The 55,448-nt window shown below is 28.6% G+C and carries 59 protein-coding genes and 1 riboswitch; of the genes, 2 read left to right on the top strand and 57 right to left on the bottom strand.

All coding sequences use genetic code 11. From position 1 onward, the window contains the following. Window positions 1-10: 10 nt before the first annotated feature. The 55 genes from Q3287_RS15560 to purE all read right to left on the bottom strand — a co-directional run bounded on the left by Q3287_RS15560 (window position 11) and on the right by purE (window position 53,361). Window positions 11-433, bottom strand: coding sequence for a flagellar protein (locus tag Q3287_RS15560; RefSeq protein WP_407964378.1), 423 nt, complete (start codon window positions 431-433; stop codon window positions 11-13). A 15-nt stretch (window positions 434-448) separates the two neighbouring features. Next, complete coding sequence (locus tag Q3287_RS15555; protein WP_054268826.1) at window positions 449-1,150, bottom strand: sigma-70 family RNA polymerase sigma factor; 702 nt, start codon at window positions 1,148-1,150, stop codon at window positions 449-451. 14 nt (window positions 1,151-1,164) lie between these two features. Beyond that, window positions 1,165-2,055 (bottom strand): MinD/ParA family protein, encoded by an 891-nt coding sequence (locus tag Q3287_RS15550; RefSeq protein WP_243193867.1) that lies wholly within the window; start codon window positions 2,053-2,055, stop codon window positions 1,165-1,167. Then, on the bottom strand, window positions 2,052-3,068 hold the full coding sequence (flhF, locus tag Q3287_RS15545; RefSeq protein WP_054268824.1) for a flagellar biosynthesis protein FlhF: 1,017 nt from the start codon (window positions 3,066-3,068) through the stop codon (window positions 2,052-2,054). The genes Q3287_RS15550 and flhF overlap by 4 nt, the downstream gene beginning before the upstream one ends. After that, window positions 3,043-5,118 (bottom strand): flagellar biosynthesis protein FlhA, encoded by a 2,076-nt coding sequence (gene flhA / locus Q3287_RS15540; protein ID WP_407813921.1) that lies wholly within the window; start codon window positions 5,116-5,118, stop codon window positions 3,043-3,045. The genes flhF and flhA overlap by 26 nt, the downstream gene beginning before the upstream one ends. A gap of 8 nt (window positions 5,119-5,126) precedes the next feature. Next, window positions 5,127-6,941: a fused FliR family export protein/FlhB family type III secretion system protein gene (locus Q3287_RS15535; RefSeq protein ID WP_407964377.1), complete on the bottom strand. Its 1,815-nt coding sequence runs from the start codon at window positions 6,939-6,941 to the stop codon at window positions 5,127-5,129. A gap of 11 nt (window positions 6,942-6,952) precedes the next feature. Continuing rightward, window positions 6,953-7,222 carry a flagellar biosynthesis protein FliQ gene (gene fliQ, locus Q3287_RS15530; RefSeq protein ID WP_054275666.1) on the bottom strand — a complete coding sequence of 90 codons (270 nt, stop codon included), beginning with the start codon at window positions 7,220-7,222 and terminating at the stop codon, window positions 6,953-6,955. A 12-nt stretch (window positions 7,223-7,234) separates the two neighbouring features. Further along, the gene (fliP, locus tag Q3287_RS15525; protein ID WP_054268820.1) at window positions 7,235-7,900 is read right to left on the bottom strand and encodes a flagellar type III secretion system pore protein FliP; all 666 of its coding nucleotides are present in this window, start codon (window positions 7,898-7,900) and stop codon (window positions 7,235-7,237) included. Beyond that, the gene (locus Q3287_RS15520) at window positions 7,901-8,275 is read right to left on the bottom strand and encodes a flagellar biosynthetic protein FliO (protein ID WP_054275665.1); all 375 of its coding nucleotides are present in this window, start codon (window positions 8,273-8,275) and stop codon (window positions 7,901-7,903) included. A 13-nt stretch (window positions 8,276-8,288) separates the two neighbouring features. Then, window positions 8,289-8,732: a flagellar basal body-associated FliL family protein gene (gene fliL / locus Q3287_RS15515; RefSeq protein ID WP_219673463.1), complete on the bottom strand. Its 444-nt coding sequence runs from the start codon at window positions 8,730-8,732 to the stop codon at window positions 8,289-8,291. 11 nt (window positions 8,733-8,743) lie between these two features. After that, entirely contained in the window at window positions 8,744-9,439 is a 696-nt protein-coding gene (locus Q3287_RS15510) for an OmpA family protein (RefSeq protein WP_054275663.1), read from the bottom strand. After that, a complete protein-coding gene (locus Q3287_RS15505; RefSeq protein ID WP_243193863.1) occupies window positions 9,429-10,247 on the bottom strand; it encodes a MotA/TolQ/ExbB proton channel family protein in 819 nt (272 codons plus the stop codon). The genes Q3287_RS15510 and Q3287_RS15505 overlap by 11 nt, the downstream gene beginning before the upstream one ends. Next, window positions 10,247-10,450: a flagellar FlbD family protein gene (locus Q3287_RS15500; RefSeq protein ID WP_243193862.1), complete on the bottom strand. Its 204-nt coding sequence runs from the start codon at window positions 10,448-10,450 to the stop codon at window positions 10,247-10,249. Before Q3287_RS15500 ends, Q3287_RS15505 begins: the two co-directional genes overlap by 1 nt. Before the next feature lie 12 nt (window positions 10,451-10,462). Then, window positions 10,463-11,452 carry a flagellar hook-basal body complex protein gene (locus Q3287_RS15495; protein WP_243193861.1) on the bottom strand — a complete coding sequence of 330 codons (990 nt, stop codon included), beginning with the start codon at window positions 11,450-11,452 and terminating at the stop codon, window positions 10,463-10,465. Window positions 11,453-11,478: 26 nt separating this feature from the next. Continuing rightward, window positions 11,479-12,099 (bottom strand): flagellar hook capping FlgD N-terminal domain-containing protein, encoded by a 621-nt coding sequence (locus tag Q3287_RS15490; RefSeq protein WP_243193860.1) that lies wholly within the window; start codon window positions 12,097-12,099, stop codon window positions 11,479-11,481. A 17-nt stretch (window positions 12,100-12,116) separates the two neighbouring features. Beyond that, on the bottom strand, window positions 12,117-13,319 hold the full coding sequence (locus Q3287_RS15485) for a flagellar hook-length control protein FliK (protein ID WP_407964376.1): 1,203 nt from the start codon (window positions 13,317-13,319) through the stop codon (window positions 12,117-12,119). Window positions 13,320-13,347: 28 nt separating this feature from the next. After that, on the bottom strand, window positions 13,348-13,794 hold the full coding sequence (fliJ, locus tag Q3287_RS15480) for a flagellar export protein FliJ (protein ID WP_407964375.1): 447 nt from the start codon (window positions 13,792-13,794) through the stop codon (window positions 13,348-13,350). A gap of 31 nt (window positions 13,795-13,825) precedes the next feature. Continuing rightward, the gene (fliI, locus tag Q3287_RS15475; protein ID WP_054268810.1) at window positions 13,826-15,145 is read right to left on the bottom strand and encodes a flagellar protein export ATPase FliI; all 1,320 of its coding nucleotides are present in this window, start codon (window positions 15,143-15,145) and stop codon (window positions 13,826-13,828) included. Window positions 15,146-15,148: 3 nt separating this feature from the next. Beyond that, window positions 15,149-15,889: a FliH/SctL family protein gene (locus Q3287_RS15470; protein ID WP_054268809.1), complete on the bottom strand. Its 741-nt coding sequence runs from the start codon at window positions 15,887-15,889 to the stop codon at window positions 15,149-15,151. Further along, window positions 15,873-16,943: a flagellar motor switch protein FliG gene (fliG, locus tag Q3287_RS15465; RefSeq protein ID WP_079739648.1), complete on the bottom strand. Its 1,071-nt coding sequence runs from the start codon at window positions 16,941-16,943 to the stop codon at window positions 15,873-15,875. The genes Q3287_RS15470 and fliG overlap by 17 nt, the downstream gene beginning before the upstream one ends. Window positions 16,944-16,955: 12 nt before the next feature. Beyond that, a complete protein-coding gene (fliF, locus tag Q3287_RS15460; RefSeq protein ID WP_054268808.1) occupies window positions 16,956-18,506 on the bottom strand; it encodes a flagellar basal-body MS-ring/collar protein FliF in 1,551 nt (516 codons plus the stop codon). A gap of 24 nt (window positions 18,507-18,530) precedes the next feature. Further along, window positions 18,531-18,848, bottom strand: a complete 318-nt coding sequence (fliE, locus tag Q3287_RS15455; RefSeq protein WP_054268807.1) for a flagellar hook-basal body complex protein FliE — start codon at window positions 18,846-18,848, stop codon at window positions 18,531-18,533. Between the two features lie 9 nt (window positions 18,849-18,857). After that, the gene (flgC, locus tag Q3287_RS15450) at window positions 18,858-19,262 is read right to left on the bottom strand and encodes a flagellar basal body rod protein FlgC (protein WP_054268806.1); all 405 of its coding nucleotides are present in this window, start codon (window positions 19,260-19,262) and stop codon (window positions 18,858-18,860) included. Between the two features lie 7 nt (window positions 19,263-19,269). Further along, a complete protein-coding gene (gene flgB, locus Q3287_RS15445; RefSeq protein WP_054268805.1) occupies window positions 19,270-19,587 on the bottom strand; it encodes a flagellar basal body rod protein FlgB in 318 nt (105 codons plus the stop codon). Between the two features lie 407 nt (window positions 19,588-19,994). Further along, window positions 19,995-20,085, bottom strand: a riboswitch (cyclic di-GMP riboswitch). 182 nt (window positions 20,086-20,267) lie between these two features. Further along, a complete protein-coding gene (locus Q3287_RS15440) occupies window positions 20,268-21,395 on the bottom strand; it encodes a radical SAM protein (protein WP_284181549.1) in 1,128 nt (375 codons plus the stop codon). A gap of 28 nt (window positions 21,396-21,423) precedes the next feature. Beyond that, a complete protein-coding gene (gene rfbF, locus Q3287_RS15435; RefSeq protein WP_407811998.1) occupies window positions 21,424-22,197 on the bottom strand; it encodes a glucose-1-phosphate cytidylyltransferase in 774 nt (257 codons plus the stop codon). Window positions 22,198-22,297: 100 nt separating this feature from the next. After that, window positions 22,298-23,446 (bottom strand): class I SAM-dependent methyltransferase, encoded by a 1,149-nt coding sequence (locus Q3287_RS15430; RefSeq protein ID WP_407964374.1) that lies wholly within the window; start codon window positions 23,444-23,446, stop codon window positions 22,298-22,300. A gap of 92 nt (window positions 23,447-23,538) precedes the next feature. Next, complete coding sequence (gene rfbC, locus Q3287_RS15425) at window positions 23,539-24,081, bottom strand: dTDP-4-dehydrorhamnose 3,5-epimerase (protein ID WP_407812000.1); 543 nt, start codon at window positions 24,079-24,081, stop codon at window positions 23,539-23,541. Between the two features lie 11 nt (window positions 24,082-24,092). Further along, window positions 24,093-25,010 (bottom strand): NAD-dependent epimerase/dehydratase family protein, encoded by a 918-nt coding sequence (locus tag Q3287_RS15420; RefSeq protein ID WP_407812001.1) that lies wholly within the window; start codon window positions 25,008-25,010, stop codon window positions 24,093-24,095. A 77-nt stretch (window positions 25,011-25,087) separates the two neighbouring features. Beyond that, entirely contained in the window at window positions 25,088-27,511 is a 2,424-nt protein-coding gene (locus Q3287_RS15415) for a glycosyltransferase (RefSeq protein ID WP_407964373.1), read from the bottom strand. Between the two features lie 85 nt (window positions 27,512-27,596). Beyond that, window positions 27,597-29,798 (bottom strand): glycosyltransferase, encoded by a 2,202-nt coding sequence (locus Q3287_RS15410; protein WP_407812003.1) that lies wholly within the window; start codon window positions 29,796-29,798, stop codon window positions 27,597-27,599. Window positions 29,799-29,823: 25 nt separating this feature from the next. After that, window positions 29,824-30,897, bottom strand: a complete 1,074-nt coding sequence (locus Q3287_RS15405) for a glycosyltransferase (protein WP_407964372.1) — start codon at window positions 30,895-30,897, stop codon at window positions 29,824-29,826. 114 nt (window positions 30,898-31,011) lie between these two features. Then, window positions 31,012-33,150 carry a glycosyltransferase gene (locus Q3287_RS15400; protein ID WP_407812005.1) on the bottom strand — a complete coding sequence of 713 codons (2,139 nt, stop codon included), beginning with the start codon at window positions 33,148-33,150 and terminating at the stop codon, window positions 31,012-31,014. A gap of 95 nt (window positions 33,151-33,245) precedes the next feature. Beyond that, the gene (locus Q3287_RS15395) at window positions 33,246-34,118 is read right to left on the bottom strand and encodes a flagellin (protein ID WP_407812006.1); all 873 of its coding nucleotides are present in this window, start codon (window positions 34,116-34,118) and stop codon (window positions 33,246-33,248) included. 99 nt (window positions 34,119-34,217) lie between these two features. Continuing rightward, window positions 34,218-34,553, bottom strand: coding sequence for a flagellar protein FliT (locus tag Q3287_RS15390; RefSeq protein ID WP_407812007.1), 336 nt, complete (start codon window positions 34,551-34,553; stop codon window positions 34,218-34,220). 2 nt (window positions 34,554-34,555) lie between these two features. Then, window positions 34,556-36,073 carry a flagellar filament capping protein FliD gene (fliD, locus tag Q3287_RS15385; protein ID WP_407812008.1) on the bottom strand — a complete coding sequence of 506 codons (1,518 nt, stop codon included), beginning with the start codon at window positions 36,071-36,073 and terminating at the stop codon, window positions 34,556-34,558. Window positions 36,074-36,075: 2 nt separating this feature from the next. After that, on the bottom strand, window positions 36,076-36,447 hold the full coding sequence (fliS, locus tag Q3287_RS15380; protein WP_407964371.1) for a flagellar export chaperone FliS: 372 nt from the start codon (window positions 36,445-36,447) through the stop codon (window positions 36,076-36,078). A 3-nt stretch (window positions 36,448-36,450) separates the two neighbouring features. After that, window positions 36,451-36,843, bottom strand: a complete 393-nt coding sequence (gene fliS / locus Q3287_RS15375; RefSeq protein WP_407812010.1) for a flagellar export chaperone FliS — start codon at window positions 36,841-36,843, stop codon at window positions 36,451-36,453. A 22-nt stretch (window positions 36,844-36,865) separates the two neighbouring features. Then, complete coding sequence (gene csrA, locus Q3287_RS15370) at window positions 36,866-37,078, bottom strand: carbon storage regulator CsrA (RefSeq protein ID WP_407812011.1); 213 nt, start codon at window positions 37,076-37,078, stop codon at window positions 36,866-36,868. Next, window positions 37,072-37,464, bottom strand: coding sequence for a flagellar assembly protein FliW (locus tag Q3287_RS15365; RefSeq protein ID WP_407812012.1), 393 nt, complete (start codon window positions 37,462-37,464; stop codon window positions 37,072-37,074). Before Q3287_RS15365 ends, csrA begins: the two co-directional genes overlap by 7 nt. Window positions 37,465-37,479: 15 nt before the next feature. Continuing rightward, complete coding sequence (gene flgL, locus Q3287_RS15360; RefSeq protein ID WP_407812013.1) at window positions 37,480-38,415, bottom strand: flagellar hook-associated protein FlgL; 936 nt, start codon at window positions 38,413-38,415, stop codon at window positions 37,480-37,482. Window positions 38,416-38,430: 15 nt separating this feature from the next. Continuing rightward, a complete protein-coding gene (gene flgK / locus Q3287_RS15355; protein ID WP_407812014.1) occupies window positions 38,431-39,741 on the bottom strand; it encodes a flagellar hook-associated protein FlgK in 1,311 nt (436 codons plus the stop codon). 17 nt (window positions 39,742-39,758) lie between these two features. After that, entirely contained in the window at window positions 39,759-40,175 is a 417-nt protein-coding gene (locus Q3287_RS15350) for a flagellar protein FlgN (RefSeq protein ID WP_407964370.1), read from the bottom strand. Between the two features lie 4 nt (window positions 40,176-40,179). Then, entirely contained in the window at window positions 40,180-40,455 is a 276-nt protein-coding gene (flgM, locus tag Q3287_RS15345) for a flagellar biosynthesis anti-sigma factor FlgM (protein ID WP_054268788.1), read from the bottom strand. 151 nt (window positions 40,456-40,606) lie between these two features. Beyond that, window positions 40,607-40,921, bottom strand: coding sequence for a FliM/FliN family flagellar motor switch protein (locus tag Q3287_RS15340; RefSeq protein WP_407812017.1), 315 nt, complete (start codon window positions 40,919-40,921; stop codon window positions 40,607-40,609). A 23-nt stretch (window positions 40,922-40,944) separates the two neighbouring features. Continuing rightward, window positions 40,945-41,373: a YaaR family protein gene (locus tag Q3287_RS15335; RefSeq protein WP_407812018.1), complete on the bottom strand. Its 429-nt coding sequence runs from the start codon at window positions 41,371-41,373 to the stop codon at window positions 40,945-40,947. Between the two features lie 8 nt (window positions 41,374-41,381). After that, window positions 41,382-42,053, bottom strand: coding sequence for a lytic transglycosylase domain-containing protein (locus tag Q3287_RS15330; RefSeq protein WP_407964369.1), 672 nt, complete (start codon window positions 42,051-42,053; stop codon window positions 41,382-41,384). 476 nt (window positions 42,054-42,529) lie between these two features. After that, the gene (locus tag Q3287_RS15325; RefSeq protein WP_407964368.1) at window positions 42,530-46,336 is read right to left on the bottom strand and encodes a phosphoribosylformylglycinamidine synthase; all 3,807 of its coding nucleotides are present in this window, start codon (window positions 46,334-46,336) and stop codon (window positions 42,530-42,532) included. A gap of 24 nt (window positions 46,337-46,360) precedes the next feature. Beyond that, complete coding sequence (gene purD, locus Q3287_RS15320) at window positions 46,361-47,611, bottom strand: phosphoribosylamine--glycine ligase (RefSeq protein ID WP_074178090.1); 1,251 nt, start codon at window positions 47,609-47,611, stop codon at window positions 46,361-46,363. Between the two features lie 10 nt (window positions 47,612-47,621). Continuing rightward, a complete protein-coding gene (gene purH / locus Q3287_RS15315) occupies window positions 47,622-49,154 on the bottom strand; it encodes a bifunctional phosphoribosylaminoimidazolecarboxamide formyltransferase/IMP cyclohydrolase (RefSeq protein ID WP_074178091.1) in 1,533 nt (510 codons plus the stop codon). Then, window positions 49,147-49,740, bottom strand: coding sequence for a phosphoribosylglycinamide formyltransferase (gene purN / locus Q3287_RS15310; protein WP_054268782.1), 594 nt, complete (start codon window positions 49,738-49,740; stop codon window positions 49,147-49,149). The genes purH and purN overlap by 8 nt, the downstream gene beginning before the upstream one ends. After that, the gene (purM, locus tag Q3287_RS15305) at window positions 49,734-50,810 is read right to left on the bottom strand and encodes a phosphoribosylformylglycinamidine cyclo-ligase (protein WP_054268781.1); all 1,077 of its coding nucleotides are present in this window, start codon (window positions 50,808-50,810) and stop codon (window positions 49,734-49,736) included. Before purM ends, purN begins: the two co-directional genes overlap by 7 nt. Beyond that, complete coding sequence (purF, locus tag Q3287_RS15300; protein ID WP_054268780.1) at window positions 50,804-52,171, bottom strand: amidophosphoribosyltransferase; 1,368 nt, start codon at window positions 52,169-52,171, stop codon at window positions 50,804-50,806. Before purF ends, purM begins: the two co-directional genes overlap by 7 nt. Before the next feature lie 11 nt (window positions 52,172-52,182). Further along, entirely contained in the window at window positions 52,183-52,881 is a 699-nt protein-coding gene (gene purC, locus Q3287_RS15295; protein WP_054268779.1) for a phosphoribosylaminoimidazolesuccinocarboxamide synthase, read from the bottom strand. A 3-nt stretch (window positions 52,882-52,884) separates the two neighbouring features. Continuing rightward, a complete protein-coding gene (gene purE, locus Q3287_RS15290; RefSeq protein WP_003425290.1) occupies window positions 52,885-53,361 on the bottom strand; it encodes a 5-(carboxyamino)imidazole ribonucleotide mutase in 477 nt (158 codons plus the stop codon). 529 nt (window positions 53,362-53,890) lie between these two features. On the opposite strand from purE, the gene Q3287_RS15285 reads away from it, so the two are divergent. Then, entirely contained in the window at window positions 53,891-54,016 is a 126-nt protein-coding gene (locus tag Q3287_RS15285; RefSeq protein WP_330413236.1) for a hypothetical protein, read from the top strand. Between the two features lie 5 nt (window positions 54,017-54,021). Further along, complete coding sequence (locus Q3287_RS15280; protein WP_407964367.1) at window positions 54,022-54,315, top strand: spore coat protein; 294 nt, start codon at window positions 54,022-54,024, stop codon at window positions 54,313-54,315. Between the two features lie 192 nt (window positions 54,316-54,507). Here the strand turns inward: Q3287_RS15280 and Q3287_RS15275 are convergent, their stop codons facing one another. Both Q3287_RS15275 and Q3287_RS15270 read right to left on the bottom strand, forming a co-directional pair. Further along, complete coding sequence (locus tag Q3287_RS15275; RefSeq protein WP_407964366.1) at window positions 54,508-55,170, bottom strand: HAD family hydrolase; 663 nt, start codon at window positions 55,168-55,170, stop codon at window positions 54,508-54,510. Window positions 55,171-55,318: 148 nt separating this feature from the next. Further along, window positions 55,319-55,448 (bottom strand): zinc ribbon domain-containing protein (locus Q3287_RS15270; RefSeq protein ID WP_407964379.1); only part of this gene is annotated, 130 nt, incomplete at its 5' end.

The following is a 55,448-nucleotide window of genomic DNA, read 5'->3' as shown; positions in this document are numbered from 1 at the left end:
AACAATGTTCTTATATCTTGTAGCAACTCCTTATTAATGATAGCTCACCCTTTCCGATATCTAGCATTTTGCATATTTCCACATCATCGTAACCCGAATTTATAAGATGTTTCACTTTAAGAGATAGCTCATTTTCTTTTTTTATTTCCTGTTTTGATTCTATAAAAATATCTGCTTTTTTTCCTGCCTCATTCTTTATTAGATTATAATTTTCATAAACTTTCATATGATTATTACTTCTTATTTCAGCAATCACTTTATCTAAAAAAAATCTTCTTTTTTCTGGTACTATCAATCTATCATTTGCCTCATATTCCTGCTCAAATATTTTATCAAAGTACCTGCTATCTTTATTTTTTGATTCCTTATGTAAATTTGCAATTATAGTTACTATTATCAAAATAGACACTACTATTAATATAATTTGTATCATCACATCAATCACCATCTATATAGAATATTTAAGTTCTTTTATTTTATTTCTTAGGTTTCTTATTGACTTTCTATGGAGTTGTGAAACTCTGGATTCTGAAACACCTAGCACTTTTCCTATCTCCTTTAAATTTAAATCTTCATAATAGTACAGTGAAAGTATTAATTTTTCCTTTTCTCTTAAATTATTAATTGCTTTAGATAGAATATCTAACTTTTCTTCTTCTTCTATTATATTTGCTGGAGTATGTTCCTCCCTATAACTTATTACATCTTGTATAGTTTCATTTGTATCTTCAAAAATTACATGGTTTAATGACACAATATTTAACATGTCTATATTACTCTCAATATCATTGAGTTCCTTTTCTGAAATATTTAATTCTTTTGCAATTTCATGTGAAGTCGGTTCTCTTAATAATTCTGCTTGTAATTTTTCTATTACTCTATTATACTTATTCACTTTTGTTAAGTTATGTTTAGAAATTGGACTTTGATTTCTGATTTCATCTAATATAGCAGATTTTATCTTTATATAGGAGTAACTAGAGAACTTTGCTCCTTTTTCAACATCAAATTTATTTATTGCATCAATCAATCCTATGACTCCACTATTTACTAAATCTTGATATTCAAAGCCTTTCCCTGGTATAAAAAACTTTCTTGCTATACTCTTTACAAGAGGCATATTCTCTTTTATTAATTCTTCTCTATTCATTAAATTACGCCTCCTTAGCTTTTAAATATATTAAACATTTTTCTTAGTAAACCTTTGTTATCAATAATCTCTTCTTTTGTCTCATATTTTGATTGACTTACCATTCTCTTGGCTATAGATATAATGCATTTTGATGCAATACTTGTAGGATATTCTAAAATAAATGGTATCTGTTTTTTTACACATACACTCACTTTTTTATCCTCCATTATATATCCATACAATTCTAAATTAAGATTTAAAAATTTATCTACAACCATATTTATTCTGTTATATGTAGATTTTGCCTCTTCTAAATTAACCACTCTATTGATTATTATGTTTGCACTTCTCTTTATACCAAAGTTGCTTATGGCTTTTAATAAACTGTATGCATCAGTCAATGATGTAGGTTCTGGTGTTGTTATTAAGAAAAATTCAGTACTACAATATATGAATGACAATAGACTTTTACTCATACCAGCTCCTGTGTCAATTATTATAAAATCAACATCATGAATCTGCTCTATACTATGTATAAACTTATTTCTTTGAGCTTCTGTGAAGTCTTCTATATGATTAAGAGCAGAGCCTCCAGAGATTATGTTTACACCATATTTAGTTTGTGAAATTATGTCTTCTATATTTTTTTCACCATTAATTACATCAATTATGGTTCCTTTTACATTTACACCCATTATTATATCTATATTAGACATTCCTATATCTGCATCTAATATAAGAACTTTTTTATTAAGTTTAGTCAAGCATATAGACAAATTTGTAGCTAAATTACTCTTTCCAACTCCACCTTTACCAGAAGCTATTGTAATTATCTTAGGTGTATTTCTATTCTCTGTAATAAATTCATCCATTCCTTTTTTTTCTATTGCAATTTTTCTTAAAATTTGAGCTTGGTCCATCATATACTTTCAACTCCTAATAACAATCTTATAATCTTATCTTCATTAGGTTTTATAATATCATCAGGAACATTTTGTCCTGTTGTAATATATGATATTGGTTTTTGTGCATAATTCATTATGTTAAATAATGAGCCATATGTAATTGTTTCATCTAGTTTTGTAATTATTAAGCTTTTAAAGTTCACATTTCTATACGAATCTATAATCGCTTTTGTATCAGTTTCTCTTGTCGTACAATTCAAAACTAAATGTATATTATCGGTTTCAGCTTTATCTATAAGATTCTTGATTTCTAGTATTTGCATAGAATTTTTATATCCTCTACCTGTAGTATCTATTAATACAACATCACAATCTTTCATCTCATCAAGTGCCAATTCCATCTCATCAGAGCTTATTACCCCTTTAAAAGGTATATTCATTATGTCAGTATATATTTTTAACTGCTCTACAGCACCAATTCTATAGGTATCTATAGTTATTACACCTACTTTTTTATTTTCTTCAAAGACTAATTTAGCAGCTAACTTTGCTATTGTAGTTGTTTTACCTACTCCTGGGGGCCCAACTAGAGCAATTTTTCCATTTATCGTTTGATTTTCTATTTTAATCTTTTTCTTTAAACTCTCTACTAAATTTTTACTTGTATCAACTCCATTAAACTTCATTTCTTGTAAATCAGCTCTTATAAATTCTACGATTTCTTCATTTAACTCTAAATTTAATAAGTTCTTACATATTTTATCTATATCATTATCATTTTTATTATCAAATCCCATGTTGCTTATAATTGACTTTAATTGTTCTATCTCTCGTTTTAAATCTTTTTGTTCTATATTATCTCTCTTTTCCCATCCAACAGTTAATTCAATATCTTTCTTTGAAAAAATACCTCGTATGCCAGATTTTCTTACTTCTCTTTTATCTATTAATGTAATATTGTCACCTAATTCCATTTTGGCTAGATTCATAGCATCCTGAATTGTATCAGCTGTATACTTTTTCGTCATCATATATGCTCACCACACCTTCTGCTTTGATTTTAACATCGTTAGGTATTTCGTTTAATGATAATACAGTCAAATTAGGATATACAAGCTCAACTAACTTTCTAAATGGTGCTCTTATCTTTGGTGATACTACTATTACTGGTATATTATGATTGAAATATACATTACTCATTATACCTTGTATACTTTCAAATATTTTATTTGTGTTTTCTGGGTCAACAGCTGGATAAGTTCCATTTACAGACCTTTGTAAATTATTAGATACTAGTTCCTCTGTTTCTGGAGACAATGTAGACACTACAATTGACTTCTCTTCATCGACCAAATTTGTACAAATACTTCTAGCTAAAGCTATTCTCACGTATTCAGTAAGAAGCTCTATATCTTTAGTATTTCTAGACTGGTCTGCAAGTGTTTCAAGTATTGTAACACGGTCCTTTATATTTACTTTTTCTCTTAGCAGATTTTTAAGTACTTTTTGAACTTCACCAAGCGTCATTAAATCTGGTATTAACTCGTCAACCACAGCACTATAATTTTCTCTTGCTGCATCTATAATAGTCTTAACTTCTTGTCTTCCCAATAATTCATGTGCATTGGATTTTATTATATCTAGTAAGTGAGTTATAAGTATTGTAGATGAATCTACCACTGTATAACCTTTTAATTCTGCATCTTCTACTTTGTCACTTTCTATCCAAAGCGCTTCTATTCCAAAAGTAGGCTCAATTGTCTTTATTCCAAATATATTAAAGCCTTGATTCATAGGGTCCATACATAAAACCATATTAGGCATTATCTCATATCCGCCAACTACATTGCCTTTTATCTTTATATTGTACTGGTTTGGATTTAATTGTAAATTATCTCTTATTCTTATGGGTTGTACAACTATACCCATATCTATAGCACACTGTCTTCTTATTGATGCTATTCTCTGAAGTAAATCTCCTCCTGCTGATTCATCAGCCAAGGATATTAGACCATACCCAATTTCTACTTCTATAGCTTCTACATTTATTAAGTTTGTAACATCTTCTACTTCGTTTTTGTCTGGATTTACCATATCAGGTTTTTCAAACTCTAAATCTTCTAAAGTATCTTTCTTTTCTCTTCCTAAAAAATAACCTGCTGCTATTGCACCTATCCCCAGTGAAAAGAATGCTGGCTTAGGTAGTCCAGGCATCATACCAAGTACAATTAAGACACACCCAGTCATCATTATTGCTTTTGGTATTGCTGTTAATTGTCTACTTACTAGTCCACCAAAATTTTCATCAGTAGAAGCTCTTGTTACAATTATACCTGCTGATGTAGATATTAATAGAGCTGGTATCTGACTTACAAGACCATCCCCTATGGTAAGCCTTACATATGTTTGTGCTGCACCCATAAGAGTCATATTCAGCATTACAGCTCCTATTACAATTCCGCCTATAATATTTATTGCTGTTACTATAAGACCTGCTATAGCATCTCCTTTTACAAACTTATTGGCACCATCCATAGAACCATAAAAGTCAGCTTCTTGTTGAAGTTCTTTTCTTCTTTTTCTAGCAGTTTTATCATCTATAACACCTGCATTTAAATCTGCATCTATACTCATCTGCTTACCTGGCATGGCATCTAACGTAAATCTAGCTGTTACTTCAGATACTCTTCCAGAACCATTAGTTATAACAACAAATTGAACAATTAATATGATTAGGAATATAATTATTCCTACTACATAATTTCCACCTACAACAAAACTTCCAAATGCCTCTATAACTTCACCTGCATATCCTTGAGTTAGAATCAATCTAGTTGATGAAAGATTTAATCCTAATCTAAATAGTGTTGTTACAAGTAACACTGTTGGAAATATAGATAAATCAAGTACATTTGTTGTAAATAATGTCATTAATAAAATTAGCACAGATAAACTTATGTTAATTGCCAGTAAAATATCTAATATAAATGTAGGTAATGGCACTATCATCATAAGAACAATTCCTACAACACCAAAAGCCACTATTACATCCATATTTTCCTTTAGATTAAACTTATTCATTACTTATCCTACCTTTTTGGGATTTTGTATCTGTTTTTGATTTTATATACTGCTACTAATATTTCTGCAAAAGCTTGATACATGTCCTCTGGAATTTCTTGGTCTATTTCTACTTGCTTATATAACAACCTAGCTATAGGTTTATTCTCTATTATAGGGATGTCATTTCCCTTTGCTATTTCTCTTATTTTAAAGGCCAAATAGTCTGCACCTTTTGCCACTACTACTGGAGCTTGGTCCTTCCCTTTTTCATACCTTACTGCTATAGATAAGTGGGTCGGATTAGTTACTATCACAGTGGCATTTGGGACTGCTTGCATAGTCCTTTGGGATGAAATTTGCCTTTGCTTTTGTTTTATCTTAGCTTTTATTTCTGGGTCTCCCTCTGCATTTTTATATTCATCTTTAACTTCTTGTTTTGTCATTCTCAGTTGCTTTTTATGACTGTATCTTTGATAAAAGTAGTCTGCAACTGCTATAGCTATCATAGCTATACAAATTTTACTCAATATGGAATATACTAAATCTTTAACTGTATACATTAAACTAGGTAGGTATATGTTACCTAGCTTTAATATATCTAAGTAATTATCTTGAAAAAATGTATACCCTATATAAGCTAATACAGATATTATTGCTGTATCCTTTATTAAAGTTGATAAGCTCCTCATAGAAAACATATTTTTAAATCCACTAATAGGATTTAATTTTGATAAATTTGGTTTCAAAGTTTCCCCAGTAAACAGGATTCCTACTTGAAATAGGTTAGCTACTATACCTAAAACTAAGAAAGGAATGGCTATTGGCAAAAATATCTTAAAAAAATCCATTAATCCTACAATAACTAATTTTTCTAGGTTTGAATAATTTATATTCATATAAAAATTCACGTTTAAAAAATAATTAAGTGAAGATTTAAGTGTGTCCACTACATATGAAAACAATGTAGGAACTAATAAAGTGAATGCAAGTAGAGTCATTGCAACTGGTAATTCTCTACTTTTTGCTATATTACCCTTTTTTCTTTGTTCACCCTTTTTCTTTGGAGTAGCTTCTTCGGTCTTATCCGTTGAACCCATAAAAAACATAGGAGCTAGAGCAAAGGTTCCCTCATACATCTTTGGTATTTGACTCAGTAGATGACTTATCTGGCTAACGATTAAAGGTATTGATATGATAAATAAGGCTATACCAACCAATATTTTTAATGGCATACCAACTATCATTACATTCAGTTGGGGAACACTTCTTGATATAAGTCCTAAGATAAAATCTGCCATAAGCAGACAAAGCACGATAGGTATTGCTATTTTGAATCCAGTTATAAAGCACTGTACAAATATGTTTATTATATAGTCTATATTATTATCTACAAATGATTTTCCTATTGGAATTAACTCAAAACTATACCTTATACCTCGAATTAAAATATGATGTCCATCCATGCTAAAAAATATCATTATCGCTGTCCAGTTCATAAGATTATCAATTAAAGTTGTCTGAGTCATTGAGTTTGGGTCAAACATATTAATCATTGACAATCCCATCTGTTGGTCCATCATAGAACCAGCCATCCTGATACTATAAAAACACAGATTCGTTATATATCCAAGTATAATGCCTGTTATGGTTTCATTTATTCCATATAACGTAAACATTATAATATTATCTATATCTGCTGCATATTCAATCTGCATAGTACTTGAAATCAGTATTGATATAATGATTGCAAAGAGTGACTTAAATAAAGCAGGTGTACCAGATGGAAATAGTATCCTCAACGTCCCAAAAAAAGCTACTATTCTAATAAATACAAAAATCATATGTACCCTACCTACTTAGTTATAAGAGATATCATATTAAATATCTCAGAAGTAAAACTAATAAGAGTATGTAACATCCAGCTTCCACCAATAGCTACTACTAAAAGAATTGCTATCAGTTTTGGTACAAAAGTCAATGTTTGCTCCTGGATTTGAGTCGTAGCTTGAAACACACTTATTAAAAGTCCAACTATAAGAGAAACAATTAGTACTGGAGCTGCAATCATAGCTCCTGTAAACATTCCATTTTTAAGAACACTCATTATCATAAATTCACTCATACTATTTTTCTCCTATCCAAATCCCAATATCAATGTTTTTACTATCAAGTTCCATCCGTCCACCATTACAAATAATAGTAACTTAAATGGTAATGATATCATAACTGGAGGCAACATAAACATCCCCATAGACATTAGAACACTTGCAACAACAAGGTCTATTATCAAAAATGGTATGTATATTAAAAAACCTATTTGAAAAGCAGTTTTTAATTCACTTATAGCAAATGCTGGAACTACAACAGATAATGGTATGTTTTCACGAGTTAATTTTTTTTCTTTTAAACCAGCTTGTTCTACAAATAAATCTAAATCTGTTTGTCTAGTTTGCTTCAATAAAAACTCTTTAATAGGTCCTTCTGCTTCCTTCATAGCTTTTTCCATAGTAATTTCTTCTTTAATATATGGTTGTAATGCCTTTTCGTTTATTTCATTTAATACTGGTCTCATTATAAATATTGTCAATACTATTGCAAGCCCTACCAAGATTTGACTTGGTATTGCCTGTTGTGCTCCTAATGCTGATTTTAGAAATGATAGACTTATAACTATTCTGACAAAGCTTGTCATCATAAACATTACAAATGGTAAAAACATTAATGCAGTTAAAAATAAAAACAATTGCATTGAACTTGTATATGGTACATCAGCCAAAGGTAATTTTGATAATAGTTCCATTTACTTATCTTCCTTTTTTGTAAATTTTCCAATATATTTACTGAAATCATATTTTGTTTTGATTCTTTCCATTTTAAAATCTTGGATTTTAAAATTTCTTTCTTTAATATCATCTTCTATTTTTGATATTTCTTCCTTGGTCAAATCTTTTATCTTATTCATACTAGACGAAGAAGATGCAACAACGCATCCTTCTTCACCTATCTTCAAAATTATTATGCTATTGTTTTTACTTATACTTACAATGTCTAATATTTTTACATATTTATCATTGTATTTTTTTAATAAACTTCCTTGGCTAATTTTTAAAGATAAGACTATCAATATTAAAATTATTGGAATACATATTAATATCTTTAATAAATAAAGTATCATGTCTTACCATCCTTTATTGCACTACTATATTTGTAAAATATATATTTTGAATTACATTCCCACCTAGGTTTGTATTTAGTGTATTTTTTATTTCTTCTTTTATGTTATTTAAATTCTCAGCGGCAAAATCATCTGCTCTTTTTGCCATAAGACAATTTATGATATTATCTCTAATTAAAGGTGTACTTTTTTCTATATCTTTATATGAAGAATCATAAGATACAGTTATTGATACTTTTAGATACCTTACACCTTCATCAGCTAGTTTCAATACCATTTCTTCTAAATCAAGATTTTCTGTCTTTATTTCATCTTTATCTGTTCCTGTTGGAATAAACGAACCTATAATCTTATTAATTTGTTTATTTCCGCCTTTACCTAATATAAAAAATCCTGCTCCTGCTGAGAAAATAATTAGTATCAAAATAATTAGAAAAATTTTTTTATTTTTGAACAAATCTCTTCCTCCTAGTCGATAGTTATAAGTATGTTAACTCTTCTATTCTCAGCTCTTCCTTTTGCTGTTTCATTTGAAACCAAAGGCTGATATTCTCCACATCCTGTTGCTGAAAACAATTTAGGGTCCATTCCCTTTTCTTCTACAAAGTATCTTACAACACTTACTGCTCTACTAGAAGATAAATCCCAATTGGATTCATGTGTACTTGATTTTACAGGTACATTATCAGTATGACCTTCTATAACTATCTTATTTTTCATCATTTTTATCATGTCATATACTTTATTGAGAGTAGCTTTACTATTAACTTTTAACTCCGAAATCCCAGAGTCAAATAGTATTGAATCATCTAACTCTAGTAAAATCCCTCTACTATCATCTTTAACTGTTACGCTGTTTTGTAGGTTAGAATTATTAACCTTATCTTTTAAATCTTGCTCTAAATTTGACTTATCACTTTTATCCACTAAAGTACTATCTATTGGTGATTTATCACTTGTGCTTGAACCTGTACTAAACATACTTATTCCAGAAAACTGACCTTTTAATGCATTTGATATATTTTTGAATTTTTCCATATCTACAACTGATGTCGCATACAATAATACAAAAAACGTAAGAATCAGTGTTATTGTATCAGCATAAGTAGCTAGCCATGCATCTGGATTTATATCATCCTTCTTCTTATTTTTTTTACGCCCCATTACTCATTGCTCTTTCTGTATTTTTATTGGTTTTTGTAAACTGTAATTTCTCACTTCTTGAAAGGTATGTTGCTAAACGTTCTTCAACCACTATACTGCTTTCACCAGATTGTATGCTTATTATTCCTTCTAACATCATTTCTTTCATATAAACTTCTTTTTCTGTTTTTTCATCTATATTATATGCAATTGGATTTAAAGCGATATTAGCAAGTAAAGAACCATAGAATGTTGTGATTAATGCCTTTCCCATACCAGATGCTATTAAGTCTGGAGATGTAAGGTCAGATAGCATTTGTATAAGACCTATTAATGTCCCCAACATCCCAAAAGCAGGTGCAAAAGTACCCCAAGTTTTAAATATCTTAGAATACCTATTATTTGTATCTTCAATAGAATCTATCTCTAATTCTAATATAGACCTTATCTCATTTACTTCCAGACCATCAATACATAACTCTAATCCTTTTCTCATGAATGGGTCTTGTATTTTCATTACATCACTTTCTATTGATAGAAGCCCTTCTTTTCTGGCCTTTTTAGAAAGTGCTTTAAATTGATTTAATAAATCTAATTTTGATACACTCGTTGTCTTAAATGAGTACTGAAGTGCATTTTTTATAAGTTTCATATCATCAAGAGTAAATGTAATCATTAACGCTCCAAACGACCCAAATACTGTGATTAGTATTGATGCAAAATCAAAGAAACTTTTTAGTCCTGAACTACTTCCTTTTACAGCTCCAAATAAAACTAATACTGTAGATAATATTAGTCCAATAAATGTCAGTGAATCTGTTTTTTTCATTATTTTTCGCTCCTAATATAACCTACATTTATTTTCCTTTTATATTTTATTACTTTATCTACTATCTCGTTTACAGACTCTTTTACAAGGTTTTTTTCCCCTGTTGTAAGTAAAATCCTGCTCTCTGGTACAGAGTCGATTCTTACTATAAGGTCTGAGTTTAATATGTAACTTCTTCCATTTAAATCTGTTACTCTTATCATAATATGTACCTACTATCTCTTAAGACTTATTATCTCTTGTAGGATTTCATCTGATGTTGATATTATTTTGCTGTTTGCTTGGAAAGACCTACTTGCTATTATCATTTCTGTGAATTCTTCTGCTATGTCTACATTTGAAGCTTCTATTGCTCCTTGTATTATTGTTCCTGTAGCTCCTGCTATTTGTGGGTCTCCTGAGTTTGCTGATGGCTTAAATAAGTTTCCTCCTTCAGCATCTAGTCCTGCTGGATTTTGGAATGCGTATGTTTGTACTTTTTGCATTGTTCCTTTTGTTATATCAGCTATAGGAGGAGTAGGTTGCTTACCAACTTCTGAATTTACAGGTATCTTATACACAAATTGTGTTCTCTGACCATCACTTAGTAGAAATTCTACAGTTCCATCTTTTGATATATTATACTCTAGTACATTTTGAACTGTTCCATCCTTAGGACTTATACTTTGAAGTGGTATTACAATTGGTTCATTACCTATTGGTGCTCCATCAGGTGTGAAGGTTCCTTTAGTAGCATCATATTTTCCATTCATAACTTGCCCCACTAGCATATATCCATCGCCATTTACAAGCCTTCCACCTTTAATTTCTTTTAAAGCACCATCAGCTGCTGTAAACCCTGTATCTAAATTAAAAGAACCATCTCTTGTATACATAACTGTGCCTTGCCTTGCTACTGGAAAATATCCATCTCCATCTATCATTAAATCTGATGGTCTATTAGTTGGCTGTACATTTCCTTGCGTCATATCTTTATTTATACTTGATATCTTACTACCTACACCTACTTGTCCTAAGTTTGTTCCCCCTAATGCAGCCGTTGGAGCACTTGCATATAATACAGTTTGATAAAATGAATCTGTTATTCTAGCAGAACTTTTCTTAAAAGCAGTAGTCCCTGCATTTGCTACATTGTTACCTATTACATCTAGCTTTGTTTGATTTGCTTTCATCCCACTTACACCTGAATACATTGCTTTTATCATGAATATACCTCTTTTCTAGTTTAATATTATACTTGTTCTGTAGAACTTTCTTCTTCACCTAATTCTGGAGAATTTTCTTCTTCATCTGAATTTGTATCTACTTCTCCTATTTTAAGTAATTTTTCATATTTAACATCTACAGTTTTATCACTGCCTTCTACTTTCAACTCTAAGTGTACCTCTCCATCCTTTATATATGTGGACTTTACTACACCTACAATATTTTCATCTTCTTTTTCTTCTCCAGATACCTCTACTTGTTTACCAATTAATGATGTTGCCATGCTTAATGCAGAATTTATTAGAGTAGAGTTGCTTAAAGCTAAAAGTACATCTAACTTATCATTCATAGCAGACATCTTTTCTAAAGTTGCAAACTGAGCTAATTGTGATACATACTCTGTTGGGTCTTGTGGATTCATTGGGTCTTGATTACCCATTTGTGCTACAAGTATTTTCATAAATAAATCTTTATCAGCATCGTCTCCCTGTCCTATAATTGGAGTTCCATTATCTGTTACTGTCTGATTTCCTTTACTTCTAACTTGTTTATTTGCAATATCATTAATATTTTTTTCAAGCTGGTTTAAGTTATTTGACCTATAGTTTCCTTGAGCACTTGCTAAAGCTGCTGCTACTCCGTACATACAATACTTCCCCCTTATTAAGCTAATAAATCTACTCTATCATCATCAATAATATTTTCTTTAATCTCATCTTCTATGACTACATTGTTATGTTTACTATTTGTGCCTTGTTTATTCATATTTTCTTGGTTATTTTGTCTATTCTGTTGTTCAAATGCCTTATCAAAAGTATCTGATGTATTTCTATTGTCACTATGCATTTGCACAGATACATCTTTTATGTTTACATTTGTAAGTTCAAGATGTTGCTTTAAATCTGTGATATTTTTATTTATAGAGTCAAACACATCTTTATTAAAAACAGTCACAACAGCTTTCATACTCTCACTATCTTTTAGTAATTGTATATTCATGTCTCCCAACTCTTTTGGTCTTAATTTAATTGTTAGCTCTTGTATATCATTTGTTTTCATATGTTTAATAGCCTTAATCGAATCATCCATGACATTTGATTCTATATGTTTTAAATTAACATTGTCATTTTTAGTTTTGTTTACATCCATACTTTTATTTATTACTTGGCTAAAGTTTCCGCTCTTATTTCCATTAGCCCCTGCTAGTTTTTCTAAAATATCAGAACTCTCTTCTCTTTGCTTATTTGAATTAAGCTTGTCCATTCTATTACTATTAAAATTGTATAAATCTACGCTTTTAGTATCTTCCTCTGTAGTTTTACTAATCACTTCAAAGTCTCCATTAGTATTATTGTCTAAAAGCTCTCTTAACTTCATAATATCTAAATTTTGCACATCATCAGATTTATTTGTATTATCCTTATTTAACTCTACATTTTGATTTACAATCTTATTCAACATATTTTTATTAAGTTTAAGTTCTTGCTTAAATTCATCTGATACATTTAACTTTTCTATATCATTTAGTATAGAGTTTATATCTTTGTCTTTCTTATCATTATTTTTTAATAGATTTATCAATTGTTGTAAAATCTCATTAATCTTACTGTAATCTTTTTCATATGTATTTTCTTCTTCTAAATGACTACTTTCATTTTCAAAATGACATTCATTATCACTCTTCTCTGATTTATCTGAGCTAACATTCTGATTACTTGTTTCTTTTCTATCTTTAATTGTTTTATTGTCTGTCGCCTTATATAAATTATCTTCAAACTTATTATTTTTTATATCTTTATCCTTAGATGAGCTTTTTTTATTCCCAATATCTTTAATAATATTATAAGAATCTGCTTGTATCTTCATACAATAATATCCTCACTTCCTACTATTCTTATAGAACTTGTCTATTTCTCAAGTAACTTATACTTGCAAATTCATCATTAGTTTTTTGTTCCTTCAGGTTTTCCTCTCTATAATACTGACCATACTTTTTTTCTTTAAGTTTTTCTAATGATTTTCTTTCTATTTGCTTGTCTATAAGCTGTTTTCTAGCTTTTTCAAGTTCGTTTGTTGACTTATCTAATTCTTCTGATAAATCCATTATAGAGTTATTTAGAGCTAACAAATAATTAATAGTTATCTTTTGATTTTGAATACTATCGTTATCTTTACTTATAGAATACTTATTATAATTACTTTCTAAGTTTTCCAAGTTATTCTCTATATCTATTTTTTTTTGTTGAATTTTAGCAAATTCCATTTTTATCTTTTCTTCATCTTTCATTTTTAAGTCTAAGACTTTCTGTAATCTAAACTTAAAGTTTTTATCCAACTTCATCACAACCTATTCAAATATTTTTTTAAATTGTTTATTCAAAGATTCTTTTCAGGTTACTTACAGTTTCATCAAAAGAACTCTTTTCATTTATTCCTTGTTTTAAAAAATTAATAATATGCTCATGATAGTAAATTGCCTCATCTATTTTTTTATTGGTACCTGAAGCATATGCACCTATATTTATCAAGTCTTCTGCTTCTCTATATTCAGATAGCATATCTCTTGCAAATGATGCTACTTTTATATCTTCTTTTGAAGCAATCTCATTCATAAGTCTACTTAAACTGTTCAAAACATCTATAGAAGGATAGTGATTCTTATTTGCCAAATCTCTAGATAAAACTATATGACCATCAAGTATCCCTCTTGTTGTATCTGCTATTGGCTCATTAAAATCATCTCCATCAACTAATACTGTATAAAATGCAGTGATAGAACCTTTATCTGATGTACCTGTTCTCTCCATAAGTTTTGGTAAAATAGCAAATACAGATGGTGTATACCCTTTTTGAGCTGGTGGCTCTCCTATTGCTATTCCTACTTCCCTTTGTGCCATAGCAAATCTAGTTACTGAGTCCATCATAAGTATTACTTTTTTTCCCTGGTCTCTAAAATACTCAGCTATTGCAGTAGCAGTAAGAGCACCTTTAAGTCTGACAAGAGGAGCTTTATCTGATGTCGCACATACAACAACAGATTTTTTCATCCCATCTTCTCCTAAATCTTTATCAATAAAATCTAGGACTTCTCTTCCTCTTTCTCCAACAAGGGCAATTACATTTACATCTGCTTTTGCATTTCTAGCAATCATACCTAGAGTTGTACTCTTACCTACTCCACTACCTGCAAATATTCCTATTCTCTGCCCTTCACCACAAGTAGTAAATGCATCTATTGCTCTTACACCAGTCTCCATTATATTTCGTATCTTTTTTCTCTTCATTGGGTCAGGAGGTTCATTATTCAAGTTATATCTATCTCCTAGAACAACTTCTGAATTATCTATAGGATTTCCAAGACCATCAAGTACTTTACCTAGTAAATTATCACTACACATAACACTTAGAGGTATACCCTTAGAAATAACTTTACAACCAGGTGATATTAATGTTAACTCTCCTAATGCCATTAAAATTACTTCTTTGTCTTTAAAGCCTACTACTTCACAATTAACTGGTTTGTTGACTTGATTGTATATAACACATAACTCTCCAACAAAAGCTTTTATCCCTTCAACTTCTACAGTAAGCCCTATTATCTTCTTAACTCTGCCTTCTGATATAGTAAGCTCTAAATTTTCTATTTTCTTATTTATTTTGTCAAAATCTATAGATATATCAGTTCTATACATACTTTATTCACCAAGCAATTCTTCTTTTAGTTTTTCCATAGCACAATCAACACCAACTATTATTCTCCCATTTTCCTTTTGTATAATAGCATTTCCTTTATCTATACTGTCATCTGCAATAACAAATACACTTGATTTTAATGATGTCTCTTCTTTGAATAGTTCAAACTCTTTCTCTATATTATCCTTATAGAAAGAATTACATCTTACTATGAATGAACTACTTCCTTCGTAATCTTGAATAATTTGCTTTAACAAGTCACTCATAGACTCTTCATCTTCAAAATGCTTTTTTAAAACAGAGCTAGCCATATTGATAGCAAGTCTTATAATTTCTTTGTTTTTTTCCTTTATGTACTCAGTCATTTTCTCATTAGCTTGTAATAGAATTAAATCTGCCTGATTTCTTATAAAATCTGCTTCATCTTTAGCTTTTTGGATATATTCATCGTAGGATTCCCTATATCCATCCTCATATCCATTTTTTTGACCTTGGCTATATCCTTTTTCATAAGCTTGTTTTTCTATATTTTGTGCATTTGTTTTTGCTTCTTCTAATATTTCATTCTTTTTTATCTCAGCAGACTCTATAGCTTCTTTTATTACTTCATCCCTAAATCTACAATCATTCTCTTCGTTTATATTTGTTTCTCCCAGTCTAGCTTTATCTATTATAGATAAATCTAGAATTCCTTTATATGATGCTTTTTCACTTTTAATAATTTTGTTATTCGACAAAGTCATCACCAAAATTCCTTACAATAGTTATAGCACCTTCTCTTTCAAGTTTTCTTACGCTATTTACTATTTTTTGCTGAGCACCTTCAACTTGTGCAACTTTTATTACACCAACCATCTCCATTTCTTCTTTAAGCGCTTCTGCTGCTCTAGAAGATTGATTTCTATATATAGCATCTGAAATTTCATCATCCACACCTTTTAAAGCATAAACTAAATCTTTCATAGTTACTTCTTTTAGTACTTTTTGTATGCTCATATCATCTAGTTTGACAATATCTTCAAATACAAATATATGAGATTTAATTTGGGCTGCTAAAGCTGGGTCTTTTTCTTCAACAGTATTCAAAATATTCTTTTCTGTTTTTCTATCAGAATTAAGTAATATTTGAACTAATGTAGCTATTCCACCATAATCTTTAAAATCATCACCACTTATTGAATGTAATTTATCTTCTAATGAACTTTCAATTACTTTTATAACTTCTGGAGATATTGAACCCATTGAACTTATTCTCATAGCTACCTCATTTTGTAAATTAAAATTTAAATGAGCTAAAATTTCTGCACCATCTTGTGGCTCCATATGTGCAAGTAAAATAGCTATAGTTTGTGCACTTTCATTTCTAAGTATTTCTAATATTTTCTTTGTATCCAATTTTATAATATGTTTAAAAGGCTTTGTACTTGTATCTATTGATATACCTTCAAGTAATTTATTTGCTTTAGAATTTCCCAAGGCATTACTTAGCAATTCTCTTGCATATTCCAGCCCACCTTCTATAACATAATCTTTTGCTTTATTTATTTCTACAAACTCTTTTAATATTTCTCTTCTTTCTTTTGAAGCTATTGAAGAAATATTTGCAATTTCCAAACCTATTTTTTGAACCTGTTTATCTGGAAGGCTTTTTATTATATCACTAGACACAGTTGGTCCTAATGTCATTAAAAGTACAGCAGCTTTTTTTAAACCCTCACCTTCTATTTTCTCACTCTTCTCATTTTCACTTATATCACTTAAGTCAAATGCACTAACATTCGTAATTTCTGTGGACACATTCTATCCCCCTTACTCATTTAACCAAGTCTTTATTATTTCTGTTACTTGGTCTGGTTTTTCTTCTGCATACATTTTAACAGCTTCTTCTAATGTCAATTCTGGGTCATCCCCTAATAGAGGATTATCTTTCTTATCAACAGTACTAGAATTAGCACTATAAACTTCATCCTCATAATCCATATCTTCTTGTTCACTTCTCTTCTTATATATTAAGTATCCAATAGCACCTACTGCAATAACTGCCACTACTCCAATAACTGCCTTTATTATATTAGTTTTGAAGCCTTCTTTTTTAATCTCTTCAAGTTCTTGTTTAGCTTCAGCCTTTCCTTTAGGGTCAAAGACCATTGAAACAACACTAAGAGTATCTCCCCTTGCTCCATCCATGCCTATAGCATTATTAACTATATCTTCCACATCAGCTTGAACTCCTTTAGCTATTTTTCCGTCTATAGCGACAGAAGCTGTCAATCTTCTAAGTTCTCCTGGTGCAATTATAGTATGAGTTTCAATCTTACCTGTCTCATATTCAAAACTCTCATCCAAACTATCTTCTGTGTTAGTGCCATTTTTATTTCCTTGATTATTCATATTAGCATCTACGCCTTGGACATTATTTGTGGCAGATTTAGATGAATTTTTTGACCTTGTTTCTTTTATTGCAACTTTATCAGGGTCAATTTTTATTTCAGTTTTTTCGGCTGTATCAAAACTTAAATCTGCATTTACTGTAGCTTTTACTTTTCCTGTACCAAATATTGGCTCTAGCATTTCCAAAATAGACTTTTCTAATTGTTTATTCAATGCTTGTTCAGATGCCTTATTTTTATCAACACTAATACCACCATTTATAGGTTGATTATTTTCATCAACTTCTTCATCATCTAAGATACCTTCTGATAATAGATTCATCTTATTATCAATAACTTGAACATTTTTCTCTGGTATATTTGTAACACTTCCTGATACAAGTGCCATAACAGATTTTATTTGATTTTTTTCTAAAGTTGTTCCTGGCTTTAACATTAAGTAAACTGCTGCACTTCCTGGAACTGCTTCTTTCTCAAACACTGAGGACTCTCCAAATGTTATATGTACTCTAGTATCTTCCACTTGTGGAAAACTCTTGATTGTTTTTTCTATCTCACCTTGTATGATTCGTTGCTTCTTAATTTGAAACTCCTCATCAGTAAGTCCTATAGACGAACTATCATCCATTAATGCAAATCCTTTAGAACCACCTGTAAGACTTGGAGCTAGCTCCAGCCTCAACTTATCGACTTCTGTTCTAGGAACATAAATTGTACTTCCCTTTACCTTAGTATCTATCTTTCTAGACTCTAATTCTGCTGATATATCTGCAGCATCTTGAACATCTAGTTCTGAAAATAAGACTGCATACTTATTTTTACTTGCAGATATTGCTGTAAATACTAGCGCTAAACATATAGCAACAATCCCTATACCTAATGCTATCTTAGTTCCTTTTTTTAAAGAACCTATTTTTGTCCTAGATTTAGCAACTTGCTCCTTAATCTTATTTTTAAAACTGGCTATCATTGATTATTACTCCTGTTCAAAAGGCTAAATTTGTACTTTATTCATTTCTTGATATGCATCATGAATCTTGTTTCTAACTTCTATCAGATATTGCATAGATAGTTGTGCTTCTTGACCTTTTAACATAACTTCATGCATAGAAACATCTTCGCCTTTTATAAATTTTTCTTTCATATTATCCGCTGTCACTTGTTGAAAATTAACTTTGTCTATAGTATCTATTATTACATCTTCGAAATTCTTTTTTTCTTCTTTATTATTAAGGTTTAATGGTTTTGTTTCTCCAATCAAATTATCTAACTTTGCACCTTGCATTAAATTGTTGATTTGTGTAATTGGCATAATTTATCCCTACTTTCCTATTTCCAAAGCTTTCGATATCATAGATTTCTGAGCATTCAGTGTGTCTACGTTAGAATCATATGCTCTTGAAGCTGTTATTAAATCTGTCATTTCAACCAATATATTTACATTTGGATATTCTACATATCCATTTGGTTTCGCATCTGGATGAGATGGGTCATATACTTCTTTAAGAGGTGATTTGTCATCTTCAACAGATGTGACTTTTACTCCTAACATACCTAATTTATTATCATAGTTTTCTTCAAAGGAAACAATTTTTCTCCTATATGCTTCTCCATTTGGACCTCTTGTAGCATTTATATTAGCTACATTTGATGATATGATATCCATTTTCAAACTTTCTGCTGTTAATCCACTAGCAGATATCTCCATTCCACTGAACACACTCATCTTCTAGTTACCTCCCAGTTATTATTGATTTAGTCATTGCAATTTTGCCATTTGCAAAACCTATTAAAGCATTATATTGCAACGTTGTCATTGCTTGCTTTACTTTTTCTTCTTCTATATCCACATTATTGCCATCTACTCTTAAACCTTTTGAATTGTCTGTTTTTTCTTCTATTTTTGGCATGGCATCATTTAATGTTTCTTCAAAAGTTACATAATGTTTTTTGTAACCTTCAGTATTTATATTTGCTATATTATTTGCTATTGTTTGACTTCTTAGATTAGTTGCATCTAGTCCCATTTTTATAATGTCATATGTATTCATACTCACCCCTCCTCAAAATATATTTATTTGCTATATTTAATGATTAAAAAAATGAAGTTGCTATATTACAAAAAATGACTTCTTTGTTCATTTAAATCTATTACAATTCTATTACATTAATATAATAATGTATCATTTTAGTAAGAAATCTAATTTAAGTTCAATTAACTCCAATGAAAATAAAAAAAAATTTTAATATGTATTTAATTTTTTCTTCATAAAGTTACCTTTTTTTGTAAAATAGCAACTTTTTCAGACAGTTTTTCTTTATTTTTTGTTATAATTGGTAAAATATGTTATTATATGTACTTTCTACTGTAATAAAGTAATTTTTCCATAATAAAATGACCGCCAAAAAAGCAGTCACTTCGACTAATCCTAAGTATACAAATATACTTAGGACTCTTTTTGGCAACTGGCTAGCATAGTTTGTATATACAAACCTTAGCCCCTATAGCTTTGCGTCACTAAATTTCTCTAGTTTTGCCTATTTAGTTTTAATTTAAGTATACAATAAATAACAATTTTTTTAAACATTTTTTACTTATATTTTTAATATTTCAATTAATATTCGATATTTATAGCTAAATATCTAGTATAAATTAAAAACTTGTTATTATAAAAAATAAAAACAGCTTAAAATACTTATTCTAAGCTGTTTTTATTTTTTATATAAATGTCTATAATGTAATCAAGTTAGATTCTTCTTTATCCCATTCAGGAGAGAATTTATTTCCTATTTGTATAAAAGAAGACCTTTTATTCCAATTAGCAAATGAAGATTGATAACATACCTTACATGAATCATTCATATTTATACTATTAATATTTCTTCTGCAGTCTTTATATTCCAAAGAATTCCACATTTCTTCAAAAGTTTTATATCTGTCAATATGAAACAACTTTATAGGTGTAGACATACATGAACGTACAAATCCATCTGAACCTAAGAAAAAGTCTCTCCATGTTGTAAAACAATCCTTATGTAGTTTTTCACATGCACTATCTTCACCTTGTATATGAGGTAACTTAAGAATAATATTTAACTCATCTGCTAAAACCTCTGCTTCTTCAAATACCTTTTTAACCTCATCTTGGCAATCATATAAACTCTCATCATGCATATTTTCATCAAACACAGTTAGATATACCACCTTAAGCTCTTGTAAACCTACCCTTTTAGCTAATTCAACCATTTTGGGTATCTCATACAAATTAGACTTCATTGCTGTAAAAACAAAATTCATATGTGGCCAATTTATCCCTCTTTTAATCTTCTCATCTGCTATATGTTTAATATTTTTTATTATATGATTAAAATCAGCCCCTGATCTTATATTGTCATTAATCTCTTTAGACGCCCCATCTAGACTTATAGCTATAATGTCAGTTTCTGTATTGAAGATATCATCAAATAGTTTATCCAATTTCATACCATTCGTACAAAAATATTTTCTAAGACCATTTTTCTTTGCCCAATATAAGAAATCAACGAAATTTGGATGTACTGTTGGTTCTCCCCATCCCATTAAAGTTACTTCCTCTACTTCATTTAATATATTCTCAAATTTTTCAGTCCATTTAAAATCAAAAACTGTTGCTTTGAACTCTGCTGAATTTCTTCCACACATAATACAATTTAAATTACAAGCATTTGTAAGTTCAAATACTAACCTTCTAGGTTTAGCTTCTAGATTGATAGCCTGATTATATGCCTCGCTTTCATTCAAATTGCTATTCTTTTTCTGTAACTCTGTTAAAGAGTTTGTTTGTTTTAAATCAATTGTTTTAGCTCTCAATATACTCATATTGATATACCTCTTATTTCTATGTATTTTACCATATCTTCCAAAAAGCTTTATTTTCTTTCCAAAGAGAATTAAGATTGTTCATATCTCTTTCATTATCCATACATGCCCACAGACCTTCATGCTTGTAAACTGCTATTTCTCCATTTTTAGCTAGATTTTCAAATAATCCATACTCCAAATCACACTCATCATTTTCTGTAAGATATTTTAATAGTTCTTTATTAAATACCATATATCCACCATTTATTAATCCCTTTGATGTTTGTGATTTTTCTTCAAATGATTTAAGTACATCTCCCTCTGCGATAAGTTCACCAAATCTAGCAGGAGGTCTTACTCCAGATATTGTAAGCAACTTTCCAACTTTATTATGAAAATGTATTAATTTATTTATATTTATATTTGCTAGCCCATCTCCATATGTTAATAAATTTATATCTTCTTCAAGATATCTCTCTATTTTCTTTAATCGTGCTCCTTTTTGAGATTCTATACCTGTATCAACTAATGTTACTTTCCATTCACTTTCATCATGATTATTATGAAATTCTATTGAATTACTTCCTATATTAATTGTAAAATCATTATTTCTACTATCATAATGTAAAAAATAATCTTTTATAACATTTGCTTTGTAGCCAAGACATATGATAAATTCTTTTACTCCATAATACGAATATATTTTCATTATATGCCATAATATCGGCTTCCCTCCTATTTCAACCATAGGTTTGGGAACTATACTAGTAATATCTCCAAGTCTACTACCATATCCTCCTGCTAAAATAACTACTTTCATATTAAAATGCCTCACTTAATTATAATATATAAAAATTTAAGAATAGAATTTTTTATTACAGATATATATCATAGATAAATAGAATTTCTCTAGGATAATGTTAAAACTTATATTTTTGTTCTCCATTTATTAGACTTACTTTAATCTTATGTTTATCTAATAAAGTCTTTATTTCATCCTCATAATTCCAATTCATTACTATAATCTTATCTATCTTTCTCATACATATATCTTTAAAAGAAACTATTTCATGTCCAGTTCCTGGTATAAATTTATGTTGCTTATTTTCATTTATATCAATAACACAATCAATAAATTTATGTTGTGGATCTATGTTATTCAAAAATGTAACTCCCTTAGCTCCCGCGCCCCATATTGCTACCTTACTTTTTTCTGATTCTAAGTAATGTTTCCATCTCTCCGCCTGTATTCTTATATTTTCAGCATAATCAATAGCTATATTTAAAATATCATTTTTTATATTCTCGCCTCTTACCTTGCATATAGCATATAAGTATTGTCCTTCAAAGGTATAGTTTATCTCTAATATATCAAATCCACATTCCTGTAATAACAAATTTAGGGATTTTTTATTAAAATATGAACAATGCTCATAAAAAAAGTCATACAGTATATTATTTCTTAGTATCCACTCTACACATGGTGTTTCAATATAAACTATAGAGTTTGGAGAGTTTACTAGCGCTTTCTTGATTGATTTCATTATATCTTTAGGGTTTTGTATATGCTCTATGACATGTCTGATAAAAACACAATCTGCAGATATATATGTGCATGTATCATCATAATATTTTTTTTCAAACATTAAGTTCCCATCTAACATGACAGTTTCTCCTACATAACTTGGGTCAAATCCATAGCCTTTTCCTTTAGATATTTCTATAAAAGTTTTGAGAAATTCTCCTTTTCCACATCCAACTTCTATAGCTACTTTTTCACTTAAATTATATTCTTTAATTAGATATGATATTATTTCATTAATATGACTTTGAAATCTAAATGAATTATACTGTGTATTATCATAAAAATCATCATATTGTACTTTATTTGAATCAAAACTAGTATTAAAAATAAACTCACAATAACTACATAAACCTAGTATTAAATCACCTGTTATATCATTTATAGCAATGTCTCTATTGTCAAATATAAAATTTTGATGTATAGGAACATTTTTTCTACTAAGAAAAATATTAATATTTTCTGAACCACATATAGGACATCTCATAAAAATTTACCCCACTAAAATTTTGTATACTATCTAGATTATTATACTTATTTATGATTATCTTCCATATTCATTTAAAACCACATTATTTATTAATTAGATAACGTAATATATTCAGCAAATGTTGGAAGTTTATTATCTTTACTAGATATAATTGGATTAATTTTATTCCAATTTATATTCATAGAATCCCATTTTATTCCACCTTCATTATTTGGAGAATATGGAGATGATAATTTATAAATAACCATTGTATTCTCTTCTAGAACTTGATATCCATGAGCAAACCCATTTGGTATATATGCTATGTTTCTTTTTCTAGAATCTATATTAAAACAAACATGTTCACCATAAGTAGGAGAATCCTTTCTGATATCAACCGCCACATCTAGAATACTCCCTGAAACACAATAGATAATTTTGCTTTGTGCGAAAGGTTCTTTCTGAAAGTGTAAGCCTCTTATAGTTCCTTTCTTCGATGTTACAAATAAATCTTCATTGAAAAATTCCTCTATACCTAAGTTCTTAAAAGTTGGATAATGATATGGCTTTATTGTTATTCCTCTACTATCTTCAAATATATTTGGTATTATTTCAACACAATCCTTTAGTTTAGTCTTTATGATGTTATACATAATTAACCCTCCTAATAATCAGTTCTTTCTATCTCTAACATACATTTTATTCCTTCATACAAACCTATTATATCTTCATTTTCTAAAATATTTTCATTATTAATATGAACTTTCATTATCTCTCGTTTTCTATATGGTCTTTTTCCCCAATTTATATCTAATTTTTTGCCTACAACACACTGAAATATGTCCACAACTTCTTTCAATGAATATATTTCTTTTGGTAGTGCAAAAAAAGTTTTACATTCTTTGGGACTCATATTTTGTATTTTTTCCATTGCAATTAAGTATGCTTTTATAACATCTTCTATGTGAAGCAAACCCAATTCTTGCTCTCCACTAGACATATCTAATGTTTTGTTATTGAAGTATATATCCTTTAGTAAATTCATAATTTTAGGTCTTGGGTCAAAAGGCCCATATGTATCAATCAATTTTATTGTTATAATACTCATGTTTGTTGCCTCAGCATAATACTTACATATGTCTTGAAAGGCTTCTTTAGTTGCTGCATATAGATTTACAGGATTATAATTTTCACCATTATAATTTTGCCAGTGTGTCCCTGTATTTATAAAATATCTCACATTTGCCTTCGAAGCTACATCTAATACTTGAGTGGCAAATAGAATATTACTATTTATAATTTCATCTAATTGTGAAAGTAAGTGATCTCCTAAGAATAATGATGCTAAATGTATAACTATATCTGGATTTATACTATTTATAATTTCAGATAAATTAGATATCTCTCCATTAAATCTATATATATTTATATAATCTTTAAATTCATTTATTAAATTTAGATTAGAATCTGCTCTTACTATAACATGGACATCATATCCTAATTTATATAGTTTTTTTGCTAGACAAGATCCAATATATCCACTACCACCTGTCAAAAAAATTTTGTTCAATCCATTAATCATAACTAACTATATCCTTTTTCAAATTTATTAATATCAATAATAAGTTAAATAAGTATAAATTTTCATCTAATATTATATTATTTAGATACCTTTTTTATCTTCAATATATATTCGCTAATATATAGTCTCTCTCTTTGTTCTGCTGAGATATTACTGTCATCTAGTAATTCTTTAACTTTTTCTTCTATATCATTATTAAAATTATACGAGTTAAAGTTTATGCTTTCTATATACAGACCACAATTATTTAGCTCATTATTAAATATCTCTATATTAACATTTTTCGAATCCTCATTCCATGAGTTAGAAATAACATTTTTTATTCTTAAAAATTCAGTTATATCAGAATTATTTTTTAACTTCAGTATAATCTTCCCTTCGTCATTTAATACTTCATATAGGTTATTAAGCAAGTCATACATATCTTTATATGAGTTTAATATTTTTCCGACTACAATATAATCAAAATTCTTACTTCTATAATGTTTATGAAAATATTCTATGCGGTCAACAACCACATTTTCACATATAGTTTTTAAGTCTAACCAATATTTCGCCTCTTCTGAAAAAGCTGCCAGATTTACATTAGAAGCTCCTTTTTCCAATAATTTATTCTTTATTTGCAATATAGTTACACCACAGCTTGTGTCAATCCCTAAAACACTATATTCTCTATTAAATATTGTATCTGCTTTAACCATTGAAACCATTGTATAATCAAAACTAATAGCATCCACTATATCAATGTGATACTTCTCCTTAAAAAACTTTGGACCTTTTATTCTAGAGATACTATCAAAATTACTACCCTTATCTACTTTTTCCCCAATATTACATACAAATGTATCTGTGCAAGCAATTACTTTATAACCACCTCTTCTTGCTCTAAATGAAATATCAACATCTGATGTGTGGTGTACATATCCATAATCATATATACCAATAACATCTATACATTCTCTTTTGAATAATGTTGCTACTGTATATAAATCAAATATTTCATACCATTTTCTAGGATTAGAAATATTATATAACTCTGCTTTACTTTGCATATCATCCAGATCTTTATACTCTACTTCCATTTTATATTCTAAAGGCGCATGATTACAAGCAGGATGAACTATTCCTATTTTAGAATCAGATTCTGCACATTTTATCATATTTGAAAGCCAATTTGTTGTTACAACTACATCATTACATACAAAAACAATATATCTTCCACTCATTTCTCTAAATGCTGTTGAGAAAGAATATCCAACTCCAAAATTCTTAATGACCTTAATTATTTTTTTTCTAGAATAATTTATTGACTTAAAATATTCATATGTACCATCACTAGAGCCATTATCAAACAATATTAGTTCATAATCTATGTCATTAGTATATTTCAAAATACTTTCAACACATCTTTTAGTATATTTTTCTAGATTATTATATCCCAATACCCATATACTTACTAATGGGTTATCTCCTTCCTTTAATTTATTTATATTTTCTCTAACTTCATACATATTATCAAAATCTTCTAATTTCTTTGGCAGTTTTTTATGAAAATTATTATCCAAGATTACTTTTCCATATTTATCTTCAATAAATATATTATCTTTCTTATAGATTTCTTCAAATTCTATATTTATGGAATTATATACTTCAGTTATTAAATCTTTTATATGTAACTTTTCATTTCTATCAATAATATCCAAAAGATGATTGTACTCATCAATTGATTTATCCCAATCGTGATTTTTATAGTATGCATGTGCTAAATTATAATATATATCTATATTATCTTCTTTTAGCATTGATTTTGCATATTCTAATAAATTTATAGCTATATCATATTCATTCATTTGCATAGCTAGTATAGACTTCATATTAATAAATTCTATATTGTTACAAAATCTGTCGTTATAATAATATAGCGAATCTAATGCTTCTTCCAGTGAATTATTTTTTATTAATTCCTCTATACGACTTAGTACATCTACATCACTCTTAAAATATTTTATCAATGTATCTCTAATATCAATCATAAAATTTTTCATATTTATTCTTGATTTATTTATAATATTTATTGTTAATTCATTTTCTTCATACTCATATGTAAAATTATTAATTTTATCTTTCAAAGTACTATTATAATCATAAATTTGAAGACTTCGATCAAATATAGATACAATTCTCGCTTTTTTTATTTCTAATTCTGAAATTAGTCGTTTTGATAACTCCCTTAAATGTTCTTCTTCTATTATAAAAAAAATATCTGCAAACCCAATAATATTTATTATGTTTTTATATTCTGCAATTAAATCAACTTTGTTATTTAATAAATAATACTCATCTTCTGAAAATTCTTCTTTAAAACTCGAACTCTTATTATCGCAAACTTGTAAAATACGAATATTGTTACCACTTGTTTTTAAATCTCTATTAATTTGTTTTACAATATCATTAAAAATATCATTTTTAGATAATTCTCCTATTACTATATCTACAACCATATGGTTTAATTCTCCTAACATTATAATTTAATCAAATATTTTTATTCTATCTTCTAAATTAAAGATATATTTATAGAAGTTCTATTTAAAGTAATGTCTCCAAGGAATGATAAAGTAGTAATCTATACCAATTGTAAAGTATGTTTTTATCTTCCTTTATCATATGCTCATATTTATTAGTCATTATTACAAATGCCTGTATGGCTTTTTGAGGTTGTTTTGAAATGCTATCACTTTGGACATATGTTTTAACTAGAACTTTATCCACAAATGACACTTTGTAATTTATAGCCATCCTTATTATTAAATCCCAATCTTGAAATCTAGGTAAATGTTCATCAAATTTTTGTTTTTCAAAACACTCTCTTCTTCCAAACATAGTAGATGTACCAATAAAATTACCACACATAAGTTCATATAATATTATTTCTTTATTTATATTTCTTCCAGGAAATACACCTGATAATTCATTATTATCAATATAAGAAGAACATCCTATTATATCCACACCTATATTTTCTAGATACTTAATTTGTGTTTCAAGCTTATCTGGCATCCATTCATCATCACTATCCTGAAATGCAATATATTCGCCCATACTATTTAAAATACCTGTGTTCCTAGCTACATTGGCACCTAAATTTTCATTATGTTTTATGTATCTTATCCTTTTATCATCTATATATTCTATTATTTTTTGTGTATTGTCAGAAGAATTATCATCGACTATAATCACTTCTATATTTTTATATGTCTGATTCAAAACACTATTTACAGAACGATAAATTGTTTGTTCTCTATTATAGGTTGGTATTATCACTGAAATTAATGAGTTATAATCCTGTTCACCTTTAACAAAAATATCATCATAATTATTATTTTTTTCTAATAATAAGTTTATTTTATTTATTAATTTATCCTTTTCTCTATTACTTGAAATATGTATTATTTTTCCATATATTTTTATAGCATCATCAATTCTATTAACTTGTTCATATGCATAGGCTAAGTTATAGTATATATCTAAACTTATTTCATCAGAGATGTGTAATGAATATTCTAAATTGCTTATTGCTATATCGTAATCTTTCATATTAATAGCTAAAATTGATTTTAAATTTATAAATTCTACATCATTTTTAAATCTATCATCATAATATTGAACAATTTCAAGTGCATATTCTATATTATCCTCATGTAATAAGTTTTTTATTTTCTTAATTATCACATCTTTTTTATCAGAGAATTTTAAAACAATACTTTCAAACCTATCAACAACATTTTTTACTTTAAACTTATTAACTGAATTTATACATACATTCTTTGAAGGTATCTTTATTCTTCCTTGTTGTAAGTCATTCAATATACTATATAGTTCGCTATAATTATTTTTATCAAACAACCATCCATTAATTCCATTTTTAATTATATCTTTTGGACCATCACATTTACTAGAAATTACAGGGATGCCTCTTCCCAATGCCTCTACTAAAACTAAACCAAACCCTTCTTCATCTGATGTTAAAACCAAAGCTGTCACTGATTCTATATAATCCCAGGGCTTATCTAGCCATCCATACCATTCTATGCAATCATCTATATTTAAATCTTTAGATAAGTTTTTTAATTTCTTTTCATCTGGACCATTTCCTATGATTCTCATCATCCATGGCTTATCTAACAATGAGAGAGCTTTAAACAATATATCTATTCTTTTTTGATTATTTTCAAGCCTGCCTATATACACTAATTCTAATTTTTCTTTATTTGAACTAATTATATCAAAAGAATCTATATCAACAGGATTTCCTACATAATATACTTGACCTTTAACATAAGACTTTATTTTTTCTTCTATGTGTTCAGAAATTGCCAAATGAGCATTACTATAATTAAGATTTTCTCCTCCACCATAATATTCTGGTGCACCATGAATCCAAGATATAATAGATGGTTTGCTATCTCCTAAATGCATTACTGCTATATTGCTTATTAAGCTTAATATTGGAGCATGAGTTGCAATTATAATATCAGGGATTCCAATAGTATCAATTATACGTCTATATCCTAATGCTAAACTAAATTCATCATCCTCTTCTATATTACTATTGATACCATAAATATACATTTCTGGTATAGTATTTTTCCATTCTATATATTTGGGTTCATAAGCTTGAAACACTCTCACTCTATACCCCTTATTTATTAACTCATTGCTGATAGATGTTATAACCTCTTCCAATCCACCTCTACCATTCGCATAAGCTAAAACTATATCTATAATCATATTTCAGTACTCCTTATCAAGTTAATTATAAGTCAAATGTTTCTTCCATTTTATCCAAAATAATATTTGTAGAATAGCAATGAACTGATTGTCTAGCATTCTTTTGCATTTCACATAATTCATAATAGGATAAATTTAATAATTGTGTAATTTCTTCATAAAATGACTCTGAATTACACACCTTTGCTAAATATCCATTGTATCCATATTTTATAATTTCCTCTATTCCCCCACATTCAGTGGCCACAACTGGTATACCTCTACTTAATGCTTCTAAAATAACCATCGGAAATGCCTCATGTTCTGAACTAAGTAATAATGCTTTTTTATAATTTATATGTTTCCATGGATTTCTTACATATCCTTTCATCTTAACTTTATCATTAAGGTCTAATTCATTTATTATACATTCTATATATTTTTTATCTGGTCCATCTCCATAAATATCTAAAGTCCATTCAGTATCTAATTTAGAAAGAGAGGTAAATAGTATATCAAATCTCTTTGTATAATTTTCTAACCTTCCAATATAAACAAAATTATTTTCAAGTGATATATCAAGCATATCTACATTTATATCTATAGGATTTGGAATAGAATAAATATATTTCTTATTAATTAATCTCTCTAGTTCATATGTTAAGTTAGTAGAAATAGACCAATGTATATCTGCATGCTTTAAATACTTAGATGAATTTCCGAATAATTCCAAGGAGCTATGCATCCAAGAAATTACTTTTACATCTTCATACCCAACAACCAATCTAGAATATAAAACAGTTATTGGCATGTGAGTTCCTATTATTATATCTGGCTTACCTAAATCTATTAAAATTCTGTTTATTCCTTTTACTTTTGATAATATTGAATCAAGATCATTTCTATTCTTACAGTCTTCATAATTATTATAATAATAGACATTATGTAGATTAAGTTCCCATATATCATCATCACTTTTATTTGGTAGCAAAACTACTACAATATATCCCCTTTTCTCTAATTCATTCACAACTTTAGTTACTACTGTCTCGACTCCTCCTTGGCCACTCAAGTGTTCAAGAACAAAAAATATTTTTTTTATCTTAGACAAACTATACATATTTCCTCCAAATACACTAAAATATATACTTTAATTTTTGCATATATTAATTTATAATTAACATTATTAAAGTGAGAAAATGCAATTACCTTTTTAATACTTATAATGTAACTATTAGTTTTCATAACTACTCACTTCTTTTAAATACTTTATATTATACATAATATCATCATTACTTATATCCAATGAAAGTGCTTTTTTTAAATAAAATTCTGCCTCTGAATACTCTCCAGACATTATATGTATTATTCCTTTTATATTCAATATTTCAGAATCCTCTCTAAATGACTGCAAATAATTGTCAATTAAATCTCTTGCTTCAATTAAATTTCCTTTTTCTATAACTTGCTTTATACTATTTATAAAATCTACTTTTAGTACATTAAGTTCTATATTTTGATTTAATTCATATTCAAAATCTTTTATTATAAGTTTTATAATTCTATGGTAATATGGATATTCATTCAATAATTCTTTTAATTTTCTTAAATAAATTATTTTATCACTATCCTTATAGTCTATAATACTATTAAATTCTATAACAAATTTGTCCATTTCATTAGATAGATATGTTAATAAATCTGCATAATCCAAATTTGCATATATATATTTTATATATATACTAGAATACATAATATAGATATAAAACAACTCTTTATATTTATCATCAGTTAAAATGTTATTTTCCAAAATTATTTTAGTAAATACTCTGTATACTTTTACTTCATCTATCTCAAAAGTATTCTTTTGTCTTAAAATATACTTATATAATTTCAAGCTAAATTCTTTATCATTCATAACGCAATATCTTACATATCTCTCAACCCATCTGTAATCCATATTCAAGAATATATCCAATAAATCTATATTATTTAAACATGCAATATTTACAATAGGTGCATATATATCATTTTTTCCTTTTTCTAAAATATATTTACATTCATCTAAAGATATTTGATTTAATAATCTTATATTATTAAATCTTCCATATGTCCCTTCTATGGAACCTAGTATTTTATAAATATCACTTTTTTCATTTTCTCTTACATTCTTCAAAAAAATTTCTAAACTATTATAAAAGCTATTTTTTTCAATTACTGATTTTTTTAACTTATCATAATACTTATTTATCAAATTAAATTTATTTAATTTATAAAGTGACATAAACAAGCTAAAATAGATGTCTTTTCTTTTTTCTTCATCTATAATATTTTCAAACTCTTTTATCACTAAATCATATTTTTCAAGATTATAATAGATTTTTATTAGAGTTATAGTTGCATTATCTTTCAGACTTACAGTATCTGTATCTGAAAATAGACTATTAGATTGAGTACTCATTTCATAATTGTCAACTAAGTAGATATATCTTTTATATGAATCTAGAGCATACTCATACTTACCTAAGCCAACTTGGGCTTGAGCTAAGTAGTAATATATATCTATATTATTTAAATCTTTCTCTATATATTTTAAACATAATTTTTCACATTTTTTATTTTTTCCCAAAAATAAATATACTTTTGCTAAATTAGATGTTAAATAGCCTGGCATTAATCCTATATTCTTATACGAAACTACACTTTTTTCTAAATAAAATAATGCATCTTGATAATTTTCTAATATAATAAAATTCTTGCCAAGTTGATAATTTGTATATGGATTTTCATTATTTTCGCTTAACTGTTGAAATAGAAGTTTTTCATTTCTTTTAACTTTGTTTAATCTGACTTCTTCATCTTCAAACATATACCCATAATGATCAAATTGAGCTACATTATGAAATACAGGTTCTTTATATAATGGCTGCTCATGAACTTTGCCAATAAATTTAAAATCATTATTTTTAAATAACCTTAATACAGATCCATATCCGTAAGAATCTTTTTCCATAGAATATATATTTTTTAATTGTATTGATGCTGAATTAAAAGTTTTATGTAAATCACTATCAAAAAAATCAATTAGTTTTGTACAATCTGTTAGTATCTCATCAGCATCTAATACAAAAACCCAATCCCCTTTAGAATATAATATAGACTTATTCCTCATACTAGAAAAATCATCATCCCATTTGTGAAAATAAACATTTTTAGTATAATTTCTTGCTATATTGATAGTATTATCAGTTGATCCAGTATCTATTATTATAAGTTCACTATCTATTGAATCCATTAGTATTTTTAGAGAGTCTAACATCTTTGTTAATATCTTTTCTTCATTTTTGACAATCATTACTATACTCAACAACATAATTATCTTCCTTTCAGTATACCTTTATCATAAAATTATAAAAAGCAAAGCACTGCTTTGCTCTTTATAATTTATAATTAAAATATTTATAAACTTTATCCTAATAATTGTAATACTCCTTGTGGTTGCTGATTGGCTTGAGCAAGCATCGATTGTGACGCTTGTACTAATATGTTCATTTTAGATAATGTAACCATTTCTGAAGCAACATCTGTATCTCTTATTCTTGATTCTGCTGCTGTAACATTTTCTATAGTATTATTTAAATTGTTTTGAGTTGATTCTAATCTATTTTGTTGTGCTCCTAGCTTTGCTCTTGATGTATTTACTTCTTTTAATGCTACATCTAAACTAGATGCCATTTGTTTAGCTGCATCTGTTCCTGATGAACCAGCAGTCTTCATATTGCCAATTGTTGTACTTGTTATATTTGCCTTACTCATTACATTAGAAGTGTTAACCAACTCTACAGTTATTTCATTGTTATTATTACTTGTTCCAGATACATTTGTTCCATAATTAGCTCCAACTTGTAATCTTACATTTGAAGAACTTCCATCTAATAATTTCTTTCCATTAAATTCAGTTGAACTTGAAATTCTTTCAATTTCATCTTTTAATTGAGATAATTCATCTGCTATCTTTTGTCTTTCTTCATCAGTGTTAGTTTCATTTGCAGATTGTATTGATAAAGTTCTCATTCTTTGTAATATATTTCCAGTTTCTTCTAATGCACCTTCTGCTGTTTGTACAACAGATATACCATCTTGAACGTTTCTTCCTGCTTGGTCTAAACCTTTAATTTGAGCTCTCATTTTTTCAGATATTGCAAGACCAGCAGCATCATCAGCAGCTCTTTTTATTCTAACCCCAGAAGATAACTTCTCCATAGACTTACTTTGGGAACTTACGTTTCTTCCCATTTGATTGTTTGCTATTAAAGCACTTACATTTGTATTAACTCTCATTAATTTACCCTCCTTAGTATAATTGACATCCTTGTCATTTCTACTTTCAATTTTTAATTAATCTTTCACATATGTAATCGGACAAGTTAATTAATAACTTTATACTTTTTTATTAAAAATATTTATTTTTTCTCTATTTAGCTTAGAATACATTGTGTTTACTTGCTTTGTTAACTTATATTCATGTAGCTCTTTTTTAACTTCTAATAAATTTCTTTGTAAAGTATTTTGTATTTTGCTATCAATATCAATTAGCTTCATATCGCTGTAAATACTTATGAATTTTTCTTTATCATTTTTATCCACACTATTTATAATTTTTTGTCTATCATCTAACTTATTGCTTATGTATTGATACTCTTCTTTATCAATAAGGTTTATAATCTGTAAAGATATCTCTTTGTATAAATCCAGTTTATCTTCTAGTATTCCCATTATTAATTACCTTGTGAAAAATAGTTCATTTGAGAACTATATTGATTTAACAAAGATTCTAAAGCTGAATATTTTGCATAAAGTCTTTTCTCTTTATCATTCATTTTTTCAACCAATCTATTTATATTTTTTTCTTGCTCCGCAATCTGCTTAGAATATATATTTTCGCTGGCAGAAGCTGTTTTTTCTATACCAGCCTTCTCTGCAAATTTAGAACCTGAGCTTCCTGAATATTCATATATTATATCTTTTAACTTTTCAAACATACCTTTATCATCACTATTTGAAGAATATCCAGCTAAAATTTTATATACTTTATCACTATCTTCTATAATAGCTTTTGAAAAAACATCTTCCTTAAATGCTATTTGTCCTTTTTTATTATAATTCTCAGATTCATTAATACCTATCTTTCTTAAAGCATCAATATATTTTGCATCTCCAAAAAACATAGATTGAATATCTTCCACAAACGCTCTTAATTCATCATCATTTCTAAGTATACCTTCTTTGGCTTTTTTGTCCCATTTTTCTATTTCCTCAGTTGTCATGTCTTCTTTTTGAGCTTCTGTAAGAGGAGGATAATCTTTTGACTTTTTAGTTGTTACTAATCCATATACTTTATCCATCAATTTATTGTAATCCTCTACAAATGCTTTCATATTTTTAGTTGCTTCTTCGGTATCAGTCACAGAAACTAATTTAGATGTTCCTTTTGAATTCACATTGTAGGAAATATTATCTATTGCAAATGAATTTGATTCCTTATTTATATGTACTATTCTCCCATTTTCATCAGTTATATCAGCTTCTAAATTTTTCCCCTGTGTTGATGCAACTTTATTACCAGCAGAATCAGTTGTAAATGTAATGCTATTATCATTAGCTATTTGTTGAGCTAAATTATCATTCCCACTTACTTTTAAATTAAGTTCTGATGATGTCCCAGTTTGTTTTCTAGAAATCATTAATTCACCTGTCAATTCACTATATGAAGCTCTTATATCCTTATCTTCACAAAGAGCATTTATTTTACTAACAATAGTACTTGTAGTATCCTGCTCAGAAATAGGTATATTTACATCTCCAATAGTTAATGAACTTGCCCCACTAGCATTTGGAGGAAACTGTTTAACAATAGGAGTACTTGCATTTAATTTAATTGTCACCTTTGCTGGTTCTGCCATTTGTGATACAGCAAACTGATAATTTATTTTATTTGCACCAGCTGACCCACTTGCAACTATAACACTCTCATCAGAACTTTTTATACTTAGAGATGAATATGCATTTTTACTTATTATATTACTTTTAGAATCGAGCCCAAAATACTTATCATACATATCTTTTGATTCTTTGATAATATCTCTGTATATTTCTTGCTTCCATTTTACTATTTGTTGAGCTTGCTTAGCTTTGTCGACCTTTTCTTTGTCTTTGGTCATACTTGCTTCTATTATCCCTTCCATATCAAAATTTCCTGAAAGACCTGTAACTCTTATAGGACTTATATTTGACATACTCATTCCTCCTGTCTGTTATTTCTTGATTTATTATTAACCTCATACCACACATCTCTAATCTGCTGTATTATTGGTAATATTTCATCTATTATTTTTATATCATTTGTTATATTTGCTTTTGATAATTCATGTCTTATAAAATCATAAACATTATACATATCTTTTGCCCATTGGCCTACATTTTGATCTAATGTGACCATCAATTCAGCAAATATATTTTGTACTCTTATAAGCTCTTTATTTGATTTTTGCATATCTTTATCTATTATTGCCTTTTTTGATATTTTTGTAGATTCTATAGCTCCGTCTAAAAGCACTAATAATAGCTCTTCTTGAGAAAGTTTATTTAATTCGTCTAAATTTAATTTCATTGCTTATCCTCTATTTCTTTCTTCTTTACTTTTTTTATCAGCTTCATGCCATGTATCTTTAATTTGCTCTATTACAGGAAGTACATTATCTATTATTTGAACATCTTTTCTTATATTCGCTCTTGATAACTCATATCTCACAAAATCATAAACTCTATACATATCTTTTGCCCATTGACCTGCATTTTGATTTAATGTTACCATCAATTCTGTAAATATATCTTGTACCCTTACAAGTTCTTTATGTGCTCTTTGCATATTCTTTTCCACAATAGATATCCTTGCTATCTTTGTATATTTTACTGCTCCATCTACGAGCATCAATAACAATTGTTCTTTTGATGCCATAAATACTGAATTTTGCTTATAATAATTATAAGGATTTTCTCCATACATAAATTGCGTCCTCCAAATATTTTTATTTTAAATTATTCAAAATCTCTATATTTTTCTTTGTAGCTTTTATATTTTCATCTTTTATCTTTTCATAAATTTCTTTTCTTAATATTCCCACATTATCTGGTGCTGATATAGCCAATTTAATATTTTTCCCATCAACACCTACTACCTTTACCTCAATATTATCTCCTACAAGTATTGCCTCTCCTTTTTTTCTAGAAATCACTAACATCCATCATCACCTCTTAATAATGGATGTCTTATGCTATACTTTTCATCTTCTAAAATTATTTGCATTCCATAATTATTTTTTACATTTATTACTATAGGAGCCTTCATGTTCACAGTTGATTCTTTTAAAGTTAGACCCAGAGTTATTATATTAAATATTAGAATATCATTGGGAGATTCTACTTCAAGCTTTTCTATTATATCTTGATTTAGAACTATCTCATATTCCTCAATAATCTCAAATGCTGATACAACAATAAATCCTATACAATTTTCTTCAATAGAATTAAATTCTTTTAAAGTATTATTATTTTTTATATCTAAAAGTTCGTATTCTTTTAAATTTTCGAACCCTAGTATTCCTTTTTTTAATGTAACTTTCATCATATCTGCGTTATTTTACTATATGTAATCTAATATAGATACATTAAATAACTTTCCTCCTGTTTGTAGTGAAGCTTGATAAGTCAATTCTGCGGCCTTTAATTGAACAAGCTTTTCTCCATAATCTATCTCTTCATTTTGTGATAGAATATCCTTTAATTGTATCAAACTATCATCATTTTTTTCCTTCATAGCCTCTACTGTATTTGCTTTTGTACCATATATAGACCTAACATTTACTGTATTTTCTATTAGTTTCTCCATATCACCTAAACAAGTTGTTGTTAGCTCTTTTATAGCATCTGCATCTGGATTTGCTAATTTTTTTGATATATTATTTAATTCTTTAAAGGGATCTGACTGTGTTGGGTCAAATCCAAGACTACTCAATTTAACATTATAATCTACACTTATTCCTTGAGCTATATCCATACTTAAGGAATCTTTTAATTTAGTAAGATCTAGACTAGAATTAAACTTTAAACTAACTGAACCATCAGCATTATCTACACACTCAACAGGTGGAATACCTGTATTTGAACCTGAAAATATGTACTTTCCTTCATGTGTTGCATTTAAAGCATTTGCAATTTCTTTCATTTTTTCATTGGTTGAATTGCTAAGAGTTTTTAGTTCATCCTCTGAATATGCTCCATCACCACTTGCCACCAAAGTTTTCTTTATATCTGATAACAATTTTCCAAGTTGATCTAATGAAGTATCAGTAGTTTCTAACCAATTTCCTGTATCATTACAGTTTTCAATATAAGTCTCCATAGTTTTTATTTCGCTCTTTGAATTCAATATTTTTATTGCTTTATATGGATTATCCGATAGTTTGTTTATTTCTTTTGTTGTATTAACTTGTCTATTAACCTTGTCTAGTCTTTGTAGATTATCTTGTAGTGAGTTTAGATAACTGCTAGACATCATACCTGTGCTAACTCTCATCATAACTTCCTCCTTCTTTTAAATTATTCCATTTATTACAACATCCAGTAGTTGCACAGCTGTAGACATAACTTTTGCACTTGCTTGATATGAACGTTGTACTTTTATAAGCTCTGTCATTTCTTCATCCAAAGATACACCTGAAACACTCATTCGTGAACTATCAATATTATTTATAATTTTACGTTGATTCAATTCATCTTGATTTACCTTTTTAGAATCTAAACCTACTACTTCTGCAAAAGCTTTATAGTGATCACTTATTGTACTTACTTTTCCACCAACTGCCCCAATATCTATCTTTTCATCTTTTAGCTTAGCAATCTTTGAAGCCTCATCAGCAGTAAGCTTTAATTCATTTGGATTACTCTTTATAGCTGGATTTACCTTTATGATATCTTCACCATCTACATTTGAAGTTATAAAAAAATCTGTTACTGTTATTCCAGCAGATGTATTATAAACATCATTTATCTGTTTAGCTAATCCATCAGACACATCTTTTAAATCACTTTTATATGTATCAATTTTGCCATGCATTTCAAACAATCCTTGTAAAGTTCCTGATACACCTGTTTTCCAAGTTCCATCTGGGTTTTTTAATTCGTTAAGTTCTAATTTCCCATCTGCAAGCATATTTTTAACATCACTATTTTCAAGGTCTAATTTAAAACTCAAATCATCCAATATTCTATCTCTTTCATCAAGTAAATCATTTGGGGTAGAGCCAGAACCAGATATAACATCAATAGATTTATTCAAATCTTCAAGACTCTTTAACATGTCATTTATCTGTTTTATCTCAGAGTCTATGTTATCATCTATATCACCTTTTAATTTGTCAAGCTTCTTATAGCTTTCGCTTATTAAGGTTGCTAAATTTGATGCATTTTCTACCACGAGACTTTTTTTACTATCACTATTTATATCCTTCGCTAATGATTCCCAACCTTTAAAAAAGTCATCTATACCTGCAGATATACCATAATCTGATGGTTCATTTATTATAGTCTCTATAGTATTATAATAGTCATACTTTGAAACTGTTTTACCATACTTATGAGCCTCTGCTCTAAATTGATAATCATAAAAACTATTTCTAGCCCTTGTTACATCTGTTACATGTACACCTGTGCCCAACTGACCTCGCCCAATTGCATTATTCAAGCTAGGCATATACATTGGGCTATTTGTAGCAAATTCTGTCCTCTGCCTAGAATAACCTTCTGTATCTAGATTACTTATATTATGAGAAATTGTCTGTATTGCCTTTTGATGAGCATTCATACCTGAATTAGCTGTATTTAAAATGGAAAATAATCCCGCCATATTTTTCCTCCCAATATCTATTTTCTAATATTTCCATAAGAATTATAAGTTGTAGTTTGTTTATCAACTGGTTTTATAAAATTAATCATTTTCTTAGTAAAAATAAGTTCCTTCTTTATTAAGGAATCATTTGACTCTTGTTGATTCTTAGCCAAAGCAATAATATGCTTTAACTCTGTATATATTTCTTTTAAATATTCATCATTACTATTTTCAACAACTTCGTTCATTGGAACATCATCATTAAAAAGTTGTCTTCTCTTTATCTCTATAGATGCAAGTTCTCTACTGATATCTTCTAATTTAGGATTTAACCTATTTAGATTTTCTATATCTTTTACAACTATATAATCAAATTGTTCTTTTAATAACTCCATCATATTACTAAGTATCTTTTTTTCTTCATATATTATAACTTTTAAGTCTGTAATCATGGCTTTATCCTCGCATATCCTCTATCATTTTTTTAGCAATTTCTTCTGGTTTTATTTTGTAAGTTCCACTTTCCAATGCATTTTTTATTTCATCTATTTTTTTATTTCTAATAGTCTCATCATTCATATTTGATACGCTCGCCATTTCCTTTGCAAATTTAGATAGTTCTATCTTGTCTGTTTTATTAGTTTTTTGAACTTCTTGCACTTTTTTTACATCAGATGTATTCTTTAAATAATTATTTATTACAATATTTGAACTCACATTTTTAATATCCATAGTTTCACCTCCAAAATTACATCCTTATATTTTAGTTATCGCTCAGAAAATAAAAACATTTATATAATTCAAATATATTTTAAAATTTTTATAAAAATATCCCCTTAGCTAAACTCATACAGAATAACTTAAAGGGATACTATTTAAAATGTTAATTTATATCTGAATCTTCTATTTTAGACAATCTTATAGATAATTTCTCATTTGTAATAATACTTTCTCCATAAGCAAATAATCTATCATTTGCATATATATCTAATTTCTCATCTACATTCTTATTTAGTTTTATTATAGACCCTTCTTTTAAACCTAATATATTTTTTATTGTTTCTGTTGTTTTTCCTATAGAAACAGATACATTTACTTTTGCATTAAAAACATTTTGATTTTCTTCTATAACTCCAGTCTTTTCTTCTATTAGTTGTCCAAAATTCAATTCATATATATCCTCTTTTTTACTATTCATAAAGCTTTTCTCCTTGTGTAATCTTATCTATACATGTCTATCAATAATCCTTGTATCATATCAACAGTAGAAACAATATCTATATTTTCTTTTTCTTCACTAAGTAACTCACTAGTCATCTTTTCAAGTTTATTATCAACAATCTTTACATTCTTATAATACTGATGTTCCCAAAAACTACTATTTTTATCAAGTGAATACATGTTATCTACGACAGATTTTAGATATTCTTTTACAGCATTTTTATACCTACTAATGTCTCCATAATTTTGAGTAAGTACAAGCCTTTCTCCAGCCCTTTTTACACTTTCTAGATTCTTTTTTATATCCTCTAATGAAGAAGATTGTTTTACAAAGTTTAGACTATCAGAAAATTTATTATTTTCCTTTGTTTTCTTTACCTCTATATTTCTACTTGGACCTATATTTAGCTTATCTATATTTATACCCATAATAAAGCCTACCCTCTATAATATTTCATAACTTTGGGAATATAATTTTGCGTTTCTTTTGGCATTTTATACAAGTCAGAAATTGATTCTACCCCTCTACTTTTCATCCTTCCAGGACCACCATTATATGCCATCAGTCCCATTTCTATACTACCTCCAAACATATCAATATATTCCTTAATGTGTCTAGTTCCAGCATCTATATTCTGCTCTATATTAAAAGGGTCTGTAACACCCAAATCTCTACAATTTTCTGGCATAAGTTGCATAAGACCCTTAGCACCAGCAGAGGAAACAGTATTTGGATTAAAATCCGATTCAACTTTAATTATTGCTTTTATAAGGTTTGCATCCACATTATATTTTTTTGATGCTTGTTCTACAGCATTTTCAATTCTTGACTTTGTACTTTTATCTTTTGTATCAACTTCTACAGACTTACTAATTATATTACTTGCTGCATTATCAAGTTCATTAAATAACTTTTCAGAATTAGATAATGAATCATAACTATTAAAAGATGTTTGTTGATTATTTTGTGATAATGCTTTTAACAGTGTCATCATAATCATATCAAATCCAGATGAATTATTATATCCACAATTACATTGACTTGTAGTATTGCTACTAGATAGTTGTGTTAATGCCAGTATATTAATTAGCGAACTTATATCGTTCAATATAAAACTCCCCTTTCTAAATTTTATAGACTTAAAAGTTAAACATATAAAACCCAAACTACTTGAGTTCATATAATCCTCTCTCCAATAGTTTTATATAAAATTTATTAAAACCTTAGATTTATTTAGTCATATTATTATTATCGGATAAACAAAAGAAATATTTATATTTTACATAATATCTTATTATATTTTCTGTAAACAATATACCTATTAACTTATAACCATTCTTTTTCTAATTGTGTATTAGAACCTGTTATTAATATTTTCATTAATCATGTTTACCTCCAATAAATATTCAATTCTGCTTAATAATTAATTATAACATAGCTTATATTTTGACTTGAGTAGAATGTATTATTTTTATATAAATAAAAAAGAGATGTAATATTGAATGATTATAATCATATTATTACATCTCTCTAAGTTTAAATATCCAAAATATAAATTGTAATTACCAATTAAATATTAAGACCTTATCTAAAATACTTAACTCCAGATTCAAATATCTTTTGGTCTTTTTCACCTATAATATTCTTATATACTGCCTCACCAATTCTCTCAGAATGTCCCATCTTACCAAACACTCTACCATCAACACTAGTTATACCTTCAACAGCATAGAATGAGCCATTTGGATTAAATTCAATATCATAAGTAGCTTCGTCATTAAAATCAACATACTGAGTTGCCACTTGTCCATTAGCAATTAATTCTCTCATAACCTCTTCACTCGCAACAAACTTACCTTCTCCATGAGAAACTGCTATATTATGAATATCACCAACATTAGTTTGAGCTAACCAAGGAGATTTATTAGAAGAAATTCTAGTTCTAGCAATCTTAGCCTGATGACGACCAATATTATTGTAAGTAAGTGTTGGTGCATTTTCACTCTGAACTCTTATTTCTCCATAAGGAACTAATCCTAATTTGATTAATACTTGGAATCCATTACAGATACCTAGCATTAGACCATCTTTTTTAGTTAAAAACTCATTTATAGCTTCTTGTACTCTAGGATTTCTAAATACAGTAGCTATAAATTTACCAGAACCATCTGGCTCATCACCTGCACTAAATCCACCTGGTAACATTATTATTTGAGAAGATTTTATCTCATTCACTATTGTATCTATAGAATCTTCTATATCTTTATAAGTTAAATTCTTAAATACTCTTATATTTGCATTAGCTCCTGCTCTTTCAAATGCTCTTGCAGAGTCATATTCACAGTTTGTTCCAGGGAATGCTGGTATAAATACTCTTGGAGTAGCTATACTTAATGATGATTTTTTAGCTTCTCCTTGTGATATATAACTTATAGTCTCTATCTTTGATTTTACTTCTTCTGCTTTAGTTGGGAATATAGGCTCTAAAGTACTACAATGTGCTTTATATAATTCATCTAATGAAAGTTCTTCACCTTTGATGAATAAACTAGCTTCTTTAACTGTACTTCCAAGCACTATGTAATTGTATCCACCTAACACATTTAAATCATCATTCGCTAATTCAAGTACTATATTTCCATAACTAGCCTCAAATAATTTATCATCTGTAAGTGCCTTTTCAGCTTCTTCACTAAACTTAAATCCTACTTTATTACCAAAAGACATTTTACTTATTGCTTCACCCACACCTGCAAATCCTAATGCATATGTTGATAAAACTTTATTTCCATGTATAAGTTCTCTTACTTTATCCAAGTTTTTCTTTAATTCTTCAAAATCTATAACATCATTTTCTGATTTATTTACACATAACATTACTACTTTTGAGTCTGCTTTTTTAAATTCTGGAGATACTACTTTTCTAGCATCTACTGTATCAACAGCAAATGAAACCAATGTTGGCGGAACTTCAATATCTTTAAATGTACCAGACATACTATCTTTTCCACCTATAGCAGGTATCTCAAATTTACTTTGTGCATAGAATGCTCCTAAAAGTGCTGAGAATGGTTTGCCCCATTTTTCTGGATTATTACCAAGTTTCTCAAAATACTCTTGGAATGTAAGTCTTGTCGTACTGTAATTTCCTCCAATAGCAACCAATTTACACACAGATTCTACTACTGCATATAAAGCACCATGGAATGGACTCCATTTTCCTACCTTTGGATTGTATCCATAAGTCATTATTGTAGAAGTATTAGTTTCTCCACCAAGTACTGGTATCTTAGCAACCATACCTTGAGTTGGAGTAGCTTGGTACTTTCCACCAAATGGCATAAGTACTGTATTACCACCAATTGTATTATCAAACATCTCAACTAATCCTTTTTGAGAACAAACATTAAGGTCAGATAATACTTTTGTAAATTTATCTTTCATACTTGCACACTTAACATCTTTCACTATTTCATTAGAGCTAAAGAATGTGTTTTCTTCATCTACTTTAGTAACATGGACATCAGTAGTTTGTTTTACTCCATTTGTATCCAAAAACTCTCTATTTATATCTACAATTGCTTTTCCATTCCAGAACATTCTTAAATATCCTGTATCAGTTACTGTAGCTACATGTGTAGCTTCTAAGTTTTCTTCTACTGCTAATTGTATAAATTTATCTTTATTTTCTTTTTTTATAGCCACAGCCATACGCTCTTGTGATTCTGAAATTGAAAGTTCAGTTCCATCAAGCCCATCGTATTTTTTAGGCACTAAATCTAAGTTTATGTCCAAACTATCAGCAATTTCACCTATAGCAACGCAAACTCCACCTGCTCCAAAGTCATTACATCTTTTTATCATTTGAGCAACTTCTTTATTTCTAAAGAATCTTTGTATTTTTCTTTCGTTAGGAGCATCTCCTTTTTGAACTTCTGCACTACAAGTTAAGATTGATTCTTCACTATGTTCTTTAGATGAACCAGTTGCTCCTCCACAACCATCTCTTCCTGTTTTTCCTCCAAGAAGAACTATCACATCTCCTGCTTCTGGTCTTTCTCTTACTACATTTTCTTTTGGTGCTGCTGCTATAACTGCACCTATTTCCATTCTCTTTGCAACGAAATTTTCATCGTATACTTCTGCAACTTGTCCAGTTGTAAGACCTATCTGGTTACCATATGAACTATAACCATGAGCAGCTTCTGTAGTAATTTTTCTCTGCATAAGTTTTCCAGGTAAAGTATCCTCTAAAGTTGTTCTTGGGTCAGCACTTCCTGTAACACGCATTGCTTGGTAAACATAACTTCTTCCTGATAATGGGTCTCTTATAGCTCCACCTAGGCAAGTAGCTGCTCCACCAAATGGTTCTATTTCAGTTGGATGGTTATGAGTTTCATTTTTAAACATTACTAAATATTTTTCCATCTTACCATCAACTTCAACATCTACATTTATACTACATGCATTTATCTCTTCACTTTCATCTAAATCATTTAATTTTCCATTTTTCTTTAATTCTTTTACTGCAACTGTAGCTATATCCATCAAACATATATCTTTGTGTCTGTTCACATACACATTGTCTCTTGAGTTAAGATACATTTGATACGCTTCTTTTACTATATCATTAAACTTACCATCTTCTATTTTTACATTTTCTATTTCAGTCATAAAAGTAGTGTGTCTACAATGATCAGACCAGTAAGTATCTAGAACTTTTATTTCTGTTATAGTTGGATTTCTTTTTTCTGTATCTTTAAAATATTTTTGAACGTGTTGCAAGTCTCCTAAAGTCATTGCTAATCCTTTTTCACTTACAAATGTTTTTAATCCATCTTCATCTAAATCTATAAATCCATCTAATACTTCAACTGTTGTTGGTATTTCAGTTTCCATTTTTAATGTTTCTGGTTTTTCTAAAGATGCTTCTCTACTATCTACTGGATTTATACAGTAATCTTTTATTTTAGAAAACTCTTCATCAGTTACTTGACCTGATAATATATAAACCTTTGCTGTATTAATAGCAGGTCTTACACCTTGATTTACGATTTGGATACATTGAGCTGCCCAATCACCTCTTTGGTCATATTGACCAGGAAGAAATTCTATCGCAAATACTCTTTCACCATTTAACTCTGGTATTTCTTCATAATATACTACATCTAGATTTGGTTCAGAAAATATTGTTTTTGCTGCATTTTCATAAACTTCTTCTGATATTCCCTCTACATCATATCTATTTAATATTCTTAAATTTTCTATATTACTTATGTGTAAACTTTCCAACAAGTCTTTTTTTAAAGCTTTAGCCTCAAGGTCAAAACCTTCTCTTTTTTCAACTAATACTCTTCTAACCATTGAGTCTTTATTTTCAGTATTCAACATACCTTATCCTCCATTTTAGAAAAATTATCTTCCTATGTCTGTTCTATAGTGCATTCCTTCAAAGTTTATTTTCTTTATATTCTCATAAACTTTTTCTGCTGCGTCCTTAACTGTAGTTGATTTTGCAGTTATACCAATTACTCTTCCTCCATTAGTAACTAAATTACCATCAAGCATCTTAGTACCACTGTGGAATACTACTATATCATCATCCAGGTTTTCAAGACCAGTTATAATTTTTCCTTTTTCATAACTGTCTGGATACCCTCCTGATGTAAGCATAACACATACTGCTTCATCATCACTATAATTTATTTCTATATCTTTTAATTTATTATCCAATATAGCTTCCATTATCTCATGTAAATCTGTTTCTAATCTAAATAAAACAGATTGTGTCTCAGGGTCTCCAAATCTTACATTGTATTCAAGTACTTTCTCCCCATCTTCAGTTATCATAAGACCAACAAATAAAATACCTTTAAAGTTAAGACCATCTTTTTTGAATCCTTCTAAAGTTTTTTCTAATACTGTCTCTTTTACTTTATTTGCTAATTCTTCTGTATATATTTCACTAGGAGAAAAAGTCCCCATCCCACCAGTATTTGGTCCTTGTTCATAATTATTTACTTTCTTATGGTCTTTTGCACTTGCCATAGGAACTATTGTGTCATTGTCTACAAATGCCAAGATTGAAGTTTCTATTCCTTTTAAGAACTCTTCAAGTACTATTTTATCTCCAGCAGTTCCAAACTTCTTATCTGACATCATTTCTTTTAAAGTTGCTATAGCATCTTCTCTATTTTCAGGTATTACAACACCTTTTCCAGCAGCTAATCCGTCCGCTTTTATTACTACTGGATATCCAAAGCTATCTATTTCTGATATAGCTTCTTCTAAGTTTGTATATTCTTTATATTTTGCAGTAGGTATGTTATGTTTTATCATAAAATCTTTTGAAAAAGCTTTACTTCCTTCAAGTTGAGCACATTTTTTATTAGGCCCAAAAACTCTTAGACCTTCCTTTTCAAACTCATCTACTATACCCATAACTAGTGGTACTTCTGGTCCTACTATTGTAAGACCTATTTCATTTTCTTTTGCAAATTTTAAAAGTTCTTCTATATTAGTATCACTTATATTTACACATTCTGCTACATTTGCAATTCCTGCATTACCTGGCGCGCAATAAACTTTTTCTATATTCTTTTCTTTGCTTAGTTTCCAGCATATAGCATGCTCTCTTCCGCCACCGCCTACAACCAATATCTTCATAATATCCTCCTTAGTGTTTGAAGTGTCTTATTCCTGTAAATACCATAACCATATCATACTTATCACAAGCTTCTATTGAATCTTTATCCTTTATAGAACCACCTGGTTGAACTACTGCTGATATTCCATATTCATGAGCTAATGTTACACAATCATCAAATGGGAAAAATGCATCTGATGCTAAAACAGCTCCTGTAAAGTCTTTATCTTTGTTATTTTCAAGAGCATTTTTTAATGCCCAAATTCTTGATGTTTGTCCACAACCTAAAGCTAAAGTTTGACCATTTTTTACTATTGCAATTGCATTTGATTTCATATTTTTTACTACTCTCATACCAAATTCCATATCCTTAAGTTGTTCATCTGTTGGCTTTGCTTTTGTTACATTTTCACTTTTCTCTGCTAAAGTACTATTTCTATCTTGTATTAATAATTTTCCATCTAAATATTTCATTTCATATGGTTGTAAACTATCTTCTATCTTAGCTAATTTTAATATTCTTAAATTTTTCTTTTGTTTAAGTATTTCTAAAGCTTCTGGCTCAAAATCATATGCTACTACTATCTCTAAGAATATTTCATTTAATTTCTCTGCTGTAGCTTTGTCTACAGTAGAAGTTATTCCTACTATTCCACCAAATATTGAAACTTTATCTGCTTCATAACATTTTGTATATGCTTCAAAAGCATCTTTACCTAATCCCACTCCACATGAATTAGCATGTTTTATAGCAACTGAAACTACTTCTTCACTATCTTTAAATTCTCTCATTACTTCTAAACATCCATGTAAATCGTTTAAGTTGTTAAAAGAAAGTTCTTTACCGCCTAATTGCTCATAGTTTAAGATTGGATTTTTTGCATTTGATTGTGAATATAAGAAACCATTTTGATGTGGATTTTCTCCATATCTTAAAGTTTGTTCTTTTTGGAAAGTTAAATTTAATATGTCAGGATATGTATCTCCAACTTCTCCAGCAAAATAACTAGATATTAATGCATCATATCTTCCTGTAGTTGAGAAAGCTTTATATGATAATTTTTTTCTATCTTCTAATGTCATTGTGTCTGTTTTTAATTTTTCTATTATAGAATCATAATCTTTTATATCTACTACTACTATTACATCTTTATAGTTTTTAGCAGCAGAACGTATCATAGATGGTCCACCAATATCTATGTTTTCTATCATTTCATCATGACTTTTTCCAGCCTTTAAAGTTCCTTCAAAATCATATAAATTTACAGCTACTAAATCTATTGAATGTATTTTGTGTTCATTTACAGTTTCCACATGAGATTCTTTATCTCTTTTGTAAAGTATCCCACCATGTATATATGGATTTAATGTTTTTACTCTTCCATCTAATATTTCTGGGAAGTTTGTAACATCTTCAACTTGCATTACATTAACTCCATTTTCCTTTAATGTCTTAAAAGTATTTCCTGTAGATATAATTTCATAATCTAGCTTGTTTAACTCTTTAGCAAATTCTACTACACCTGTCTTGTCAGTTACACTTATTAAAGCTCTCTTACTCATTTATAAACACTCTCCTACCTTGAAGTTTTAATTTATTTTCACAAAAAAGACTTAAACTTTCTATTAAAATCCTATGTTCAACTTCTAACACTCTTTTTGCAAGTGTCTTTGCATCATCATCTTGATTCACCTTAACTACATCTTGCATTATAATTGGTCCAGTATCAGCACCTTCATCAACAAAATGAACTGTAGCACCAGTTACTTTAGCACCATAATCTATAACACCTTGATGAACTCTTTCTCCATAGAATCCAGCTCCACAGAATGAAGGAATTAATGATGGATGTATGTTTATCATTTTGTTTCTAAACTCATTAACCAGCTTTGGGCTGATTATTTTTAAATAACCAGCCAAAACTACTAAATCTATTTTATTTTCTTTAAGAATTTCTATTATCTTGTCTTCATTAGTTTCACAAATTGCCTTTATGTTATGATTTTTAGCTCTCTCTAAACCATAAGCATCTTGCTTACTTGAGATAACTACTTTAACCTGACCTTTTATTTTTCCAGACTCAGTTCCATCTATAACTGCTTGTAAATTTGTTCCTCCACCAGATATTAAAACTCCTATATTTAACATAATTCTACACCTTCATGACTATCTACTACTTCACCAATTATATATGCTTTATCTTCTAATAACTCACTGTATTTTTTATCTACATAAGCAGCATTGTCATTTTCTCTATTGTTTATAAAGTCTACAACATTGTTAGCATCTTCTTTATTTACTATTAAAACTAGTCCAATACCCATGTTGAAACTTTTATGAAGTTCTCTCTCATCAACAGCATTAAAACCTTCTATCATTTTAAATATAGGAGGCTTCTCCCAAGATTTTTTATTAATGTCTAATCCTAATCCTTTAGGTATAACTCTTGTTATATTTTCTATAAGCCCTCCACCAGTTATGTGAGCTATAGCTTTTATATCATGTTTAGCTAATACATCTAAAGCTAATTTAACATATATTTTAGTTGGTGTTAAAAGCGCTTCCCCAACTGTCATTCCTAGTTCTTCAACATACTGTTCCATCTTATAGTTGTAAGTTTCTAAAAATATCTTTCTTATAAAAGAAAAACCATTACTGTGTACTCCACTTGAAGATATACCAACTAATACATCTCCTGATTTAACACTATTTCCAGAAACAATTTTTTCTTTGTCTGCTATACCTACAGAGAACCCTGCTAAATCATAATCATCATCTCCATACATACCAGGCATCTCAGCAGTTTCTCCACCAATTAGTGCACAACCAGACATTTTACAACCATCTGCAATTCCACCAACTATTTTTTCTATATGCTCAGGAATTAATTTCCCAAGAGCTATATAATCAAGGAAAAATAATGGCTTTGCTCCTTGACAAATCAAATCATTTACACACATTGCAACTAAATCTATTCCAACAGTATCATGCTTGTCCATCATTTGAGCTATTTTTAACTTAGTCCCAACACCATCTGTAGATGCAAGCAAAACTGGTTCTTTCATTCCTACAAAATCTTTTAAACTGTATAATCCACTAAAGTTACCTAAATCTCCAACTACATTTCCATCATAAGTTCCTTTTATTTTACCTTTTATAAGGTCTACTGCTCTATTTCCTTCATCTATATCTACACCTGATTCTTTATATGTTAACATGAAAATAATTCCTCCTTATCAATTTTCTTAACTGGGTATTCTCCATCAAAACAAGCTTTGCAGAAAGTAGACTTGTGTTCTGCTGCATCTAACATTCCTTCTATATCTAGGAATTTTAGACTATCACATCCAATATATTCTCTCATTTCTTCTACATTGTTACTTGATGCAATTAATTTAGAACGATTTGGAGTATCTATTCCATAGTAACAAGAGTAAGCTACTGGAGGAGATGTTATTCTAAGATGAATTTCTTTTGCTCCTGCTTCTCTTAAAGATTTTACTAACTGTTTAGATGTAGTTCCTCTTACAATTGAGTCATCTACTAAAATTATAGATTTTCCTTTTATTATTGTTGAAAGAGGGTTTAATTTTATTTTTACTGCTATTTCTCTTTCTTCTTGTGTAGGTTTTATAAATGTTCTTCCTACATATCTATTTTTAACTAAGCCTTCACTTATTTTTAATCCACTAGCATTTGCATAACCAATAGCTCCTGGCCAACCTGAATCTGGAACTGGAACTACCATATCTGCATTTACATTTTCATTTTGAGCTAATCTTTCACCACATTTAATTCTAAATTCATATGCATTTACATTGTCTATAGTTGCATCGTTTCTTGCAAAGTATATGTGTTCAAATATACAACTCTTCTTAACTGGCTTATAATTTTCTGAATAAAAATATGATTTTAATTCTCCATCTTTAACTATTATTATTTCTCCTGGCTCTACATCTCTTATAACTTCTCCGCCAAGTATATCTATTGCACAATTTTCTGATGCAAATATATATTCATCACCCTTTTTACCAAGTACAAGAGGTCTGAATCCATGTGGGTCTCTAACTGCAACCAATTCTTCCTGACTCATTATTACAAGAGCATATGCACCTTTGATATAATCCATAGTCATTTTTAAACTTTCTACTATATCACCTTTGTAATATCTTGCAAGTATATATAAAATCACTTCTGTATCTGAATTAGTTTGGAACATATATCCATCTTCTTCTAACATGTCTTTTAAATAATTTGCATTAACTAAATTTCCATTATGAGCTATGGCTAATTGTCTTTTTCTACAACTTCCAACTAAAGGTTGGCAATTAGAAACATGACTCCCTCCAGCTGTTGAATATCTAACATGTCCAATACCTATATTTCCTTTTAACTTAGATAGTTCACTTTCTTTAAAAACATCTCCAACTAATCCCATATCTTTTTTGTACTTAATTTCTCCATCATCTAAAAGAGCTAAACCACAGCTTTCTTGCCCTCTGTGTTGCATAGAATATAAAGAATAATATAGTTCTTTAGTTACATCTTTATTAGAGTAAATCCCTAAAACTCCACACATACATTTGCCTCCTATTTATTATTCATTCTTGAAAGTACTTCCGTATAACCTTCTACAAGGTCTCCAAGGTCTTTTCTAAATCTGTCCTTATCTAGCTTTTCATTTGTATTTACATCCCAAAGTCTACAAGTGTCTGGTGATACTTCGTCTGCCAATATTATGTTTCCTTCTGAATCTTTACCAAATTCTATTTTAAAGTCAACTAACTTTAGGTTTAATTTTAAGAAAAATGCTTTTAGTAGTTCATTTATTTTTAAAGTTTCTTCTCTTAAGAATTTTAATTCTTCTCTAGTTGCTAATTTCATTGCTACTGCATAATCGTCATTTAACATTGGGTCACCATAAGCATCATTTTTATAGCTTATTTCAAAGATTGGCTCATCGAAAACTTCACCTTCTTCAAGACCAACTCTTTTGCAAATAGAACCAGCAGCGATATTTCTCACTATTACTTCTAATGGTAGAATCTCTACTTTTTTAACTAGCATCTCTCTATCTGATAAACTTTTTATAAAGTGTGTATTTATATTATTTTCTTTTAACATTTCAAAGATTATTGTTGATATCTTATTGTTTAATATCCCTTTTGAAGATATTTCTGCTTTTTTCTCTCCATTAAATGCTGTTGCATCATCTTTATAGTAAACAACATATTCATTTTCATTATCTGTAGAGTATACTTGTTTTGCTTTTCCTTCATATAATAACATCTGCTACCCCCTTAAATTCTTGTCGTCTTCTAGCACCTTTTGTGCCATCTCTTCTCTATATGATTTCAAATCCTCTTTTAATTTTGGGTATTTTAAAGTCATTATTTGTAATGCCAATAAAGCTGCATTTAAACCTAAATCTATTGTAACTGTTGCAACTGGTATTCCTTTTGGCATTTGAACTATTGATAAAAGTGAGTCTAGTCCATCCATAGTTGATGATTTAATAGGTAATCCTATTACAGGAATTAATGTTTGTGATGCTATTACTCCTGGTAAATGTGCTGCTTTTCCTGCTGCTGCTATTATTACATCAGTATCATCTTCTATTTCTTTTAGGAATATTGAAAGTTGTTCTGGTGTTCTATGAGCAGATAATGCTCTTGCTACAACTTCTATTCCATATTTTTCAAGCAGTTTTATCCCTTCTTCTAATTTTGGATAATCTGATTTTGAACCCATAACTACTGCTACTTTCATTAGACTTCCCCTCTCCGTTTATAAGTTATTTTACACTCTAAATCATTCGTATAATTATACGAATTATATATATTAAATTTTATATTAATATACATATATTATCAACTCTTTTTTGAAATTTTTTAAAAAAAATATTACTTGTGTTTTTTTCGTTCGCCATGTATCGAACTTTATTTATGTTTTTTTGTTAAAATAAAAATTAGGTTCTCTTAAATAAGTTTCAAATATATATAAACATAAATTTTTATATTAAATTTTAAGAATATATTTTAATAGGATAAATAAAATATATAAATTAATAGCAAGATTAATCTTTGAACAAAAATTCATATCTACTCTTGAAAAAGTACATACAAATAATTTCTGTCTAAATGAATACTTATATAATTTATCTTAAATATATTTAATGATAACTCTACTATGAGATTTTATTAGTATGTAATTTTACTAGAATTTAATATAAAGAAAATATAAAACATTGTAAAAAAGTGTTATGGTTATTTTGTTGAAAATTAAGACATACATCAATATGTTAATATCAGATGAAGACCTAAAAAGACAATCAGAATCTAGTATATTAGCAACAGAAGGAAGAATTAAAGCTATACAACAATTTATAGTTGAAAATGAGATACTAATTTCTGAGGAGGTATAGACAATATGAGAAATATGATAGAAAATCTAATTAAAAACAATACTTATATAGACGATAAAGTAATAATATTAAGCATGCTTTCATCTGCTAAAGCAGCTGCTAATATGTACCTTAATTCTGCATTAACAAGTAGTACACCTGAATTGAGAGCTATATATTCAGCTTCACTAACTCAAATGTTTGAAGGTCATACAGCACTTACAGAGTTAAGTATTAATAAAGGATGGGTTAAGCCATATGATAAACCTATTCAACAGTTAACATGTAGCTATAAGGAATCCCAAAATGTTATTGATTAAGCCAAACAAAACATATTTCTAATTATTTTATTTTAATTAGATAATTAAAAGGGGATATTTAAATTTTCATTTTAAGATATCCCCTTTTTCTAAATAATCTATTTTTTAATAAAAAATAGATTACCCACAATTTAAATATATAATTTTACATAGCTACTCTTAACTATTTTATGCAATTCTATCACTAACATTTTATTTACTACATATTTTTATAAGCAAAAACAATAGAGACTTATATTCTGAGATTATAAAATCAGGCTTATAAAACAATTCTTCTACTCCATGACTTCTATGATTCATCCAAATACTCTTCCATCCAGCTTTTTTAGAACCTACTATATCATTTTTATAAGAATCACCTACATAATATGTATTTTCTCTATCTAAATTCATAACATTCTCAGCCATTCTAAAGATATTGATATCTGGCTTAGAAAAACCAACTTCACTAGAAATAAAAATATGATTTTTGTCGACCCAGTTTTCAACATTCAACTGCTTTAACTTCATTCTTTGATGTGCTGATGGTCCATTCGTTATGATTCCTATATTAATATTTCTCTCTTTAGAAAAATTCAAAACCTGCTCAATTTCTGGTATTAAAGTAATTTGTGATTGCTGATATATATATTCATCTTGAAAATTTTGGGCATCCTTTTCTTTAATAGGATTTCCTAATTCTTCAAAAGCCTTCATTATTCTATATACATGCATTTTCTCAATTGGCATATCTCCACTCTCAGTCAAATGGAACACTTCATCACTATACTTTCTACTGCTTATATATAAATCTTCAACAGAAATACCTTTTACTGAAGAAAATATCTTATCATATGCAATATAAAAAGGTGTCAATTGATTGTATAAAGTATCGTCTACCTGAACCTCCCATGACTAAAGTCACAGGGTTCCTGTTTCATAGAATTTCGCACTAAAATATGTCTTACAAACTCTCCACAGGCTATCCCCGTAGTTCCTACGGTTCTTACATACGTTATCTATTTTAAAATGTTATTAGTCTTAATCCTTCTTTTAGTATATTTATACTTGCATTTATATCTCTATCGTGAGTTACATTACAACAAGGACAAATCCATTCTCTTATACTTAAATTCTTCATTCCCTCGTTTTTG

This window comes from Clostridioides sp. GD02404 (assembly GCF_045898275.1).
GTDB classification, from domain to species: Bacteria; Bacillota; Clostridia; order Peptostreptococcales; family Peptostreptococcaceae; genus Clostridioides; species Clostridioides difficile_A.
Note: the sequence above shows the minus strand (reverse complement) of the source record. Positions and strands in the feature narration are given on the sequence as shown.

What these genes read in the sequence shown, in the direction of transcription:
- Q3287_RS15560 (WP_407964378.1), bottom strand. Translation starts at nt 433, where the DNA reads ATGATACAAATTATATTAATAGTAGTGTCTATTTTGATAATAGTAACT.
- Q3287_RS15555 (WP_054268826.1), bottom strand. Translation starts at nt 1,150, where the DNA reads ATGAATAGAGAAGAATTAATAAAAGAGAATATGCCTCTTGTAAAGAGT.
- Q3287_RS15550 (WP_243193867.1), bottom strand. Translation starts at nt 2,055, where the DNA reads ATGATGGACCAAGCTCAAATTTTAAGAAAAATTGCAATAGAAAAAAAA.
- flhF (WP_054268824.1), bottom strand. Translation starts at nt 3,068, where the DNA reads ATGATGACGAAAAAGTATACAGCTGATACAATTCAGGATGCTATGAAT.
- flhA (WP_407813921.1), bottom strand. Translation starts at nt 5,118, where the DNA reads ATGAATAAGTTTAATCTAAAGGAAAATATGGATGTAATAGTGGCTTTT.
- Q3287_RS15535 (WP_407964377.1), bottom strand. Translation starts at nt 6,941, where the DNA reads ATGATTTTTGTATTTATTAGAATAGTAGCTTTTTTTGGGACGTTGAGG.
- fliQ (WP_054275666.1), bottom strand. Translation starts at nt 7,222, where the DNA reads ATGAGTGAATTTATGATAATGAGTGTTCTTAAAAATGGAATGTTTACA.
- fliP (WP_054268820.1), bottom strand. Translation starts at nt 7,900, where the DNA reads ATGGAACTATTATCAAAATTACCTTTGGCTGATGTACCATATACAAGT.
- Q3287_RS15520 (WP_054275665.1), bottom strand. Translation starts at nt 8,275, where the DNA reads ATGATACTTTATTTATTAAAGATATTAATATGTATTCCAATAATTTTA.
- Q3287_RS15510 (WP_054275663.1), bottom strand. Translation starts at nt 9,439, where the DNA reads ATGGGGCGTAAAAAAAATAAGAAGAAGGATGATATAAATCCAGATGCA.
- Q3287_RS15505 (WP_243193863.1), bottom strand. Translation starts at nt 10,247, where the DNA reads ATGAAAAAAACAGATTCACTGACATTTATTGGACTAATATTATCTACA.
- Q3287_RS15500 (WP_243193862.1), bottom strand. Translation starts at nt 10,450, where the DNA reads ATGATAAGAGTAACAGATTTAAATGGAAGAAGTTACATATTAAACTCA.
- Q3287_RS15495 (WP_243193861.1), bottom strand. Translation starts at nt 11,452, where the DNA reads ATGATAAAAGCAATGTATTCAGGTGTAAGTGGGATGAAAGCAAATCAA.
- Q3287_RS15490 (WP_243193860.1), bottom strand. Translation starts at nt 12,099, where the DNA reads ATGTACGGAGTAGCAGCAGCTTTAGCAAGTGCTCAAGGAAACTATAGG.
- Q3287_RS15485 (WP_407964376.1), bottom strand. Translation starts at nt 13,319, where the DNA reads ATGAAGATACAAGCAGATTCTTATAATATTATTAAAGATATTGGGAAT.
- fliJ (WP_407964375.1), bottom strand. Translation starts at nt 13,794, where the DNA reads ATGAAGTTGGATAAAAACTTTAAGTTTAGATTACAGAAAGTCTTAGAC.
- fliI (WP_054268810.1), bottom strand. Translation starts at nt 15,145, where the DNA reads ATGTATAGAACTGATATATCTATAGATTTTGACAAAATAAATAAGAAA.
- Q3287_RS15470 (WP_054268809.1), bottom strand. Translation starts at nt 15,889, where the DNA reads ATGACTTTGTCGAATAACAAAATTATTAAAAGTGAAAAAGCATCATAT.
- fliF (WP_054268808.1), bottom strand. Translation starts at nt 18,506, where the DNA reads ATGATAGCCAGTTTTAAAAATAAGATTAAGGAGCAAGTTGCTAAATCT.
- fliE (WP_054268807.1), bottom strand. Translation starts at nt 18,848, where the DNA reads ATGCCAATTACACAAATCAACAATTTAATGCAAGGTGCAAAGTTAGAT.
- flgC (WP_054268806.1), bottom strand. Translation starts at nt 19,262, where the DNA reads ATGAGTGTGTTCAGTGGAATGGAGATATCTGCTAGTGGATTAACAGCA.
- flgB (WP_054268805.1), bottom strand. Translation starts at nt 19,587, where the DNA reads ATGAATACATATGACATTATAAAAATGGGACTAGATGCAACTAATCTA.
- Q3287_RS15440 (WP_284181549.1), bottom strand. Translation starts at nt 21,395, where the DNA reads ATGAGTATATTGAGAGCTAAAACAATTGATTTAAAACAAACAAACTCT.
- rfbF (WP_407811998.1), bottom strand. Translation starts at nt 22,197, where the DNA reads ATGAAAGTAGTTATTTTAGCAGGAGGATATGGTAGTAGACTTGGAGAT.
- Q3287_RS15430 (WP_407964374.1), bottom strand. Translation starts at nt 23,446, where the DNA reads ATGAGATGTCCTATATGTGGTTCAGAAAATATTAATATTTTTCTTAGT.
- rfbC (WP_407812000.1), bottom strand. Translation starts at nt 24,081, where the DNA reads ATGTATAACATCATAAAGACTAAACTAAAGGATTGTGTTGAAATAATA.
- Q3287_RS15420 (WP_407812001.1), bottom strand. Translation starts at nt 25,010, where the DNA reads ATGATTAATGGATTGAACAAAATTTTTTTGACAGGTGGTAGTGGATAT.
- Q3287_RS15415 (WP_407964373.1), bottom strand. Translation starts at nt 27,511, where the DNA reads ATGGTTGTAGATATAGTAATAGGAGAATTATCTAAAAATGATATTTTT.
- Q3287_RS15410 (WP_407812003.1), bottom strand. Translation starts at nt 29,798, where the DNA reads ATGATTATAGATATAGTTTTAGCTTATGCGAATGGTAGAGGTGGATTG.
- Q3287_RS15405 (WP_407964372.1), bottom strand. Translation starts at nt 30,897, where the DNA reads ATGTATAGTTTGTCTAAGATAAAAAAAATATTTTTTGTTCTTGAACAC.
- Q3287_RS15400 (WP_407812005.1), bottom strand. Translation starts at nt 33,150, where the DNA reads ATGTTGTTGAGTATAGTAATGATTGTCAAAAATGAAGAAAAGATATTA.
- Q3287_RS15395 (WP_407812006.1), bottom strand. Translation starts at nt 34,118, where the DNA reads ATGAGAGTTAATACAAATGTAAGTGCTTTAATAGCAAACAATCAAATG.
- Q3287_RS15390 (WP_407812007.1), bottom strand. Translation starts at nt 34,553, where the DNA reads ATGGGAATACTAGAAGATAAACTGGATTTATACAAAGAGATATCTTTA.
- fliD (WP_407812008.1), bottom strand. Translation starts at nt 36,073, where the DNA reads ATGTCAAATATAAGTCCTATAAGAGTTACAGGTCTTTCAGGAAATTTT.
- fliS (WP_407964371.1), bottom strand. Translation starts at nt 36,447, where the DNA reads ATGAAATTAAATTTAGACGAATTAAATAAACTTTCTCAAGAAGAGCTA.
- fliS (WP_407812010.1), bottom strand. Translation starts at nt 36,843, where the DNA reads ATGTATGGAGAAAATCCTTATAATTATTATAAGCAAAATTCAGTATTT.
- csrA (WP_407812011.1), bottom strand. Translation starts at nt 37,078, where the DNA reads ATGTTAGTGATTTCTAGAAAAAAAGGAGAGGCAATACTTGTAGGAGAT.
- Q3287_RS15365 (WP_407812012.1), bottom strand. Translation starts at nt 37,464, where the DNA reads ATGATGAAAGTTACATTAAAAAAAGGAATACTAGGGTTCGAAAATTTA.
- flgL (WP_407812013.1), bottom strand. Translation starts at nt 38,415, where the DNA reads ATGATGAGAGTTAGCACAGGTATGATGTCTAGCAGTTATCTAAACTCA.
- flgK (WP_407812014.1), bottom strand. Translation starts at nt 39,741, where the DNA reads ATGGCGGGATTATTTTCCATTTTAAATACAGCTAATTCAGGTATGAAT.
- Q3287_RS15350 (WP_407964370.1), bottom strand. Translation starts at nt 40,175, where the DNA reads ATGATTACAGACTTAAAAGTTATAATATATGAAGAAAAAAAGATACTT.
- flgM (WP_054268788.1), bottom strand. Translation starts at nt 40,455, where the DNA reads ATGGATATTAAAAATGTGAGTTCAAATATTGTAATAAATAATTATTTA.
- Q3287_RS15340 (WP_407812017.1), bottom strand. Translation starts at nt 40,921, where the DNA reads ATGAATAGTAAAAAAGAGGATATATATGAATTGAATTTTGGACAACTA.
- Q3287_RS15335 (WP_407812018.1), bottom strand. Translation starts at nt 41,373, where the DNA reads ATGGGTATAAATATAGATAAGCTAAATATAGGTCCAAGTAGAAATATA.
- Q3287_RS15325 (WP_407964368.1), bottom strand. Translation starts at nt 46,336, where the DNA reads ATGTTGAATACTGAAAATAAAGACTCAATGGTTAGAAGAGTATTAGTT.
- purD (WP_074178090.1), bottom strand. Translation starts at nt 47,611, where the DNA reads ATGAAGATATTGGTTGTAGGCGGTGGCGGAAGAGAGCATGCTATATGC.
- purH (WP_074178091.1), bottom strand. Translation starts at nt 49,154, where the DNA reads ATGAGTAAGAGAGCTTTAATAAGTGTAACTGACAAGACAGGTGTAGTA.
- purN (WP_054268782.1), bottom strand. Translation starts at nt 49,740, where the DNA reads ATGTTAAATATAGGAGTTTTAATATCTGGTGGAGGAACAAATTTACAA.
- purM (WP_054268781.1), bottom strand. Translation starts at nt 50,810, where the DNA reads ATGTTAACATATAAAGAATCAGGTGTAGATATAGATGAAGGAAATAGA.
- purF (WP_054268780.1), bottom strand. Translation starts at nt 52,171, where the DNA reads ATGTGTGGAGTTTTAGGGATTTACTCTAATAAAGATGTAACTAAAGAA.
- purC (WP_054268779.1), bottom strand. Translation starts at nt 52,881, where the DNA reads ATGTTATTATATGAAGGAAAAGCAAAACAAGTATACTCTACAGATAAT.
- purE (WP_003425290.1), bottom strand. Translation starts at nt 53,361, where the DNA reads ATGAAAGTAGCAGTAGTTATGGGTTCAAAATCAGATTATCCAAAATTA.
- Q3287_RS15285 (WP_330413236.1), top strand. Translation starts at nt 53,891, where the DNA reads ATGTTAATATCAGATGAAGACCTAAAAAGACAATCAGAATCTAGTATA.
- Q3287_RS15280 (WP_407964367.1), top strand. Translation starts at nt 54,022, where the DNA reads ATGAGAAATATGATAGAAAATCTAATTAAAAACAATACTTATATAGAC.